The organism is bacterium (assembly GCA_016703265.1).
Taxonomy (GTDB): Bacteria; Krumholzibacteriota; Krumholzibacteriia; order LZORAL124-64-63; family LZORAL124-64-63; genus CAINDZ01.
Genome location: JADJCK010000001.1, coordinates 806,199 through 852,585, shown reverse-complemented (window position 1 = coordinate 852,585; position 46,387 = coordinate 806,199). Strand labels below are relative to the sequence as shown.

Below are 46,387 nucleotides of genomic sequence, written 5' to 3'. Positions count from 1 at the left end.
CAGCACTGCTGCCGCGACTCCCATTCCAGGGCCAGCATCGAGGTGAGGTCGAGCACGGTAGAGACTGCTGCACCGCGAGCTTGGTCAGGCAGGCAGGCTGGGGATTCCGGCAGCCCCTCTGAGTGAGGGCGAAAACCTCCTGTTCCCACTGGTCGTCCGGGAGCAGGCGGTCGATCAGTCCCATCTGCAGCGCCTCGGGCGCTGCGACCGTGCGGCTCGACCACAGGAACTCGAGGGCGCGGCCCGGCCCGAGCAGGCGCGGGAGGGTCAGGTTCAGGCCCCACCCGGCTACGAGTCCACCCGACATGTCGGGCGCCGTGAACGTGGCCGACTCGCTCGCGACACGGATGTCCGCGGCCAGGAACAGGCCCAGGCCTGTATCGTGATCTGCCGCGCGTTGCCGCCAGCACCGGCTTGGGGTACCCGGAGGTCAGCGTGACGATGCGGCGGGCGATCTCGTCTTCGGCGGCCAGCAACTCGAACCCGCGGCCGCGGCCACGCGAGCCGGCCAGGCCTTCGAGATCGCGGTGCAGGTCGAATGCGTGATCGCCATCGGTCAGCAGGATCACGCGCGCCGCGCGGTCCTCCTGCAGGCGAAGCATCAGGTCGACGAACTCGTCGCACATCGCGCCCAGGTCCGGCGCGCCGGGTCCGATCAGGCGGACGGTCGCGCAGCCGTCGGCGACCCCACAATGTGTAAATTGTCGTACTGCATCGTCTACCCTGGACGTTGGCGGTTCGGACCATCACGCCTGGGCCCGCCCGGCAACCGCCGGTGGACACCGGGGTGACTTGTCGCGTGCCGGTCGATGGTCGTGGCCGGGCCCCGGAGAGGTGGGCGCAGATGCGGATTTTCGTGACGGGTGCAACCGGAATGGTGGGCAGCAGGGTCGTTGCCCTGCTCGCGGCGCGCGGTGACCAGGTCACCTGCCTGACGCGCAATGCGGTGACGGCAGCCGCGCGCCTTCCGGCCGGCGTCGAGATCCGCGAAGGCGATCCGGCCGTGGGCGGCGACTGGCAGGAGGCGGTGGGCGCCGCCGATGCCGTCATCAACCTGGCCGGCGAGTCGGTCGGCAACGGACTGTGGACACGCGGCAAGCTGCGGCGCATCCGGCGGTCGCGACTGGCCGGCACACGCAACCTCGTGGCGGCTATCTCGGCGGCCGATCATCCGGTGACGCTGGTGAGTGCATCGGCGGCCGGCTTCTACGGTGACCAGGGTGATCGCGCCCTCGGCGAAAGCGCACCGCCCGGCGACGGCTTCCTGGCGCGACTGGCCGTGGAATGGGAGAACGCCGCCCGCGAGGCCGGCAATGAACGCGTGCGCGTGGTGCTGCTGCGCATCGGCGCGGTCCTGGACTCCGCCGGCGGCATGTTGCCGCGACTGGTCTCGCCTGTGCGTGCCGGGTTCGGCGGGCGCCTCGGCAGCGGCCGGCAGTACGTGCCCTGGATCCACGGCGCCGACCTCGCCCGCGCCGTCCTCTTCGTGCTGGACCAGCCCGCTATCGAGGGCCCGGTCAACGCCGTGGCTCCCGATCCCCGACCCGGTCCCAGTTCATCGCGCCCTGTCCCGCGTGCTGGGCAAAACCGGCCCGACTGCCGGTGCCTGGCGTTCGCGTTGCGTCTACTGCTAGGGCGCAAGGCGGAGATCGTCCTGGCCAGCCAGCGCGCCGTGCCCAATGCGTTGCGGGCGGCGGGCTTCCGCTTCGAATACGGGGAACTGGATGCAGCCCTGGCCGACCTGGTCCGCTCCTGAGGCTGCGGCCGCTGTCCTTCATGGCTGAAATTGGCGCGATGACGCCCGGCGCCTATATTCGATGGCCGGCGCAAATGCAGGTATGGCCATGGCGGCCATTCGTTGTGCGCTGGCACCGGATCCGAGGCACCAGGCCTGGAGGGGCGTGACATGACTCCGAAGACGTTCTCCGAGGTGCGGCGCGACGCCGAATCCCGCGGCATCGAGTTCATCGATCTGAAGATGCTCGATCTGGCGGGCCGTCTGCACCACCTGTCGTTCCCGCTTTCGCGCTTCACGGAGGATGTCTGCAGCGAAGGGATCGGCTTCGACGGATCCAGCTACGGCTTCCTGAAGGTTGAAGCCAGCGACATGGTGATGATCCCCGACCTGGACACGGCTTGCCTCGACCCGTTCCGCAAGCGGCCGACGCGACGATGTTCGCGCAGGCGCACCTGGCCGACGACGCGCGTACGCCGTTCAACCAGGACAGCCGGCACCTCTCGGCGCGAAGAGCCGAGAAGGCGCTGCGCGACTCCGCATCGCCGACCTCTCGCAGTGGGGGCCGGAGTACGAGTTCCACATCTTCGCCGATGCGAACCATGCGTCCGGGCGCCAATGACACGGGCGTCCGCCTGCACAGGGCGAGGTGCTCCAGTCTCAGAACGCATACCATGCCTGCAATCCGCATGACCGCTACGACGATTTCCGCGACGAGGTCTGCGCGTGCATGGCCGACTTCGGCATTCCCGTGCGCTACCACCACCACGAAGTGGGGGCGCAGGGCCAGCAGGAGATCGAAGGCTGGTTCGCAGACCTGGCGACGACCGGCGACCACGCCGTGCTGTCGAAGTACATCCTGTTCAACCAGGCCGAACGCCACGGGCTGAAGGTCACGTTCATGCTGCCGCTGCTCGACAATGCCGGCAGCGGCTGGCACCTCCACCAGTTCCTGACGAAGAACGGCCGCAACATCTTCGACGACCCCAGTGGCTTCGCCAGCCTCCGAAGCAGGCGCTGAGTTACGTGGGCGGCATCCTGACCCATCTCCGCCGCACTGTGCGCGTTGGCCAATCCGAGCACCAACAGCTACAAGCGCCTGGTGCCCGGGTTCGAGGCGCTGACCGTGCGCACGATGGGCAAGAGCAATCGCGGCGCGGCCATCCGCATCCTGAGCTATGTGCGTGATGCCAGCCTTCGCCGCGTCGAAAGTACCGGCCCCCGACCTGACCGCCAATCCTGCCTCTGCTGCGCGGCGATCCTCATGGCCGGGCTGGACGGCATCGAGAAGGGCATCGACCCGGTGGCGCTCGGCTTCGCGCCGGAGGCCGTGCCCGTCAACGAGCGCAAGCCCATCGATTACCTGCCCCGTTCGCTGGCCGACGCCCTCGACGCGCTCGAGCACGACCACGAGTTCCTGCTGCGGGGCGGTGTCTTCGACGAGAAGCTGATCGAGCGCTGGCTGGCCATCAAGCGGGACGAGATCGCGGACATGAACCGGCGTCCGCATCCCTACGAGTACACCATGTACTTCGATTTCTAGCCTTGGGGAGGGGGCGCCCGCCGCCGGTTGACCCGGATCGGCGCGCGGCTTACACTGTCCCGTCCGATGGGCGGCCCTGCCGGGCCAACCCTCTGTCTCTATTGTTCTTCGGTCGGTTGGCGGCCGGATGAACCGAAATCAACACCAGTTACAGCGGGGGCCCGCCTTGAAAGCCAGGGATATTCGCGCGCGTTTTCTCTCTTTTTTCGCCGAACGCGGCCATGTGGTTGTCGCTTCATCTTCGCTGGTTCCCCACGATGACCCGACCCTGAAGTTCACCAACGCCGGGATGAACCAGTTCAAGGGCGTCTTCCTGGGCCTCGAAAAGCGCGATTATGTCCGGGCTGCCTCGTGCCAAAAGTGTATGCGGGTCTCAGGCAAACATAACGACCTTGAGGAAGTAGGCAAGGACGCGCGCCACCACACCTTCTTCGAAATGCTCGGCAACTGGTCGTTCGGCGACTACTACAAGCGCGAGTCCATCGTCTGGGGCTGGGAGTTCCTGACCGGTGTCATGGGCCTGGACAAGTCGCGGCTCTGGGTTTCGGTATACAAGGACGACGACGAGAGCTTCGCCATCTGGCGCGACGAGGTCGGCCTGCCGCCCGAGCGCATCATCCGCTTGGGTGACCTGAGCCTTGGCGACGAGGAGAACTTCTGGTCGATGGCCGATACCGGTCCCTGCGGGCCCTGCACCGAGATCCACTACGACCAGGGCGAGCAGGCGAAGTGCGACCATCCCAAGGGCTGCTTCGTCGGGGTCTGCAGCTGCGACCGCTGGCTCGAGCTGTGGAACCACGTCTTCATGGAGTTCGACCGCCAGCAGGACGGCACCCTGAACCCGCTGCCCATGAAGAGCGTCGACACGGGCCTGGGCTTCGAGCGCCTGGTGGCCGTGCTGCAGGGCAAGCAGAGCAACTACGAAACCGACATCTTCACGCCGATGATCCGCCGCATGGAGGAGATCTCGGGGAAAAAGGCCGAAGGCGAAGCCCGCATCTCGATGCAGGTCATGGCCGACCACGCCCGGGCCTGCGCCTTCACCGTGGCCGACGGCGCCATCCCCAGCAACCAGGATCGCGGCTACGTGGTGCGACGGATCCTGCGCCGTGCGGCGCGGCATGGGCACCTGCTCGGAGTGGAGGAGCCGTTCCTCTGGCGGATCGCCGAGGTCGTCATCGACGAGATGGGCGATGCCTACCCCGAGCTGCGTGAGCGTCGTGCGCGCATCCTCGACGTGATCCGCAAGGAGGAGGAGCGCTTCATCCGCACGCTGCACGCGGGCCTGCAGGTCTATGGCGACATCCGCGACGGCATGCGCGCCGGCGGTCGCGACCGGCTGACCGGCGACGAGGCGTTCAAGCTGCACGACACTTTTGGTTTTCCGGTCGACCTGACGGCGATCGTCGCGGCCGAGGACGGCTTCACGGTCGACCACGCCGGATTCGAGACGTGCATGGAACAGCAGCGGGCCAAGAGCGGCACCGAGGCCGTCTACCGCGAGGGGCTTGGCGCCTGGCGTCCCCTCGAGGGACGCGGACTGGACGGGTTCCGCAGCCGCTTCACCGGCTACGACGCGGTCGCCGGCGAAGGGCGCGCGATGGCGGTGCGGCCGGCCGGTCGTGACCCGGAAGGCAACGACGTGGCCCATGTCGTGCTGGACCAGACGCCGTTCTACGCGGAATCGGGCGGACAGGTCGGCGACACCGGCACCCTGGAACTGTTGCCGATGGGCACGCGCCTCGAGGTCATCGGTACGGTGCCTTCGGAGGAGGGTCCCGCCCTGGTCGTGCGCTGCGGCGCCGAGGAACTGGCGGACGCCCTGGCGGCCGCCACTGCGGTGCGCCAGCACGTGGACAGCGCCGCACGCCTGGCCACCATGCGGCACCACACGGCTACGCACCTGCTGCACGCGGCCCTGCGCCGCGTGCTGGGCGAACATGTGGAACAGGCCGGCAGCGTCGTCGACCCGCACCGCCTGCGGTTCGACTTCCGGCACGACCAGGCCCTGAAGCCCGAGGAACTGGCGAAGGTCGAGAGGATCGTGCAGGAGCGCGTGCTCGACAACCGGCCGGTCATCCGCCACCAGGACATGGCCATCGACGATGCCAGGAAGCGCGGTGCCATGGCGCTCTTCGGCGAGAAGTACGGCGACCGGGTGCGGGTCATCGAGATCCACGATGGTGCCCAGCCCGTGCCGGGCGCGGCCGCCGGATGCGGGCTCGCTGTTCTCGCTCGAACTGTGCGGCGGCACCCACTGCCTGGCCACGGGCGACATCGGCCCCTTCCGCATCACGAGCGAAGGCAGCGTCTCGGCCGGCGTCCGGCGCATCGAGGCCGTGGCCGGCGATGTCGCGCAGGAGGTGATCCGGCGCGAACATGACGAACTGCGGCGTCTCGGCGGCCTGCTGCGGGCCGACGGCGGCGACTACGCGGCCCAGGTTGCGGCCCTGCTCAATGAACAGAAGCTGCTGCGTCGGGAATTGTCGGGATTGAAGCAGGATTCGGCGCGCGCCGGCCTGAGGAAGCCCTGGCTTCGCCCGTGCCCGTGGCCGGCCTGCGCATGGTCTGCGCGATGGTCGCCGTCGCCGACAAGGATGCCTTCCTCAAGCTGGCCGACCACGCGCGCGATCGGCTCGGCAGCGGGGGCGTCGTGGTGCTGGGAGCCGACCTCGAGGGCAAGCCCACCGTGCTGGTGACCGTCACGCCGGAACTCGCCGAGGCCGGGCGCCTGCACGCGGGCAACATCGTCAAGGCGTTGGCCGCCTCTGTCGGCGGCAAGGGCGGCGGCCGGCCCAACCTGGCGCAGGCGGGACTGCCCGACGCATCCGCACTGGAGCGCGTGCTGGGCGGCGCGGCGCACGCGGTGGCCGCGCACCTGGACGCGTAGAGCGACACCAGGAGCGAAGCCAGGGCGATACGAAGCGGGACAAGGCGGCGCCTTGACTCTGGCGAACGCGCGGGCCGCGCCCTATCGTCAGCCCATGCGCCCGTTCGAACTGCCAGCCTACCTGACCCTCCTCGGCTTCAGCCGGTGGTGCCGCCTGCTGCCTGCCGGCGCGCGAGCGCCTCTCGCGGGCGGGCTGGCGCGGCTGGCCGGCGATGTCCTGCGCCTTCGGCGCGGCACCGTCGACCGCCAGCTGGCTGCCTGTTATCCGGACCTTCCGCAACCGGATCGCGCGCGGCTGGCCCGCGATGCCTACCGGCACCTCGCCCTGACCCTGGTCGAGGTGGCATCGACGCCGCCGCTGTCGCAGGTCAGGGTCGATCCCGGCTGGCAGGCCGTGGATGCGGCGCTGGCCGGCGGGCGGGGTGCGATCGTGGCCTCGGCCCACCTCGGGAACTTCGAACTGGGTGGGCGCGCACTGGCCGCGCGTTACCGGCTGCTCGATGTCGTCAAGCCGTTGCGCAACCGCCGCGTCGACCGCTGGCTGCAGGCCGGGCGTCGCCGCCACGGTATTGCCACCGTGCCCGTCGACGGCGCGGCGCCTGCGGTGCTGGCGCACCTGCGCGCGGGGGGCCTGGTCTCGCTGGTTCTCGACCAGGATGCGGGCGCCGGCGGCGTGCGCATTCCCTTCCTGGGACGCGAGGCCGCCGCCTGGCCCGGCGCTGCCCGCTTCGCTGCAGACCGGCTGTCCGGTCATCCCGATGGGCATCGTCCGGCAGCCCGACGGCAGCCATGTGCTCCATGTGGGGCCGGTGCTGCATCCGGAAGGACGTACGGCGGACGAGGCGGGCATCCGGGCCTACACGGCGGCCATTTCAGCGGCTGTCGAGGAGTTCATCCGACGGGCGCCCGCGCAGTGGTTCTGGGTGCACCGGCGCTGGAAGGAAGCCGACCGGCAGGCACCGATCGCGTGAATGGCGGCAGAGCCCGGCGTGGCGGGTATCAGCCTTCCGCCGACATCGAAGCCAGGCCCTGGTCGACGGCCGCCGCCAGATGGAAGCGGAACTCGGCGCCTTCGCCGGGACGGCTCGTGACCTGCAACTCGTCGCCGTGCGCCGCCACGACCTTGGCCGCGATGGCCAGGCCCAGCCCGGAACTGTACTGCAGATGGGCCGGGGCACCGCCCTTCCGCGTCCGGCTGGCGTCACCCGTGTAGAAGCGCTCGAAGATGTGGGGGATGTCGGCTTCGGCGATGCCGCGGCCGGTGTCGGCCACCGACAGGAGCACGCGGGCGCCGGCATCGACGCGCGCGAGCGTGAGGGTCACCCGGCCCGCGGGCCGGTTGAACTTGATGCCGTTCTCGAGCAGGTTCTGCAGCACCAGCGCCACCTGCAGCGGGTCGGCGTGGACCAGCGGCAGGCGCGGTTCCGCGCGCATCTCGATCGTGATTCCAGTAGGCAGCGCCAGATGCTCGCAACGTCGCATCACCGAGTCGGCCAGTTCCACGATCGAGAAATCCTCGGGCTGGATCGCCGCCTGCCCGGCGTCGAGCCGCGACAGCACGAGCATGCGCTCGACCAGGCGGTCGAGGTGTTCCAGGTTGCCGCTGATCGTGTCGAGGGCGCGGGCGCGCTGGGCGGCGTCCAGCTGGTCGAAGCGGAGGTTCAGCGACTCGACGTGCCCGCGCAGGCTGGCCATCGGCGTGCGCAGGTCATGACTGACGTTTGCGATGAGCTGTCGCTGGAACTGCTCCTTCTGTCGCAGTGAATCCAGCATGGACTCGATGTGGCGCGCCATGTGGTTGAAGTGGCGGCCGAGGTCGTCGATCTCGTCCGAACCGCCCTCGCCGACCCGCCGGCGCAGGTCGCCGCCGGTGAATGCTTCCATGGCCACCGACAGGCGACTGATGCGGCGGCTGGTCCAGCCCATCAGCAGCAGCGCGCCGACCGCCGCCAGCACGAGCATGCCGGCCAGCACCTTCACCAGTCGCTGCTGTGTCACGAGCAGGTTGCTGTGCGCTTCCAGTTCGCCGGCGTCGATCTCGAGCGGTCGGTAGCTGGCAACCAGGTAGCCGCGCGGCGACCCGGGCTCGCCGATCACGTTGACGTCGAAAATACGGTTCTCGAACGCGTCCACGTTCGACTTGTCCGGGTACCGCGAGAAATCCCAATCCGAGGTCGCCATCTGCGAGAGCAACGACACCTCGACGGCAGGCACCGCCGCCATCAGGCTGTCGCCGGGCGTGCCGGCCAGGGACGTACCCCGGGGGCCGAAGACCATCAGTTCGACGCCGAAGCGGGTCACCTTTTCGCCGTAGTTGGCGATGGCGCTCCCCGCGGCAGCCGAGCCGGGATCGACGGAGGCCAGCGTGGCGGCCAGCGCGTCCAGTTCACTGTCCGCGCGCGTCTCGAACCACTTCTTCTCGGCGTCATCCGCGTAGGGCGAGAAGACCGTGGCCTGGATCCACAGGAAATAGCCGCCCAGGCAGAGGCCGAGGAACGCAAGGAAGATCGCCGACAGCCTGAACAGCAGCGTCTTCGCGAAGCGCGGCGTGCGCCTGGGGCGCTGATTGGCCGTCCCGGTCAATTGAACTCCTCGGTGAACCGGTAGCCCACGCCCCAGACCGTGAGGATGAGCTGCGGCCGGTTCGGGTCCTGCTCGATCTTGTTGCGGAGCCGGTTCACGTGCGAATTGACGGTGTGCTCGAAGACCTCGGCGTCCTGGTCCCAGATCAGGTCGAGCAGCTGGCGGCGGCTGAACGTGCGCCCGGGCCGGCTGGCCAGCGTGTAGAGCAGGTCGTATTCCTTCACCGTCAGCTGCACCTGGTCGCCGCCGACCTGTACTTTGCGCTTGCCGTGGTCGATCTTCAGGGGACCCAGGTCGAGGATGCGGTCGCCGGAAGCGATGCGCGCCAGCTCCTCGGCGCGCTCGATGCGACGGTGCACGACCTTGATGCGTGCCACCAGTTCACGGATGCTGAACGGCTTGGTCAGGTAGTCGTCACAGCCCAGTTCCAGGCCCAGGACCTTGTCGGTTTCCTCGCCGCGGGCCGTCAGCATGACGACGGGTGTGCGCGTGTCGGTGGTGCGGATCTCGCGCAGGACATCGATCCCGCTCGTGCTCGGCAGCATCCAGTCCAGGAGTACCATGCCGTACTGCCCGGACTGGAAGGCGCGCAGCCCGGCCTCGCCGTCGGCGGCGGCGTCGACCTGGTACCCTTCGGCGGTCAGGTGCAGGGAGAGCAGGTCGATCAGTTCGCCGTCGTCCTCGATCACGAGGATGCGGCGGGCGACTCCGGCGGTCACGGCCATGATCACGGCCTTCCGTTGCGTGGGATCCCGGCGGGCGCGGGGCCGCCCGGCGGCGGCTCCCCATGGCCCGATTTCATAACGTTAATTATCACATGGCCCTAGGCGCCGTTCAAGAGGGTAACCCCGTTTCGTGATCTTTTCCCGGCGGGAACGTCCTGGATGTCGCGAAAGCGTCACGGCTCGTGCCGGTCGACGTGACCGAAACGACACAAAGCGGGTCGCGAAACACGGCTGGTCCAGACGCCGTACGACCAGCCGCCGGTTGCCAAGTCCGCGCCGGGCCGCGATAATGCCGCGGTTGCGTCCCACACGGCGCCAGTCGTGATCCTTCCCCGTGGAGGCTCCATGTCCGCTCCCGCATTCGCGCTGCCGCCGGTCGGCGCGCCGCTGTTGTCCCTGCGCAATGTCTGCAAGTCGTACGGCGACAAGCGCGCCGTCAACAACGTCAGCCTCGAGGTCCCGCGCGGCAGCATCTACGGCTTCCTCGGGCCCAACGGCTCGGGCAAGACGACGACCATCCGCAGCATCATGAACATCATCCTGCCGGATTCCGGCGAGATCACGCTGGCCGGGCGCCCGCTCGAGCTGTCCATGCGCGATCGCATCGGCTACCTGCCTGAGGAGCGCGGGCTCTACCGCAAGATGAAATGCCAGGACCAGCTGGTGTTCCTGGCGCGCCTGAAGGGCGTCCCGCGCGCCGCCGCCAGGACGCGTGCCCGCCAGTGGCTCGACCGCATGGAACTGGGTGCCTATGCCGACCGCAAGATCGACAACCTGAGCAAGGGCATGCAGCAGAAGATCCAGTTCGCGGCCACGTTCATCGGCGAACCCGACCTGGTGATCCTCGACGAGGTCTTCAGCGGGCTCGACCCTTTGAACATCGAGCTCTTGCGCGACATGATCGTCGAGCAGAAGCAGCGCGGGACCACGATCCTCTTCTCGACCCACATGCTGGCCGAGGCGGAGCGCATCTGCGACGCCATCTGCCTGATCGAGGGCGGCGAGGTGATCCTCGACGGCTCGCTGCCGAGAGTGCGCGCCGACTTCCCGCTGCGCTCGGTGCGCGTAGCCTGGGACGGCGAGCTGGAGCCCCCGCACGACCTGCCCGGCGTCCTGCACCGGGAATTCCACGAGGGCAGCTGGCGACTGATCCTGAAGGAAGGCGCCGAGCCGCAGGCCCTGCTGCCGCGACTGCAGGCGGTCGGCGCCCTGACGCTCTTCTCGGCCAACCGGCCGACCCTCAACGAGATCTTCATGGCCGCCGTGCTTCGCCGCCGGCAGGGGGTGCAGGCATGAGCAAGGTATTGACAGTCATTTCGCGGGAATACCTGGAACGAGTGCGCTCCAAGAGCTTCGTCATTGGGACGGTGCTCGGCCCTGCGCTGATGTCGATGTTCATCGTGCTGCCGGCCCTGATGGCGGACAAGGGCGGCGACGACCGGCGCACCATCGCGATCGTCGACCAGAGCGGCGTCGTGCGCGGGCCGTTGTCCGATGCGCTGGTGGAGGACGGCCGCAAGAGCCTGACCCTGGAGCCGGTCGCCGTCGGGGCCGGCGGCCTCGAGGCCGCAATTACCGAGATGAAGACGATGATCGTGGACGACACGGTGCACAGCGGCGTGGTCGTACCCGCCGACTTCGTCGAGACGGGCAAGGTCAGCTTCTACAACAAGTCGGTCAGTTCGCTGGTCGTGCGCGACGAGATGCTCAAGCCCGCGCTCAATCGCGTCCTTCGGGAGCAGCGCTTCTCGCGCTCGCAGGTGCCCGACTCCCTGTTCAACTACCTGTCGGCGCGCACGGACTGGAACAGCATTGCCGTGACAGCCGAAGGAGGCGAGGAGACCCAGGACGAGTCCGTCTCGTTCATCATGGCGTTCGCGCTGATCATGATCATCTACATCATGGTGATCATGTACGGCAACCATACGCTGACCGCCGTGATCGAGGAGAAGAGCAGCCGCATGGTCGAAGTGCTGCTGGCCAGCGTCTCGCCGGGCGAGATGATGCTCGGCAAGGTGCTGGGCATCGGCGCGGCAGGCTTGACACAGTTCGGCATCTGGGCGGCCGGTTTCTTCTTCCTGTCCCAGCGCGGCGTGTCCATGGGCGAGATCACGCTCGACGTCGGGTTCCTGACGCCGGTCATCCTCGGCTCGTTCGTGATGTTCTTCCTGCTCGGGTTCTTCCTCTACGCGACGATCTACGCCGGCGTCGGCGCCATGTGCAACACCATCCAGGACAGCCAGCAGTTCCACATGCCGCTGACCATGTGCATGGTCATCCCGATGATGATGCTGACCATGGTGTTGCGGTCGCCCAATTCGACGATCTCGACAGTGCTGAGCCTGGTGCCGCTGTTCTCGCCCGTGCTGATGTTCATGCGCGTGTGCGTGGAGACGCCGCCCTTCTGGCAGATCGGCCTGTCGTGGCTGCTGATGGGCATTTCGATCTGGCTCTCGGCGCGCCTGGCCGGCAAGCTGTTCCGGGTCGGCATCCTCATGTACGGGCAGGCGCCCACCTGGGCCACGATCGCCCGGGCGTTGCGTTCCTGACCGGACGAGGCGGATACCGCAGACAGAAGAACCCCGGGGCCGTTGCAGCCCCGGGGTTCCGCGTTTACGGGGATCTTCTGCGCGACTCAGGGCACCAGGGCGAAGCGGAAGGTGTCGCCGAGCTGCAGGCGCTCGACCACGTCCATACCCTCGACCACGTCGCCGAACAGTGTGTACCGGCCGTTCAGGTGCGGCTGCTCGGACAGCATCACGAAGAACTGGCTGCTGCCCGTGTCGCGGCCGTCGTCGGCAATGCCCACGGCGCCCCGCTTGAACGGGCGCCGGTTGGCCTCGCTGCGGATGAGGAAGCCCGGCCCGCCCCAGCCCGTGCCGTCGGGGTCGCCGCCCTGCGCCACGAAGTCGGGCACCACGCGGTGGAAGGTCTGCCCGTCGAACCAGCCGCGACCGGCCAGCGAGACGAAGAGTGCGCAGGTGTTGGGCGCATCCTCGGGATGCAGGCGGATGCGGAACGAACCGCGCGGAGTGTCGCAACGCAGGTCCGGCGCCTTGAACGGCAACGTCAGCGCAGGCTGCGCCGGGTCGCGGGTCACCGCCGGCAAGGTGGCGCGCAGGCTGCCTTCGGTGGGCACCAGTCGCTCGGGAAGCAGCCCGGTGGTGCGCGCCGTGGCGCGCGCTTCCAGGCGCAGCCGCACGTCGGGTTCGTTGAACGCGGCCAGCAGCAGTTGCACGGCGCGCTCCTGCAGCGCCGGCGTCGGCGTCCAGCGCGGGGCAGGAGGCGGCGCCTGCGTGGCCGCGACCGGCGGCAACGGAGCCGGTGCGGCCGGCAGCGGCCGGCACCGCGGTCGCCGGGGCAGCGGCGGCCGGTGCCGGCGCGAACAGCCGGCTCATGCCGGTCAGCACGCCGCGCCGCACATCCACGGCGCCGGGCCCTTTCGCCGTGGCCCAGGCGCGCAACAGCGCGGCCGCCGCGGCGTCGCCCGGGAAGCTGCCGGCCAGGTCGGCGGCCGTGGCGGCGACCACGAACGAGGTGTCGGCCGTTGCCGCGGCGAGAATGGCCGCCACGCGCCCGGCGTCGAAGCCGGCGGGCAGCGTGTGCGGCCGCTCCAGGGCCACGTGGGCCAATCCTTCCAGCGCGGCAGCCCGCACCAGGGGATGCGCGGCGAAGGGACCGCCGGAGCGCGCCGTCAGCAGCGGCACGGGATCGGCATGCGTGCCGGCCACGGCCTTGAGCTGCGCAGCGATGACCGGCGCGCTCGTCTCGGCGGCCAGGGTGCTTGCGAGCTGGTCGGAAACCGCCGGGCCGCGGAGCGAGGCCCAGGCCGTCACGGCGGCCGCGCGCACGCCGACGCGCGTGTCGGTCAGGCGCTCGGCGCTTGCGCGCACCAGGCGCAGGCGCCAGACGGGCAGCAGGCTCTCGATGGTGGCCGCTTCGGCCGGCAGGGGAGCGGAGGCGACCAGTGCCTCCATCGCCGCCAACGCTGTTTCCGCCACGCCTGGCGCATTGGCGTTGGCGGCCGCAATGAGGATGTCGGCCACCTGGGCCAGCGCCTGGTGGTCGGGCTCGCTGCCGCGCGCGGCGATAGGGGCGCCCAGGGCGCCGAGCGCGCGACAGCCCGCGATGATCGCGCGATCGCGATCCTTGCCGCGGAAGCGGCTGTGCGAGTCGAAGCCGCCCATGGCCGCCGCGAGCGCCGCCACCCCATGCTGCTTGCCCAGCGCCCGGTAGGCGTGCACGCGTTCCTGCACGAGCGGCGCGCGGGCGAACGGGGCCAGCGTCGTCGTGAGCGTCGAATCGGGTGCGAGCTCGGCGCAGCGCAGGACGCGCCAGCGCACGTCCGATTCCGAACGCGCCAGCCCTGCGGCAATGGCCACGCGCAGCGAGTCGGGGTGCACACGCTGGGCCTGCTGCCGCAAGCTGTCCCAGGCCAGAGCCGCCTCGCGGGGCGCAGCCAGGCGTGTGCCGGCCAGGAGTGCAGCGCCGTCGTTCGGTACGTGGGCCAGGGCCGCCAGTGCCGCCGAACGCAATGCCGGCCGGGTGTCGGCCGCGGCGCGGCCGAGTGCGGGCAGGGCGCGCGGGTCGCCCAGCAGGCCCAGGCTCCAGGCGGCCTCGGCGCGGATGGCCTGGCTCGGGTCCTTGAGCAGGTTCTCCAGGGCGGGGACCACGTCATCGCGGCCGATCAGGCCGGCGGCGCGGGCGGCGGCCAGGCGGACGAAGGCATCGCGGCTGGTCAGCGCCTGGTCCAGGGAATCGGCGGGGGCCAGGCGGCGGTCCTGCCATCGCGCGATGTCCTGCAGGCGCCGGGCGCGGGCCGGGTCATCGCCCCGGCAACCGGCGCCCGTCGTCAGGGCCGCCAGCGCCACGGCCAGGGCTACGGCGGCCAGCAGCGGGCGGATCGGCGTACGGCTCCACGACATGGGTTCATCCTCGGGGTTGGGTGGCTTCCAGGGGCCGTCAGCATAGCACCGGGCCGGCACAGGGTCGACGGCCGGATTGGCCCGCCCGGCGTTGCCGGGGCCCTCGGGCGGAACCCGCGGGCCGGGTGCGGTTTTGACCGCCGTTGGCCCCGGTGTTAGACTGCCGGGAGCCGGCGTCCAGTCGGCGTTCCCCGCCAACCGAAGGTGAATGATGCGCATCGCCGTGCTCGGCGCCACCGGCCTTGTGGGCCGGACCATGCTGAAGCTGCTGGAATCGTTCGCCTGGGTCGACGCCCCGCCGCTCGCGCTGGCCTCGCCGCGCAGCGCCGGCCAGCGCGTGCCCTGGCGTGGCGGGGAACTGACCTGCCGCGCCGTCGACGCGGCTTGTTTCGCGGGCGTGGACCTGGCCCTGTTCAGCGCCGGCGGCGGCCCGAGTCGCGAGTGGGCGCCCGTGGCGGTGGCGGCCGGCGCCGTCGTCATCGACAATTCGTCGGCCTGGCGGCAGGACCCGGACATCGCCCTCGTGGTGCCCGAGATCAACGGCCGGCTGGTGGACGGCATGCGCGCCGGCATCATCGCCAATCCCAACTGCTCGACGATCCAGGTGGCGCAGGCCGTGGCCCCGCTCGAACGCGCGTGGGGCCTGGACGAAGTCCACGTCACCACGTTCCAGGCCGTTTCCGGCGCGGGACAGAAGGCGGTTGCCGAACTGGCGCGCCAGTCCGCAGGGGAGCCGCCCGCGGGCAACATCTTTCCGCGGCCCATCGCCGGCAACGTGATCCCCGCGATCGGCGCCGCCCTCGACGACGGTTCCTACGAGGAAGAGGCGAAGGTGCTGCGCGAGCTGCGCAAGATCCTCGGGCGCGACGAAAGCCTGAAGGTGACCTGCACCGCCGTGCGCGTGCCGGTGGTCAACGGCCACTCGGCGGCCGTGCGCGTCGTCTGCGCCAGTCCCGTCACGCCGGTGCAGGCCTGTGCCGCCATGGCGGCCTGGCCCGGCCTCGAGGTGGTGGCCGATCCGTGCGACTACGCCACGCCGCGCGAGATCGACGGCCGCAACATCGTCCATGTGGGCCGCCTGCGGCAGGACCCGGGCGACCCGCAGGCCCTGCTCTGCTGGGTCGTGGCCGACAACGTCCTGAAGGGCGCCGCCTGGAACGCCGTGCAGATCGCTGCGCGCGTGGCCGGGAAGGACATCGCGTGATCCCGTCCGCGGCATACGGCCCGGCGCCGGCGCGTCCGACCTGCCTCGGTCGGCTGCACCCCGCGATCCGGTTCGGCGTCGTGGTCCTGTTGATCATCGTGGCGATGGCGGCGCCCTGGCCGGTCGTTGCGGTCCTGGCTTGCCTGGCTGCCGCGGCGCTCCGCGCCACCGGCATGGGCGCCCGCACCCAGTTGAGCCAGCTGCGGCCCTGGTTGCCCATGGCCCTCCTGGCGCTGGTGGTGCACACGTTGACGACGACGACAGGCGCGCCGCTCGGACACCCCTCCTGGGCCGGCGTGGCCGCGGGCGCGCGGGCCCTGCTGCGCCTGGCCGGATCCATGGCCCTGCTCGCGGTCTACCTGCGGTCGGGTTCGCTCGACGACCTGGTGGCCGGTCTGGGCTGGTGGCTGCGTCCGTTCGGAAAGCTGGGCCTGCCCGTGGAAGACCTCGGTCTGGCCGTGGCCGTGGCCTGCGGCACCGTGCCGCAGGTCGTCGGCGAGGGACGTCGCCTGCAGGCCGTCGCCGAACTGCGGGGACACAGTGCCGTCGGCCGCGATGGCGTCCGGCGCGCGCAACGTCAGCTGCCCTGGCACCGTTGGCTCGACCGGACCCGCCTGGTCGTGCCGCTGCTCGAGTCGCTCGGCCGAAGGGCCGAGACCATTGAACTGGCGTTGCGCGGACGCCGGCCGTCCCTGTCGACCGCAGGCGGGCCGCGTCCCGGCGAGTGGGCCGTGTTCGGCACCGGTGTCGTCGCCACGGTCGGGCTGCTGCTGCTGCGGAAAGGACACTGACGTGGCGCAGGATTTCTGGCAGGAGTGCCAGGACGCCGTGGTGCGGCGGGACGCCGACCGCGAGGACTTCCGGCTGCGCGTGGACCTGGCCTACGTGGGCCGCGACTTCCAGGGCTGGCAGATCCAGGCGGAGGCGCGCACGGTCCAGGGCGAACTGCGCAACCTGGTCAGCCGCGTGCTCGATCGCCCGGTGATGCCGGTCGGCGCCGGTCGCACCGACACCGGCGTGCACGCGCGCGGGCAGGTGGCGCACATCGCACTGCGCTCTGAAGCCGAATGCGACCGCCTCATCCGCGCGTTGCCGGGCATGGTGCCGGGCGACATCGCGATCACGGGCATCCGCCGCGTTTCGCCCGCGTTCAACGCGCGCGTCTCGGCCACGTCGCGGCGCTACAGCTACCACCTGCTGCTGGGGCGTGACATATTCCAGCCGTTCTGCTGGCAGCTCGGCCGCGGGCTGGATCGCGACGCGGTGGACCTGGCCGCGTCGCAGTTCCTGGGCGTGCACGACTTCACCAGCTTCTGCAAGGCCAGTTCGCTCAAGGACGACGGCAACACTTGCGATGTCTCGCTCTGCGCCTTCGCCTGGCAGGGCGAGATGGCCGTCTTCCATGTGCGCGCCAACCGCTTCCTGCACCACATGGTCCGCAACCTGGTGGGCCTGCTGGTCGAGATCGGCTACGGCCGCTACGACCCGCGCGACGTCCCGCGCATCCTCGGCGCGCGCAGCCGTTCGGCTGCCGGCGGCATGGCGCCGCCGCAGGGCCTGTTTCTCGAAGAAGTCACGTACCCCGAACAGCTGATGGATCCCGACTGGGCTCCGCTGTCCCCCTCAGGAGGAGATGACGCATGAAGTTCTTCATCGATTCGGCCGACCTCGAGGCGATCCGCGAGATCAAGTCCATGGGCATGTGCGACGGCGTGACGACCAACCCGAGCCTGATGGCCAAGGCGGGACGCACCGACACCGACGCCCTGCTGAAGGAGATCTGCCGACTGGTGCAGGGCCCGGTCAGCGGCGAGGTCATTGCCGTCGACGCCGAGGGCATGGTCAGCGAGGGGCGCCGCCTGGCGAAGATCGACGACCACCTCGTCGTCAAGGTGCCGACCACCTACGAAGGGCTGAAGGCCACCGCGGCGCTGGCCGCCGAAGGTATCAGGGTCAACTGCACGCTGGTGTTCTCGGCCAGCCAGGCCCTGCTCGTGGCCAAGGCGGGCGCCGCCTACGTCTCGCCATTCGTCGGTCGGCTCGACGATGTCAGCGAGGACGGCATGCAGCTGATCCAGGACCTGGTCGACATCTACAACAACTACGACTACGAGACGGAGATCATCGTCGCCTCGGTGCGCCACCCGCTGCACGTGGTGGAGTCGGCGCGGATGGGAGCGCACATCGCCACGATCCCGCCCGAGGTCGTGCGCAAGCTGGTGGCGCACCCGCTCACGGACAAGGGCCTGGAGGCCTTCCTGTCCGACTGGCGCAAGCTGCAGGGCGGTAAATGAGATGGGCGGCGGTTCGCGCTGGTGGCCGGTCGTAACCGGCCTGCTGCTGGGCATCGTGGTCGGCGTCGCGCTGCTGGGCCTGCGCTTCGGCGCGCCGTGGAGCTGGCAGCAGCCTCACGAGGGTGACTCCACGCAAACGCGACCCGATACGGTCGTCGTGGTCGAACCTGCGCCCGCGGACGAGTCCGATGACGACCCGGGTATCGATCGCAGCAACGCCATCGTCAGGGCCACGCGCGAGGTGGCGCCTGCCGTCGTGAGCATCAACGTCGTCCAGCGCCAGGCAGTGCGCAATCCGACCATGGAGTACTGGGAGCGGATGGGCATGCTCCCGCACGGCCAGTACTACCGGAAGGTGCAGAACCTAGGCTCGGGCGTGATCGTCAATGCGGACGGCACCATCATCACGAACTACCACGTGGTCGACGGCGCCATCCAGATCATCGTCAACCTGTCCGATGGCCGGCAATTTCGCGCGTCGCTGCTCGACGCGGTGCCTCTCTACGACCTGGCCGTGCTGCGCATCGAGGCCGACAACCTGCCGGTGGCAAGGCTGGCCCGCGGCAACGACCTGCAGATCGGCGAGTGGGTGATCGCGATCGGTTCGCCGTTCGGCTACCTGCTGGCCGACACGCAACCGACCGTCACCGTGGGCGTGGTCAGTGCCCTGAATCGCGACATCAAGATCTCCGACCGCGAGCGGTTCTACCTGGACATGATCCAGACCGACGCCGCCATCAACCCCGGCAACAGCGGCGGTCCGCTCGTCGACACGCGTGGCCAGGTGGTCGGCATCAATACCTTCATCTTCTCCGGCTCGGGCGGCAGCGTGGGCATCGGCTTCGCCGTGCCGGCCTCGCGCGTGTCCACGGTGGTCGACGATGTGCGCAAGTTCGGCCACTATCGCGAAGCCAACGTGGGGATCACCGTCGAGCAGTTGTCGCCGATCATCATGGAGCAGGCCGGGACAACCGACGCCGCCGGCGCCTACGTCCATGGCGTGGTGCCCGGTTCGCCCGCCTGGAAGGCCGGCCTGCGGCCGAACGATATCCTGCGTGAGCTGGGCGGCTTGCGCCTGCGGACGCGGGATACGATCTATCGGCTGATCTACAACTCGAAGGTCGGCGATCACCTCAGTTTCAAGGCCGAGCGGAACGGTCGTCTCTTCACGGGCGAGATCGTGCTCGAAGAGACGCTCTGACCGCTCGCGGCCACGGGAGCGCGGCGTGGAAGGAAGCAGCAGACACCAGGAGCCCGCGCGTTGGCGCCGGGTCCTGGTCACCGGCGGTGCCGGATTCACGGGCATCAACCTGATCCGCTACCTGCTGGACCGGGGAGTGGTCGTGCGCTCGCTCGACCTGGCCCCGTTCACCTATGCCGATTGCCGTGACCGTATCGAGGTGATCGACGGCGACATCCGTGACGAGGTTGCGGTCGCCCGTGCCATGCAGGACGTGGACCTGGTCATCCACTGTGCGATGGCGCTGCCGCTCTACGCCGAGAAGGACATCCTGACGACCGGCATCGACGGCACACGGCGCCTGCTGGAAGCCGCCGAGCGGGCGAAGGTCGGGCGCTTCGTGCACATCTCGTCCACCGCCGTCTACGGCATTCCCGATCATCATCCGCTGCTCGAGACCGACCGGCTCGACGGCGTGGGGCCCTACGGCGTGGCCAAGGTCGAGGCCGAGGGCGTCTGCGCCGAGTTCCGGGCGCGCGGCATGGTCGTGCCCGTCATCCGCCCCAAGAGCTTCATCGGGCCCGAGCGCCTGGGCGTGTTCGCGCTGCTCTACGACTGGGCCCAGGACGGTCGCGGCTTCCCGATGATCGGCAACGGCAACAACCGCTACCAGCTCCTGGATATCGCCGACCTGTGCCAGGCCATCTGGCTTTGCAGCACGCTCGAGGAGAAGATCGTCAACGACGTCTTCAATATCGGCGCCGGCGAGTTCACGACCATGAAGCAGGACTGGCAGGCCGTACTCGATCACGCCGGCCACGGCAAGAAGGTCGTGGGAATGCCGGCGGCGCCGCTCATCTGGACGTTGCGCATCCTCGAGAAGATGGGCATCTCGCCGCTCTACAAGTGGGTGTACGAGACGGCCAGCAAGGATTCGTTCGTGTCGATCGACAAGGCGCGGCGCGTGCTGGGCTATGCGCCGCAGTTCTCGAACCAGCAGGCTCTGGTGCGCAATTTCGAGTGGTACATGGCGCACGTGAACGAGTTCCAGGGCGCTTCCGGCGTCTCGCACCGGGTACCGTGGAAACAGGGTATCCTCGGTGTCGCCAAGCGTTTCTTCTGACGGGGAGGTCGGCGTGATCGCGGTCACCGGTGCGGCCGGTTTCATCGGCAGCAATCTGGTCTGGCGCCTCAACCGCGACGGTCGTGACGACGTCATCGCGGTGGACTTGGACCCCAACGGCGACGTCACGCCGAACCTGGCGCCGCTGCGCTTTGCCCGCTACCTGACCAAGGAGCGGTTCCGCGACTGGCTGGCCGAGCCGGCCAACGCGCGCTCGCTCGAAGTCGTCTACCACCTCGGCGCCTGCAGCAGCACGACCGAGATGCGCTGGGACTACCTGGCCGAGAACAATCTCGGGTACACGCGCGACCTCTGCAGGCTCTGTCTCGACGCCGGTGTGCGCTTCGTCTGCGCCAGCAGCGCCGCCACCTACGGCGACGGCAGCCGCGGCTATGACGACGACCACGCCGGATTGCGCGCGCTCGAGCCCCTCAACCTCTACGGCCGCTCCAAGCACGAGTTCGACCTCTGGGCACTGGACCAGGGCCTCCTCGACCGCATCGTGTGCCTGAAGTACTTCAACGTCTACGGCCCGAACGAGTGGCACAAGGGCGACATGCGCTCGATGGTCTGCAAGGGATTCGAGCAGGTGCGCGACGCGGGTCGCGTGCGCCTGTTCGCTTCGGACCGGCCGGAGTTCCCCGACGGCGGCCAGCAGCGCGACTTCATCTACGTGGACGATGCCGTGGCGATGACCCTCTGGTGCGGCACGCACAAGGCGGCCAACGGCGTCTTCAACGTCGGCACGGGCGAAGCCGCGACCTGGAACCGGCTCATCAGCGCGATCTTCGCCGCGATGGGGCTCGAGCCGGTGATCGACTACGTGCCGATGCCTCCCGAACTGCAGGGACGCTACCAGTACCACACCGAGGCGCGCATGGCGAAGCTGCGTGCCGCCGGCTGCGACGTGCCGTTGACTCCGCTCGAGGACGCGGTCCGCGCCTACGTGCGCGGGCATCTCGTCGACCACCGCTACCGGGGCGCCTGATGCAGGCGCGCCTGCTGCCGCCCGCGCCGGCCTCGCTGGCGCAGGGGCCTGGCCCTGCCGGCGGCGCTCGACATCGTGCAGCCGCTGCGCCCGCGCCATCGCGCCCAGTTGCCGTCGCAGGTCGCGCAGTTGAGCGAATGGCTGACCACCGCGCGGGAAGACCTGCCCCGCGACTACCTGAGCCGGCCGGCGCTGCTCACGGCCTACCTGCACTATTTCCTGCCCTGGAACCTGTACCGGCAGGGGCGTCTCCTGGCCGGGCTCGACCTGCAGCTGGCTCCCGGCGCGCGCATCGTCGACGTGGGCGCCGGCCCGTTGACCTTCGCGCTGGCGCTGTGGCTGACGCGCCCGGACCTGCGAGCGGTGCCGCTGCGCTACCTGGCGATCGACCGTGCAGCGGCCGCGTTGCAGGCCGGTCGTCGGCTCTGGGACCAGGTCGCGGGTCCCGGCGGCTGGGCCGTGGAGACGGTGGCCCAACCGGCCGGCGCGCGGGCGTTGCCGGAAGCCGACCTGCTGGTGCTGGCCAACGTGATCAACGAGGTGCACCGGCCGGGCGGCGGCGAAGGTGATGCGGAGGATGACCCGGCCACGCACCTGCTCGAGCAGTGGGCGACCGCGCTGGCTCCGGGCGGTCGTGTGCTCCTGATCGAGCCCGGCACGCGCCCGGCGGCGCGCCAGCTCGTGGCGCTGCGCGCCCGCGCCGTCGAGCAGGGCTGGCGCGTGCTGGCGCCGTGCACGCACGCCGAGCGGTGCCCGCAGCCGGGCATCGGTCGCCTGCCCTGGTGCCACTTCGCGTTCGCCGCCACCGACGCCCCGCCCTGGCTCGACGACCTGAGCCGTCGCGCGCGGCTTGCCAAGGAGCGGGCGAGCCTGTCCTTCCTCTTGCTGGCGCCGCCGTCTGCCGGAGCCGAGCCGGCTGCCGGCCGGGAAGTGGACAAGCATCCCGGCGAGGTCGAGGTGAGAGTGGTCTCGGGGACGTTCGCGCTGGGGGATGAAAGCCGTGGCCGCTACGGCTGCGCTGCCCCGGGTCTGGTCCTGCTGGTGGACCACCCCGGCGCCGGTGCGGGACCGGCGCCCGGGGAACTGCTGCATGTCGCATGGCCGGAACGCGCCGAGAAGGATGCGAAATCCGGCGCGACCATCGTGCGGCAGCGCGAGGTCAGCTCCGGTAGAGCGCGTCCAGCGCGTCGAACAAGGCGTCCTTGATCACGTCGAGCTTCTCGACGAGGGCTTCGGCTTCCGCAGTGCGCCCCTGGTTGTGCAGCTCCACGATCTGGCGGCCGACCGCATGGATCTGCTCGTGATGGCTGCCGACGACCTTGAAGGACTCCGTCGCGGCGTGCGCCTGCCCTTCGGCGCTGAAGTACCAATGGCCGAACTTGCAGGTCTTGTGCGAGTTGACATTGGCGAGATCCATCTTCTCGACACCCTTGACCAGCTTCATGAGGCTGTCGCGCCAGGCGTTGTGCCCGTGCTTGATCGCCGCGATGTCGAATTTCGGGGTTGCGTGCGGTACTGCTGCAGCAGCGCATTGAGGCGCTGCCGGCGACGCGTGACAGCTCATGAGCCTGCAGTCGCGTCTGGGCGGCACCGCCGACGTCCGTGCGGCGCTCGCGTGGACCCGGCCACGCTGGCCGCGATCTCCGCCAGGCCCTCGGTGGCCGTATTCACGTTCCCGGCAACAGCGCCCGAATCGCTGGCGACCCGGGCGATGCCGGAACTGATCTCGCGCGAGGCGGCCAGCTGTTGTACGACCGCGGCGGCGATCGCGTGCGAGATCTCGTCGACCTGGCCGATGGTGCGGCCGATGACCGCCGTCGCATCCAGGGCCCGGGTCGTGTTCTCGCGCATCTCGCGGATCTGCGCGGCGATCTGCTCGGTGGCCGTCGCGGTCTGCCGCGAGAGTTCCTTGACCTCGGAAGCGACCACGGCGAATCCCCGACCGGCATCGCCGGCGCGGGCGGCCTCGATGGTGGCGTTGAGGGCGAGGAGGTTGGCACGGCTGGCGATGTTCTGGATCACGTCGAGGATCCTGCCGATGTCCTCGGCCAGTGCGCCGAGGTCGGCCATGACCGTGGTGGATTCGCTGACCGTGTTCGTTGCCTGACCCGACACCTCGGATGCCCGTACGCAGTTCCGGTAAGCGACCTCGCTGAACGAGGCGTTCAGTTCCTCGAGCGCGGGCGGCGACCGAGTCGACCGAACCCGACACGCTGCGCGTCGCCGAGACCTGCTCCATGTTCGCGGTCAGGTCACGCGTGGCGCGGGCAACCGAGTTCGACTGTTCGTCCGAGTGGCGGGCGGCATCAACCATCTCGCGCGAAGCGGCATCGAGGGCGCTCGCGGTGAAAGACAGCGTCGAGCTCGTGTTCTTGAAGTCGGTGAACGCCGTCTGCAGGCGACCCGCGAGTCCCTTCAGGGCGGTACCCAGCTTGCTCGAGCCGATCTCGGTGGTGCTCGCAGCCAGGAGGTCGCCGGCGGCAGTGGCTTCGATGATGGCGATTCCTGCACGGACTGCGCACCGGCGGTGCGCCGGCTGAGGACGAGCCCCAGGACGCCGGTGGCCACGACCAGTACAGCCGCGATCCAGGATGCGGCGCCGGGAATCACGGCCGGAAGGGCTGTTCCGATCAGGATTTCGACGGCGAACAGGGCTGTGACCGGCTGGGGCAGCGGCATGCGCATGTCAGGATCTCCCGGCTGGGGCTCGAAAGCTTCAGTACCTGTGTGCTTTCGGGCCGGCCGGCACCGACCTTGAGTGAAAATGAGACGACGACATCATGACGCACAGATGGCTGTCAGAAGGGGCTCAGCCGCGGTTCCGGGCCACACCGACCACGCCCGCCACCACCAGCACCGCGCCCACCAGCGTCCAGCGCGTCACCGGTTCTCGTCGATCAGGGAGCCAGCCCGGGAAGACGGCGATCACCGGATTGACGTAGGCGTAGGTCATGACCACGCGGTAGGGCAGGCGACCGAGGGTGATGACGTAGCTGGTGAAGGCGAACACCGAACCCACCACCACGAGGTAGGCCCAGGCCGCCCAGGCCGTACCGTCGGGTGCCGACCGATGCCAGCCCGGGCCGATCTCGCCGCGTCCGAGGGCCATTGCCGCCAGTCCCACGCCGCCCAGCAGCTGTTGCCAGCCGGAGACCGTGCGCACCGACATGTCGGTCCGGCGGCGCTGGAACCAGATCGAGCCCATCGCCCAGAACAGCGGTGCGAGCAGCAGGCCGACCACCGAGGCGATGTCGCCGGCACTGCCCGTGCGCAGCACCGGCCACGAAAGCACGCCCACGCCCGCGAAGCCCAGCAGGATGGAACCCACAAGCAGCGGGGCCGGAGCCTTGCGGTCGAGCACAAGCGTGATCGACTCGCCCCACAGCGGCATCGCCGCCACCAGCAGCGCCGCCAGCCCGGAGGAAGCGCGCATCTCGGCCCAGGTCACCAGCCCGTTGCCGCCCACCCACAGCAGCAGGCCGCTGCCGCCCAGAAGGATCCACTCGCGGCCGCGCGGCAGCACGCGTTCGCGCCTGAGGCGCGCCCAGCCCAGCAGCACCGCGGCAGCCGCGAACACGCGCAGGCCGGCCATCGTGAACGGGGGAAAGCCGCCCTCGCCCGACACCGCCAGCCTGATGCCCAGGTAGGTGCTGCCCCAGGCCAGGTAGACCACCAGCAGGTGGGCCAGTCCGCCGCGGTCAAGCGGGCGATGATCCGACATGGACGCTCCCTGCCGGCTGGTCGCCGCCGGCTGCGTGTTGGGCGTGGGCCAGGCGCTCGGCGTGCGCCACCTCGCGCCGGGCCAGGAAGACCGCCGCCAGGGCGGCCGCCCAGGTGATGCCGAAGATGCCCCACCAGATGCCGTCCAGCCCCACGTTCCACACGCGCGTGGCCAGGCCGAACACCAGTACGGGCGCCACGATCTGGCGTCCCAGGCCGAGCCACAGCGCCAGCGCCGGCCGTTTCAGTCCCTGCAGCGCCGAGGTGTTGATGAACAGGATGACGTAGGCGAACTCCAGGAACGCGGCGATACGCAGGTAATGCGCACCGACCGCGATCACCGCCTGGTCGTCGGTGAACACGTCCATCAGCGGGCCGGCCGCGAGGAAGAGCACCACGCCGCCACCGATGGTGAGCACCGCGCCGGCGCCGAGCGCCGTGCGTACCGCCTGCCGCACGCGGTCGAACCGCCGGGCGCCGCCGTTCTGCGCCGCCAGCGCCAGCGTCGCCACGTTCAGGCCGATGGCCGGCAGCAGCAGGATCTGCTCGATGCGCGTGGCAACGCCGTACGCTGCCACGGCTTCACGCGAGAACGAGCCCAGGAGCCAGGTGATGACGAAGACGCCGAGCGCCATCGTCATCATGCTGCCACCGGCCGGCAGGCCCTGCCGCGCGATGGCGGCCATGACGGCGCCCTCGGGTCGCCAGCGCGCACCGCTGCTGCGATGCAGCAGGCCCGAGCGCCAGGCCCGTCGCGCCATGAGCACCACGCTGAACGACTGCGCGATGACGGTCGCCAGCGCCAGCCCGGCGATGCCGAGCGGCGGCACGCCGAGGCCGCCGAACATGAGCCAGGGATCGAGGAAGACGTTCAGCACGCTGGCCAGGATCAGGGCGTCGCGGAACGTGCGCGTGTCACCCTGGGCGTTCAGCACGGCGTTCAGCATGTGCACGCCGAAGATGAGCACGCCGCCGGGCAGGATCACCCGCATGTACTGCAGGCAGATGTCGAGATAGGCGCCTTCGGCGCCGAGGGCGCGGAAGAGCGGCGGCGCCGCCGCGTATCCGAGCGCCGAGACCACCAGGCCCAGGCCGACGGACAGCGCCACGCCCTGTGCCGCGATAAGCGAGGCGCGACGCCGGTCACCGCCGCCCAGCGCATGTCCGATCAGCGCCGTGGTGCCGGTGGCGAAGCCGCCGCCCACGGCCACGAGCATGAAGAACACCGGGAACGACAGCGACAGCGCCGCGAGCGCCTCGGTGGACAGGCGGCCGGCGAAGTAGGTGTCCACGACGTTGAACATCGTGTTGAAGAAGAAGCCGATGGCCGCCGGTACGGCCAGCCGGCGCACGAGCGCCGGGATGGGTGCGGTGGTCAGGTCATTGGCGGGAGGCGAGGGACGGGCGCTGGCGGACAAAGGCGGCTCCTGGCGTTGGCGGTCGATGATCGCGCCAATGTAGGCGCGAAGCGCCCCCGGCGACAGCCCCACCCCAACCTCGCCCGCAGCGGGCGCGCCTCCGTCTTGACCAGCGCCGCGTCCCGGGTATAGTTCGGGGGCCCATCCACCGGGGCCGAGCCCATCGGGAGTTGGGCCCCGCGCCTTCCCGCAGCCAAGGCAGGATTCCATGATCGACCGCTACGCCAGCCCCGAGATGACCCGCATCTGGTCGGACGAGAACCGCTTCCGCCTCTGGCTCGAGGTCGAGACCACCGTCTGCGAAGTGCGCGCCGAACTGGGGGAGATCCCCGCCGCCGCCGCCCGCGCCATCCGCGAACGCGGCGGCTTCGACACGGCGCGGGTGCTGGAGATCGAGGCCACCGTGCAGCACGACGTGATCGCCTTCCTGACCAGCGTGGCCGAGCACGTGGGCGAGGAGTCGCGCTGGGTGCACCAGGGCATGACCAGCAGCGACCTCCTGGACACCGCCTTCGCGCTGCAGGTGCGCGAGGCCGGCACCGTCCTGCGCGCCGCGCTGGTGGCGCTGCTCGACGTCGTCGAGACCAGGGCCGTCGAACATCGTGACACGGTGATGATGGGGCGCTCGCACGGCATCCACGCCGAGCCCACCACCTTCGGCCTGAAGCTGATGGTGTACTGGGCGGCGCTCGAACGCGGGCTGCGGCGACTTGACGCGGCGCAGGCCGATATCGCGCACGGCCAGCTGTCGGGCGCCGTCGGCACCCTGGCGCACCTGGACCCGCGCGTGGAGTCCCTCACCATGGAGCGCCTGCGGCTGGGCGTGGACCCGGCCTCGACGCAGGTCATCCAGCGCGACCGGCACGCCGCCTGGCTCGGGGCGCTGGCCCTGCTGGGAGGGACCATCGAGCAGATGGCCGTCGAGATCCGCAACCTGCAGCGCACCGACGTGCACGAGGTGGAGGAGCCGTTCGGCCGCGGCCAGAAGGGCAGCTCCGCCATGCCGCACAAGAAGAACCCCATCGTCAGCGAGAAGCTGACCGGGATGGCGCGCCTGCTGCGCGCATACGCGCACACCGGCCTGGAGAACATCGCGCTGTGGCACGAACGCGACATCAGCCACAGCAGCGTCGAGCGCATCATCTTTCCCGATGCCTGCCACGTGCTGCACCACATGCTGGCGAAGATGAAGTGGCTCATTGCCGGCCTGGTGGTCTACCCGGACCAGATGCAGGCGAACATGGACAAGGTGCGCGGCATGTATTTCTCGCAGCCGGTCCTGCTGGCGCTGACCGAGGCGGGTGTCAGCCGCGAGGAAGCCTACGCCCGGGTCCAGGCCTGCGCGCTGCGTGTCTGGGACGGCAACCACACCCTGCGGGAACTGGTCGCAGCCGAGCCGGGCATTGCCGGAGTGCTGGCCCCGGAGGTCCTGGAGGCCTGTTTCGACGTCAACCGGCAGCTGCGGAATATTCCCCACATCTTCGGCAGGACATTGTCCCGCAAGGACTGGTGATTTCGGGAACTCGCGCTGCGAGCCCGTGTTCAAAATAGAGTCGCCGTCCTGATTTCAATTTCAATAACTGGTGACAGGGCGGCGAGTTAATTCAGTTGACGGGCTGGCAAGGGGGGCGTAGTTTTCCCCCTAACAGGTGACCTGGCCGATGCGATTCCAGGCACCGCAACTCTCCTTCAGGAGGCTCAACGATGCGGAAGTTCTTCCTGGTCGGCCTCGTTGCTGCCATGGCTGTGGCTGTTGCGGCGATGGCCGCCGAGATGCCCGGAAAGATCACGATCAAGGACTGCGCCGACACCAAGACGCCGGTGACCTTTGATCACGCGGCTCACGTGAAGGCCGCCAAGGACTGCGTGACCTGCCATCACACGCAGAAGGACCTGACGGCCGCCAGCGCGGCCACGGTCACCGTCGCGAAGTGCGGCTCCTGCCACATCAAGCCCGAAAAGGCCGAGACCCCGGCCTGCTCCGGCAAGAAGATGACGGACAATCCGTACCACATCGGCTGCGTGGCCTGCCACAAGGAAGCCAAGAAGGCCGATGCGGCGACGAAGGCCCCGACGGCCTGCACCGGCTGCCACCCGAAGGCCGGCGCGTAGCCCGCTGGCGGATGGCCGGCTGACGACACGGAGCCCCTCCCGCGCGGGAGGGGCTCCTGCTTTTCCGGGGCCCCGGCGGACAGCCGGAATCGGCTCTTTGCCGGCCGGCGGGCGGGTGCTAAATTGGGGCCGACCTTCCGGTCTGCGGCACGGCCGCCCTCCCGATTCTTCACGCTTCACGACGGAGCAGCATGGCAGCGCACGACGAGAGCTTTTCGCCGGTTCCGGTCGACCGCCTGGACGACGCCGCCCTCCGCGAATACCTCCGCGGCCACGGGCTGACCCTCAAGACCGACGAAGCCCGCCGCGTGGCCTCGCTGCTGGGGCGCGAACCCTCCCTGACCGAACTGACCCTCTTCGACACCATGTGGAGCGAGCACTGCTCGTACAAGAGCAGCCGGCCCCACCTGAAGAAGCACCTGCCGACCGACGGGCCGAACGTCGTCGTGGGGCCGGTCGAGGACGCGGGCATCATCGACTTCGGTGAACACGACGGGCGGCGCTGGGGCATCATCTTCGCCCACGAGTCGCACAACCACCCCAGCCAGGTCATGCCGGTCGAGGGTGCGGCCACCGGCATCGGCGGCATCGTGCGCGACGTGTACTGCATGGGCGGCGAGGTCATCGCCACGCTGGATCCGCTGCGCTTCGGGTGGCCGATCGACGCACCGGGTGAAACCGGCGCGGCGCATCGCATCGACATCGCCCGCGGCGTCGTGACCGGCATCTGGGAATACGGCAATGCCCTGGGCGTGCCGAATCTCGGCGGCGACATCTATTTCCACGAGTCGTACAACGAGAACTGCCTGGTCAACGTGGTGGCGGTCGGCCTGGTGGACCAGGCGCACATCACGCACAGCCGCGTGCCGAAGCAGGCCGCAGAGGAACCGTACGACCTGATCCTCGTCGGCAAGCCCACCGACTGGTCGGGCATGGGCGGCGCCGCCTTCGCCTCGGCCGACCTGGACGCCGCCGCCGCGCACGAGAACAAGGGCAGCGTGCAGACGCCCGACCCGTTCCTCAAGCGCATCCTGACGGTGGCCAACCGCGCGGCGCTGCAACTGGCCCGCGACGAGGGCGTCGAGATCGGCTTCAAGGACCTCGGCGCCGGCGGCGTGGCCTGCGTGACGAGCGAACTGGTCGATGCCGGCGGCTTCGGTTGCGACGTCGACCTGGCGCTCGTGCACCAGGTGACGGGGCTGCCGGCCCGCGTCTGCGCCTGCAGCGAGACGCAGGAACGTTACGGGCTGGCCGTGCCGGCGCGGCTGACGGCCGCCGTGCTGAAGATCTACAACGAGGACTTCGCGCTGCCGACGCTGTACGAGGGCGCCTGTGCCCGGCGCATCGGCGCCGTGACGCAGGAGCGGCGCTACGTGCTCAGGCTGGGCGACCGCATCGTCTGCGACGCGCCGGTCGAGACGATCACGGAGGGCATCCGCTATGACCGCGTCGCCGAGGCGCCGGTGCGCCGCGAGGTGCCCCTCGACGAACGGCTGACCGAGGCGCCGGTCGCGGCCATCGCCGACGAGTGGCTGGCGCTGATGGCCCACCCGAACCTGGCCAGTCGCGAATATGTGTACCGCCACTACGACGCCGAAGTGCAGGCCAACACCATCATCCGTCCGGGCGAGGCTGACGCCGGAGTCGTCGCGCCGCTGGCGGGCTGCCGCCGCGGCGTCGCGCTCAGCGCCGACGGCAACCCGCTGCTGGGCCTGGCCGATCCCTGGAGCGGCGGCGCCGCCGCCGTGCTCGAGGCCTGCCGCAACGTGGCCTGCGTGGGCGGCGAGCCGGCGGCCATCACCGATTGCCTCAACTTCGGCAATCCCGAGAATCCACATGCGTTCTGGCAGTTCAGCGAGGCGGTGCGCGGCGTGGGCGATGCCTGCCGCGGCATCGGGCTCTACGCGCGCGAGGGCACGCCGCTGCCGGTCGTGTCCGGCAACGTGAGCCTGTACAACCAGAGCTCGAGCGGACGGGCGATCGCGCCGTCGCCGATCGTCGCCTGCGTCGGACTGGTTGCCGACCACGCCCACAGCCGCAGCCAGCGATTCAAGGCTCCCGGCGACATCGTGCTGCTGGTGGGTCGCCGGCGCCCGGAACTGGCAGGCAGCGTCTACCTCGACCTCGGCTTCGCGGCCGGCCGGCCCGCCGTGCCGCCGCTCGATTTCGCCGAGGCGCGTCGCGGGATCCGCGCCGTCTGCGACCTGGTCGCGGCGGGACTGGTGACGGCCGCGCATGACATCGGCGACGGCGGTCTGGCCGCCTGCGTTGCCGAGATGGCGATTGGCCTGGAGGGTGCCGGCCTGCTGGGCGCCGAACTCGCCCTGCCGGTCCACGAGGGACTGACGGCGCGTGAGTACCTGTTCGGCGAGGCGGGCGGGTTCGTGCTGACGGTGGCGCCCGGAAGCCTGGCCGAGGCGGAGTCGAAGCTGGCTGCCGCGGGCGCGGAGTGGTGGCAACTCGGTACGGTAACCGCCGACCCGCGCCTTTGCGTCCGCGAAGCGGACGGCGCCCTGCTCGCCGAGATCGGCGTCCGTCGCCTGGCGCGCGTCTGGCAGGAGGCGTTGCCGGCGTTGTTCGGCGGCAGTGCCGCGGTGACCGCAGTGCCGGCTCCCGCGGCGCCGGATGCCATCGGCGAAGGTGCCACGCCGCCGCTGATCAACCTCGCCCGCCGGCCGCGCGTGGCCGTGGTGCAGTTGCCTGGCGTCAACTGCGAGGACGAATCGGCGCGCCTGCTGGTCGAGGCCGGGGCCGACGCCGAGGTGTTCCGCTGGACGCGGCCCGCTGCGGAGCTGGCTGCCTTCGACGGTTTCCTGGTGCCGGGCGGCTTCTCCTACCAGGACCGCGTGCGTGCTGGCGCCGTGGCAGCGAAGGACCCGCTGCTCGACGTGCTGCTCGAGGAGAGCGGCCACGGCAAGCCGGTGCTCGGGATCTGCAACGGTTGCCAGGTGCTGGTCGAGGCAGGCCTGGTGCCCGGCCTGCAGCCGGGCCGCATCGAGGTGGCGCTGGCGGCGAACCGGAACCCGGGCCGACACGGCTACCTGGCGCGCTGGGTGGCGCTGGAAGCCCTGCCGCTGGCGCGAACGCCGTTCGTCGAGGGCCTGACCGGGACGCTGCCGCTGCCCATGGCGCACGCCGAGGGCCGCTTCACGCACGAGGACCCGGAGTTCTTCCGCAGGCTGGCGGCCTCGGGCCACGTTGCCCTTCGTTACGCCGCCTTGGGCGGGCGCGTCGACGGCAACCCGAACGGCTCGCTGCTCGACGCGGCGGCGCTGACCAATGCGCGCGGCAACGTGCTGGCGCTGATGCCGCACCCCGAGCGGGCGGCAAAGCTTCGCATGGTGCCCGAAGACCTGCCGCACGCCTGGGGCCGTCGCCGCCTCGCCGCCGCCGGCGACGCCCGTGCCCTGGAAGGCGCCGGGCCCGGGGCGTTCCTGTTGCAGAGGCTCGTAGAGTTGTGCTGACAGGGCCGGGTGAAGAACGAGGACATCAACATCGCATCGCAGGGGGGCACATGCCGGCCGAACTCGCGCAGACACTGTTGACCAGCCACAAGGGCGTGGACCTGCATGCGGCAACGGCGCGCCGCGTGATGTGTGACCGCCTTGCCGGCGGTGACCGGCTGGCCGACCTGCGCCGTTGCGAGTTCCATGTGTTCGGAGGTGGCGTGTCCGTTGGGGCCGCCGGCGTGCCGACCCTGGCGATGCTGCTCGGCACCGGGCGCTACTACAATCCGAACAAGCATCGTTTCGGGCACTTCGAACTGGAATCGGATTTCGCCTGGAACGAGGGCGCCGGGGGGCCGCTGCCCGCCGGATGGCCGGGCCGGGCCGTCGGCGTCAGCGGTGCCGCAGCGGCAGGCTTGTTCGATGACCTGCTGGGCGGGCCGGCGCCGACCGGGTACACGGCGTACGACGTTGCGGCCTGGGCGCGCGGCCAGACGGCAGATCAGACCGGCGGCGTCGTGAGCGGCACGCTGTGGCGGCTCGTCATCCGCGGCGAGGGCGATACCGCACGAACCGTGGGCGACACGCTGGCCGTGGCGCGCAGCGGACACGAGGGACTGCTCGTCAATCCGCACATGGAATGCTGGCTGGTCGCCTGCGCGGCCGCCAGCGGCTGCTGATGGACGGTCGGCGACACGTACGAATTCACGGTCGAGGGGCCGCAGGCCGGGAGGCGCGATGAACACGGGCAGGCATTGGCGCGAGGAATGCGGCGTGGTCGGCATTGCTGCCGTCGACGGCGCAGCCGAGCTGGCTTCGCTGGCGTTGCACGCGCTGCAGCACCGTGGCCAGGAGAGCGCCGGCATCACCGTGGCCGACGGACACCGCCTGTTGACGCACAAGCGCATGGGGCTCGTGGCCGACGTCTTCGACGAAACGACGACCCGCACGCTGACCGGCGCCTGGGCCATCGGTCACGTGCGCTACAGCACCTCGGGCAGCAGCCACCTGCTGAATGCCCAGCCGTTCCAGGCCGCGACCCACCGCGGGACGGTGAGCCTGGCGCACAACGGGAACCTGGTCAATGCGCACGAATTGCGCCGGGAGATGGAACTGCAGGGCTCGATCTTCTCGACCACCAGCGACACCGAAGTGATCCTGCACCTGCTGGCCCGGCACCCTTCTGAACACGTCGAGGACGCACTGCTCGACGTGCTGCCGCGCGTCAAGGGTGCCTACAGCATGGTCGTGCTGACGCGGGACCGCCTGATCGCCGTGCGCGACCCGCACGGGTTCCGGCCGCTGTGCCTGGGCCGCTACCGTGACAGCTACGTCGTGGCCAGCGAAAGCTGCGCCTTCGACATGATCGGCGCGCGCTACCTGCGTGACATCGAGCCCGGCGAGATGGTGGTGCTCGGCGACGGCGAACTGAGCAGCCGCAAGCTGTCCGTCACGGCGCCGGAACGTCGCTGTATCTTCGAACTCGTCTATTTCTCGCGGCCGGACAGCATCGTCTTCGGCCGCCATGTCGAATCGGCGCGCCGACGCAGCGGCGAGATCCTTGGTCGCGAGGCGCCTGCTGTGGCCGATCTCGTCTGCGCCGTGCCCGACAGCAGCAACACCGCGGCGCTCGGATACTCGCGGGCCACCGGCATTCCCTACGAGATGGCGCTGATCCGCAACCACTACGTCGGCCGCACGTTCATCTCGCCGGCGCAGAAGGTCCGCGACATGTCGGTGCGCATCAAGTTCAACCCCGTGGCCGAGGTCGTCGCCGGCAAGCGCGTGGTGATGATCGACGACTCGATCGTGCGCGGCACGACGATGCGAAAGCTGGTCAAGCTCATGCGCGGTGCCGGCGCGGCCGAGGTGCACCTGCGCATCGCCTCGCCGCCGGTGACCAATCCCTGCTATTACGGCATCGATACGCCGGTGCGCAACGAACTGATCGCAGCCAGCCACTCGGTCGAGGAGACCAGGGTGTACCTGCGCGTGGACTCGCTGGCCTACCTGTCGCTTGAAGGCCTGCGCGAAGCGGCCGGTGACAAGGGCAACCACTGCGACGCGTGTTTCTCCGGCAACTACCCGGTCTCGTTCGGCGAAGAGCCCGGGCGCGACCTCCTGGAGCGCGCGGCCGGCGTGCGTATACCCGTCAAACCGATGCCGCCGACGGATGGAGACTGACCTGGAGGACCAGCAGCCGCAGCACCCTGATCGCGCGCCGGCGCCGGGTTCACCCTGGCGACCGGCGCCCGCGTTCGATGACCCGGCCGTGCTTTCCGACGCGCTGCGCCGGCGCGTGCTGCCAGGAGTGGCCGCGCCCGGTCGCTACATCGGCGGGGAACTGGGGGCCGACCGCGACGGCTTCAGCGCCGATCGCGCCAGCGTGCTGCTGGCCTTTCCCGATGTCTACGAAGTGGGGATGTCGCACCAGGGCCTGCGCATCCTCTACACGCTGCTCATGGACCGCACCGGCGCGTTCTGCGACCTGGCCTTCGCGCCCTGGCCCGACATGGAGCAGGCCATGCGTGCCATCGGCCTGCCGCTGTACGGGCTGGAGTCGCGCCGGCCGGCGGGCCGCTTCGACCTCGTCGGTTTCTCGCTCGGCTACGAGCTGACCTACACGAACATGCTGACGATGATCGACCTGTCGGGCGCGCCGCTGCGAGCGGCCGATCGCGGCCCGGACGATCCCATCTTCATGGCCGGCGGCTCCTGCGTGCTGAATCCCGCCGTAGTCGGACCGTTCCTCGACCTGCTCGTGCTCGGCGACGGCGAGGACGTGGTGCTGGAGATGGCCGCGGAACTGCAGGCCTCCCGTGCCGCAGGCGAGGGTCGGGACGGCAGGCTCGCGCGCCTCCGGGCCCTGCCCGGTGTGTGGTGGCCCGGCGCGGCGCAGCCGGTGCGCTCGCGCGTGGTCAGGGACCTGAACGACTACCCGCCGCCGCGGCAGATCGTGCCCGTGATCGAGCCGGTGCACGACCGGTTGGCGCTGGAAGTGATGCGGGGCTGCGTGCGCGGCTGCCGCTTCTGCCAGGCCGGCATGATCACGCGACCGGTGCGCGAGCGCGACGCCGATCTCCTTGTCGCGGCGGCGCGGGAGGGCCTGGCGGCCTCCGGGCATGCCGAGGTATCTCTGCTCAGCCTGTCGACCGGCGACTACACCGGCCTCGGCGAGGCCGTGGCCGGCATCCAGGACGCGCTGGCGGCAGACCACACCAACCTCGTGCTGCCCAGCCTGCGCGTCGACTCGGTTGACGAGGGGCTGTACGACCGCATCAGCAACGAACGGCCGTCGAGCTTCACCTTCGCGCCCGAGGCCGGCAGCGCGCGCTTGCGTGACGTCGTGAACAAGAACATCACCGACGAGGAGATCGTCACGGCGACGGCCCAGGCGCTGCGCGCCGGCGTGAAGAACGTGAAGCTGTACTTCATGATCGGCCTGCCCACCGAGACCGACGAGGATCTCGTGGACCTGGCCGAACTGGTCGGGCGCGTGGTGCGGCAGGCTCCGCGCGGCGGCGCGCAGGTGCATGTGTCGCTGTCGCCGTTCTCGCCCAAGGCGCACACCACCTTCCAGTGGGCCGGCCAGATCTCGCGCGCGGAGATCGACCGGCGAAACCACCTGGTGGCCGGGCTGCTGCGGCGCCACAAGCTGAAGCTGAGCCTCCGCGACCCGGAGATCTCGTTCCTGGAGGCGATGCTGGGCCTGGGTGACGGCCGCCTGGCCGACGTCCTTGAGCGGGCCTGGCGCGCGGGGGCGCGGTTCGAGGGCTGGACCGAGTACATGCGCATCGGCACCTGGGAGCGGGCCCTGGCCGAGTGCGGCGTCGAGGCGGCGGACATCCTGTCGCCCCGCGACCCGGCTACCCCGCTGCCCTGGGACGGGGTCGACGTCGGCATCGACAAGGAGTTCCTGCGCCGGGATTGGCGCCGGGCAGTCCAGGCCCGGACCCTGCCCGACTGCCGCCTGGAGGGGCCCTGCTACGACTGCACGTCCTGTGACGGGGACATCCAGCACATCTTCGCCAAGCTGGAGGCCCTGCAGGGCGCCCCGGCCCGCCGCGGGCCGGCCATCCCCTCGCACGGCCGGGGCACCACCCGGCTGGCCGACGATCCGATCCCGCGGCAGACGCCGCCGCCGGCCCCCGGCGCGACCGGAAGCCCGGAGCCGGCCCCGGATTTCGACCCGCGGAACGGCGACCCGGCCCGGCCGGGGCAGGAGGATGGCCGCTGGGTGAACTGGCGGCAGCAGGCGGCGGCCAAGTGCTGGTACCGGGTGGAATACACCAAGGGGGACGACCTGGTCTTCCTGGGCCACCTGGACTTCCAGCGGCAACTGCATCTGGCCCTGCGAAGGTCGCGCTTGCCTGTCGCCCACAGCAAGGGCTATCATCCGCACCCGATGCTCAAGTTCGGCCCCCCGTTGGCGGTTGGGGTCGGCGGTGAGCGCGAGTGCCTCGACATTGCCTTCGATCACCAGGTGCCCGGCTGGACCGAGCGGCTGGGACGCGAGTTGCCGCCGGGCCTCAGCCTGGGCCGCGCCGTGACGATCGGGGCTCAGGCGCCGCCGTCCATCGACCAGGCGGTTTCGAGGTTCGACTACCGGGTGCGGTTGCCCGGCACCCCCGAGGGCGGTCCAACGGCCGAAGTGGCCGCCGCCGCCGTGGACGCGTTCCTGGCCAGTCCGAGCCGGCTGGTCGTGCGCAAGCGTCCCAAGGGTGACATTCAGATCGACGCCCGTGCCCTGGTGCCCGAAGGTGGCCTGGGATTGGCGCGGGTTGACGGGCAGGGCCCGGGACCGGAGCTGCGTATCAGCCTGCTGCGCAGCGAGTCCGGCGCCGGCTTGCCCGTGCACGAATTCCTGGCCTGCCTGTTCGGCCAGGCGCTGCCCGAGCCCGGGCTTTGCGTCGTGACCCGGACAGGGTACTCGGGCCTTCACCGTGACGGGCGATGGTTGTCGCCCCTCGAGGAAGTAGGTGAGACCGGCCTTCGGTTCTGGTTGGGGCGTCACTTCTATTCCTGATCGCCCTGCCCGCCGCTGGCAGGTTCTATGCGAAAAGAAATCATCATCAACTCGTCCCCCCACGAGATCCGTATCGCCATGCTCGAAGACGGCGAACTCGTGGAGCTCCTGGTCGAGGGAGCGGACGCCAAGCGCATTGTCGGCAACGTCTACAAGGGCAAGGTCACCTCGGTCAAGCCCGGCCTGCAGGCCGCTTTCGTCGATATCGGGCTCGAGCGCGCGGGATTCCTGCACGCCTCGGACCTCGAGCATGACGACAGCGACGAGGAGGCGCCGGCGCCCGCGCCGGCTCCCGGAGGCCGCGGCGGTCCGCCGGGTCGCCGTCGACAGCGCCACGTGCCGGACATCGGCAACGTCCTGAAGGTCGGCGACCAGATCCTCGTGCAGGTCACCAAGGAACCCATCAGCACCAAGGGACCCCGCCTGACGGCCGACATCAGCCTGCCGGGCCGCTACCTGGTGATGATGCCCAAGGGGCGCCACATCGGCGTCTCGCGGAAGATCGAGGACCGCCGCGAACGGGTGCGGCTCAAGCAGCTCCTGCAGTCCCACCGCCCGGCCGAGGGCGCCTTCATCATCCGCACCGCGGCGACCGCCGTCACCGAAGAGGGCATCAAGCAGGACGTCGACTACCTCAGCAGCCTGTTCGACAAGCTCTACCGCTCCGGACAGGAAGTGCAGGCGCCGGCCCTGGTCCACGAGGACGTGGGCATGGTCGTGGCCCTGATCCGCGACATCTTCAAGGAAGACACCGCCCGCCTGGTGATCGACGACCACGACGACTTCGTGCGCCTGGTCAACTACGTCAAGATGTTCGCGCCCGAGCTGCGCGGCCGCATCGAGGAATACAAGGGCGACCTGCCCATTTTCGACCAGTTCGAGATCGAAGCCGAGATCAAGAACACGCTCGACAAGCGCGTCTGGATGAAGAAGGGCGGCTACCTGATCATCGAGCAGACCGAAGCGCTGGTGTCGATCGACGTCAACACCGGTCGCTTCGTCGGCAAGCGCAACCAGGAAGACACCATCCTGCAGACGAACATGCTGGCCGCGCGCGAGGTGGCGCGCCAGCTGCGGCTGCGCGATGTCGGCGGCATCATCGTCATCGACTTCATCGACATGGAGAGCGAGAGCAACAAGAAGCGCGTCTTCAACGAGCTCCGCCTGCACCTGCACCGCGACCGCGCGCGCCACAAGGTGTTCCAGGTCAGCGGCCTGGGCCTGGTCGAGATGAGCCGGCAGCGCGTGCGGCCATCGCTGCTCTCGCAGCTGTCGGACGACTGCCCGTACTGCACGGGCACCGGCAAGGTCCTCTCGATGGAGACGATGAGCAACCGCATCGAGCGGCTCATCCAGCGCATCGCCGTGGTCACGCACGAGTCGCGCCTGCAGATCCAGGCCAACCCGGTGCTGGCGCTCTACCTGCTCGAGGAACGTCCCGAGCAGTTCCGCGAGCTGTCGCGCGCATTCGACCTCGAGCTCAACGTCCTGGACGATGCCACGCTGCACGTGGAGGAGTTCCGCATCGTCAGCCTGACGTCGGGCAAGGACCTGATCGCGGAATTCGAGAAGAAGGCGCGGGGCGGGCGCTAGCCTGCCGCTGACATGCTCACGCGGGTGGGCGCGGGTCGAGGCGCGAGACCAACTGCAACCGGGCGCGGTCACCGTACTGGCGGGACAGCGCCCGGTTCGTCGTTGCTGCCGGCCCGCCGCGCAGCGCCGCCAGCCGGCGCAGCAGGCTCTTCAGCCCATACTCGCAGAACTGGGCCAGGCGCGTCTCGAACTCCCTCGCCGCCCCGTGGTGCTTGCGCACGAACAGCCGGTAGCTGAGCTGGAACTGCCGCAGGCTGAAGTCGCTGACCGTCGCCGCGGCGCGTCCCTCCAGGTGCACGACCTCGCTGTCGGCGCAGTACCACACCGCCAGCCCGGCCGCCCGCGCCCGGAGGCACCAGTCGGTCTCCTCGAAGTAGAGGAAGAACCGCTCGTCCAGCGGGCCCACTGCGTCCAGGGCCGCGCGGGGCATCAGCAGGCAGGCGCCGGCCACGTAGTCCACTTCGCGCGACGGTTCGCTGCGGGCAGGCACGTGCACCACGCGTTCGCCCCAGAAGGGGCCGCGCAGCCGGCGCGCCGGGTCGACAAAACCGAGCCAGTGGTGGCGAGGCGCCGGAAACCAGCCCCAGGTGATCGTCGGCGTGCCTTCGGCGTCGGTCAGGAGGGGACCCACGGCGCCGAGGCGCTCTTGGTCGCGCGCGAAGCCGACCAGCCTGGCCAGCGCGCCGGGCGGGCAGACCGTGTCCGGGTTCAGCAGCAGCACGAACGCGCCGCGGCACCGCGGCAGGGCCAGGTTATTGCCGCCGGCAAAGCCGCGGTTGGCGCCGGCCTCGAGCAGGGTGACGCCGGGAAAGGCGGTCCTGACCAGGTCCGCCGAGCCGTCGCGCGAGGCGTTGTCGACCACCAGCACCTCGTGCGTCAGCCCTTCGCAGGCGGCGGGCAGCGAGTCCAGGCAGTCGCGCAGCAGGGGCGCCGTGTTCCAGTTGACGATGACGATACTGAGGTCAGTTGCGGCGTCGGCGCCAGACGCACTGGATGCACCGGATGCACCCGGCACGTCGGCCGTTTCCGGGCGGGGGAGATGGGGGTCGTGCGTCACCGCGGCCGCTCGCCCCGGGCGAGCAGGAAGGTGCCGGGCGAATTCGCCGGCATCGCGGCCTCGGCACGGCGCAGTTCCGCCGCCAGGCGCGGCGCGCGCAGGCGCCCGAAATTGAAGCCTTCGCGAATGCCCTCGGTGAACAGCCCGGGCGCCATCTCACTGCGGAACAGCGGCTTGAACTCCAGGTTCACGAAGCCCGTGCGCTCGAGCAGTTCGCGCAGCGTGTCCTCGCGGAAGTAGCGCACCACATGGTGCTGCCTGCGGTGGCTCTCCACCAGCGCCGGGTCGTCGATGGTCTGCAACGTGTCCACCGAGAAGACGATGCGCGCGCCGGGCTTCATGATGCGCAGGCACTCGCGCAGCACTTCCTCGTGGTTCGGAATATGCTCCAGCACGCAGACGCTGAGCACAACGTCGAACGTGTCCGGCGCGAAGCCGATCGCCTCGAGCGGCTGCGCGAAGAACTCGAGGTTCGCGCGCCGCCCGTAGGCACGGGCATGGGCGCGGGCGATCCCGATGAACCGCTCGTTGACGTCGATGCCGCAAGTGCGCGCGAATCGGCGCCCGAGCAGCATCGTTTGCAGCCCGTCACCACAGCCGATGTCCAGCGCCGTGCCGCTTCCCGCCGGCGGCAGCCAGTCCAGCATGGCCTCGTACTCGAGGATCTTGAAAGGGCTGTAGGTGAAGTTGATGTGCGGGTAGACCCCGAACGGCATCAGGGCCCTGAGCAGGTGGTGCTTCACTGGCTTCCTCCGGCCGTCAACGGCGCCCGGCCCGGCGCAGGATCTCCTGCTCCTGGGGGGTAAGGCTATCCAGCCCCTCGCGCGAGATCTTGTCGAGGATGGCGTCCACCTGCGAACGGTCCGCGGCCGGCGGCGGGCTGCCCGCTGGTCTTCCGCTCGAGGGCGGGGCCTGTGACGTGCGCGTCTCGGGGCGGACCACGCGAAGCTTGCGCTTGCCGAACAAGCGTCGTCCCGGCAGGCGCAGGCCCATGCCGGCGCGCAGGGAGGGGATGGTCAGGCGCAGGAAGATGAAGCCGGCGCCCATGCCGCCGAGGTGCGCCCAGTGCGCTACGCCGCTGCCGTTGTCGGCAATGGTGCTCAGCAGTTCGATCAGGCCGAACAGCACCACGGCGTATTTGGCCTTCATCGGCAGGATCAGGCCGATCAGGATCACGGCCTCGGGAAACATCATGCCGTAGGCCAGCAGGATGCCGTAGAGCGCGCCCGAGGCGCCGATCATCGGCGTGAAGGCTTCCATGCCGAACACGTTGAACAGGCCGTACGTCACGGCGCCACCCAGGCCGCAGATCAGGTAGTAGAGCAGGAACGGACCGCGGCCCCAGCCTGCCTCGATCTGCGCGCCGAACATCCACAGGCCGATCATGTTGAACAGGATGTGGCCGAAGCCCCCGTGCAGGAACATGTAGGTGACGAAGCGCCAGATCTCGAGCCCGAAGATGGCCCGCCCCGGGATGAACCCGAACGCCTCGGTGATCGGACCTACCTGCCGGCCCACATAGTCGCGCATGAACGTCTGCACGATGAAGACGGCCACGTTCGCGATCAGCAGGGCCTTGACGCCCGGGGTCATGCCCATGCCCCCGAAGGGGCCGGCATTCATGGTCCGGTACGAGCGCATGTCGAGTGTTTCCTTCCCGGCGTTTCGCGCGGCCGGCGCCATCCCGTCCGCGCGCGTAAGATACACCACGGGGGGCGGTTCGGCACCGCAATTCACGCCCCGGCGGCGACCCATGGGAATCGGCAGGCCGGCGCGGATCTGTAGCCCGGGTGGTTCCGGCGCAAAACGAAGGGGGGAGCCATTGCTCCCCCCTTTCCCGGAAACGGACGCATCCGGTCGCGCCGGGGCTCCTACCTGAAGATCGCGTCCATGGCCTCGGCCGCGGCGGGATCCAGGCCCAGTGGCCCGGTCGCCTTGCCCGACTGGCCGTAGGTCGGGTCCCAGGGCAGAGCTGCGGGATCGACATAGTCCAGGTCGGTGCCGTCGATCTCGTTGATCTTGTCGATGAACGCATTGGCCAGGATCCCGTAGCCGTGGCTGTTGGGATGGATGCCGTCCAGCGAGAAGATCGTCGTCGCCGCAGCCTGGGCCACGGTCATGCCGGCGCCACGCAGGAACAGGAAGTGCGTGCGCTGGTTGGCCGTCGTGCCGGTGGCCAGCAGGGCGTTGGCGTCGACCAGTCCGACGTTGGCCGTGCCGGACGCATTGACGCTGGCGGCGATCGCCGCAATAGTCGCGTTGAACACGCCGGTTGCCGTCGCCACCGACGTATACTCGCCGGCGTCGAGCGTGTACTCGTCCGGGATGGGCGTCGCCGGGTTGTTGGCGGCGATCCAGGACAGGGCCGGGAAGCGCACGTAGAGAACGCCGGTTTCCTCGAACCCGCCCGGCCAGACCTGACCGATCTGCGAGGTGACGTAGGCGTCGAAATTGGCCTTCGGCACGAAGTACGGGGTGCTGGTCACGCTCGGGATGTTGGCGACGATGATCGTCGGCTTCAGCCCGTTGTTGCGCTGCGCCAGGCCGCCGGCGAGCATCGCCAGCAGCGCCGTGTAGTCGGCGGTGAACGCCTGGTGACCCAGCGAACCGTTGTCGCCGAAACCCGGAGCCGGTTCGCCGCTCGTGGCCGGCCCCAGCACGTCGTTGTTGCCCAGCCAGAGCGTGGTGAGGGCGCCGCCCTTGGCCACGGCCTGGTAGAACTGCGACGCGGACTGGAACGTGACGGGCACGAGTCCGCCCGGGCCGGGGTAGCCCGCCGCCACGGGGTCGTTGCCGAACAGCGACGCCCGGTTGATGAAATCGAAGAACGGGTTGGCCCCGCTGGCGCTCGACGCCGAAGAGTAGGCGTTCATGCCGTCATGCAGCACCGCGCCGGGCACGCCCAGGTTGTGGTACTGCGTCGGCTGCGTGGCGGCCAGCAGCAGTTCCGACTGCACGTCCGCCGCGGGCGTCGAGCCGAGCACCGCGATGCTCGTGCCGTTGAAGAAGAGCACGCCGGTCACGTTGGCGCCGCTCAGCCCGCCGATGCCCGGCGAGGCGATCCACGGCTGCGTGAACTGCGTGCTGCTGAGGCCCAGCGCGTTCGCGACCAGCCGCGGGTAGCTGTACATCTGCCCCGACTGGATCAGCCCGCCGTCCATGAAGCCGGCCGTCAGGCTGTTGCCCACCGACACGTAGCGCGCGCCCGCGTCCTCGGTCGTGGGGTCGTTGACCAGGTTCGTGGGATCATCGGGCGCTTCCAGCGAACAGCCGCCGAGCGCCACCAGTGCACCCACCAGCAGGAGGGTGGGCAGCGTCTTCGTGATGTGTCTGAAGTTCTTCATTGCCTGCACCTCCTAGAAGTTGTAGCGGAGGCCGACCCCGAACAGGTTGGCCAGTGATTTGTAGGAACCGAACGGGTAGTCGGTGGTGTGGCGGAGCGGTTCGCCGTTCTCGATGTTCGTGCGCTCGACGCCCACGACCACCATGTAGCTGGCGTTGAGGTCCCAGTTGCCGTGCAGGTAGCGCACGCCGAACGAGGAGTCGTTACGGTCGCTGTCCGGCAGCAGCGGGCTGACCGAGATCAGCGGCTGCGGCGTCTTGTCGTGCACGTCACCGGCCATCAGGCTCACGCTGTCGCTCGCCCAGTACTCGCCGCCGAAACGGACCTGCCAGGAATCCTCGTAGCCGAAGTAGATGGACTGGTCGAGGGCGTCGGTGTTGAAGTCGAGCGCCAGCTTCTCGAAGGCGCTCCAGCCGAAGCGCACGTAGTTGCCTTCCAGCCGCAGCCGTTCGCTGGCCTGGTAGGCCACGCCGAGCGACATGATCGAAGGCAGGTTCAGCTCGGAGGAGACCAGCTGTTCGCTGCCGCCCAGCCCGCTGAGAAGCGCGGCAGCCCAGGTCTCGCCGGGATCCTGCACGTTGGTCAGCGTGGCGGTGCGATCCTCGAATTCCATCGTCTTCTCGAAGTGGTACATCGCGCCGAACGACCACTGGGAGGTGGGCCGGTACATCAGGCCCAGCGACGGCGTCAGGTTCATCTTGCTGCGCCCCTCGATCTCGGTCTCGAGGGCGTTCGTGCCGAACTGCGGCTCCGGCGTGTACTTCTTCAGGCTCAGGTGCTGCGAGGCCACGTCCACGCCGATCGCCAGCGCCAGCCCGTCGGCGGCCATGTAGCTGATCGCCGGCGTCACGTAGATGGTCTCGATGGCCACGTCGTGGCTGATGCGGCGGCCGACCCAGTTGGCGCCGTCCTTCCACTCCACGCCCAGGCCGAACGGCGCGTAGACACCGATGCCATACGCCACCTTGCCGCCGGGATTGGCGGTGTAGTAGGCGCCCGGCACCAGGTACACGCGGTCGGCGGCTTCGCCCGTCGACAGGGCGTCGCCCTGGGAGAGGTGCCCGGAGAACTTGAACTGCGGGGCCACACCCACGAAGTTCAGGTCCATGCTGCGGCCGTTCTGGAAGGACAGGCCGGCGGCGTTGTAGAAGAGTGCCGAGCCGTCGTCGGCAGTCGCCGTGAAGGCGCAGCCGAGCGCCGTGGCCCGCGAACCGGCTTCGTAGATGCTGAAGCCGGACGCGTGGGCAAGACCGGCGGCCAGCAGCAGTGCCAGGGGCAGCAACTGCGCGGCGGTCGCCCGCGTCAGGATCCTCTTGCGCATGACGTCTCCTCGTGCAGGGAACGGGGGGTCGACCCGAAGGGGCCCCGCGAATCCGGAGCGAATTCCGGAGAAAATGGGGCCGAATTGACGCGCGGGCCGTATTGACGTGACTGCGTCGGACCCTACCATAGTGGTCTGGTTACGGCAAAGCGGTTTTCAGGCTGCGCCCACCTGGTGCCGTCGCGGGTACTGCGAGATCGGGAGGACCATGATCGTCGATGACGTCGCGTCCCTGCTGGCTGTCGGTGGCCGGTGCAAGGCCGGTCCGTTCGCCGGCCGGCCACCGGCTCCGGGCACGTTTGCCGCGCAGCTGTGGACGGCGTGCGCGACGGGCGTACCCGGCTTGCGCGTGCCGATCGGTGATGCCGGCGACCTGGGTTCCCTGTGCGATCGGACGGACGCGCGCTGGCACGAGGTGCTTGTGAGTGCGGCCGGGCGCAACTCGCCGTACGAGGCCTTGCGCGAGGTCACGGCGACCGGCTGCGGGCTTCCGGGCCCGGTGGCCTGCCTGACACTCGGTGGCGCCGCCCTGCGCGGCCAGCACGGGCGCCGGTGGCACGCCGTGCCCGGCAACCTGCACCTGAGCGTGGCCGTGCCCTGCGACCTGGATGCGGCCACGTGCGGCCCCTCGCTGCCCATGCTGGCAGCGGTCGCCGCCTGCGAGGCCGTCGAGAGGCTGCTCGGGCACGCCGCTGCGGCCTCGCGGGGCCTGGCCGTGAAATGGGTCAACGACATCGTCATCGACGACGGCAAGGCGGGTGGCGTGCTCACCGCCCTGCGCACGCGCGGTCCGCGCATCACGGAGTACTTCGCCGGTCTGGCCCTGAACCTCGCGGCAGCGCCGGTGCTGCCGCCCGACCCGTTCGCACTGCCGGCGACGGCCCTGGCGGTGTCCGGGCCGGCGCCGGCCCTGGGGCCGGCGGCCGCGGCCGTGATGGAGCGCCTGCTCGACCACCTCGAGCAGGTGGCCGACCGCGGTGCGGAAGCCCTGGTCGAGGCCTACCGGGCCCGCTCGCTGGTCCTCGGCCGCGAGGTGGCCGTCTGGGACGCCGGCATTCGGGAACGCCTGGCGGCCGGCGAGGGCACCGGGTGCCTGCCGCCACCCGCCCGGCGGGGCCGGGTCGTCTCGATCGGAGCCGACCTGGCGCTGGTGCTGGAGGGACAGGACGAGCCGGTGCGTGACGGTTGCCTGCGCCTGGACGCGCCGCACCGGCCCGACCCGGAACCGGCCTGAACCCGTTGCCGAAGCTGCACCTCGGCGGTAAAGCCAGCCCTCATCCTGCCGATCCCTAGGCCGGGACAGCTTCGCCCGGTCGTCCACTCCGGATCCGGCCGCGCGCGCAGCGTTCCTCCAGGCCAGGAGAGACGGGATGCTCGGCGCCGACCCCAGCCATGACATAAGGACAGCGCGGCTGCTGGCGAGTCGCGCCACTCCGGGCAATTTCGCCTATGTCGCCTGCACGTTGCTGGTGGGCGCACTGATCGCGATCTGGCGCGAGAACGCCGCCTTGTGGGGCGCACTGCTGGTGCTGCAGGGTGCGCTCGGTTTCCATCGCCGGTCGCTGTGCCGCCACTTCGAGTCGCGGTATCCGCGCGACCCCGTGCAGTGGTCCCGCGACTTCCGCCTGACGAGCCTCGGCCTGGCCATGACCTGGGGCCTGCTGGCAGTCTTCTGCATGCAGAGATACGGCGTGGGCTCGGAGCTCGTCCTGGTGCTGCTGGTGACGACCGGCCTGGGCGGCGGGGTCATCAGCGCCCTGAGCGCCGACCTCCCGTTGGTCGTGCCTGTCCTCGTCACCATCCTCGGGCTGCCTGCTCTGGCGTCACTCGCGCTGCCGCCGCCGCAGGACCTGCAGTTGTCGGTGATGTTCGTCATCTACCTGGCGTACGGCCTGTCGCAGGCGCGCATCCAGAATCGCCAGTTCCGCAGCGAGCTGGCCGCCGCCGACCTGCTCGAGTCGCGTTCGCGCGAACTGGCCGTGGCCAAGCACCAGGCCGAGGCCGCCAGCGAAGCCAAGAGCCTCTTCCTGGCCAACATGAGCCACGAGATCCGCACGCCCATCAACGGGCTGCTGGGCATGACCGAGCTGGCGCTGGGGACCGGGATGACGCCGGAGCAGCGCGAGTACCTCGAACTGGCCCGCCACTCGGGACGCAACCT

Annotated in this window: 38 protein-coding genes and 2 pseudogenes (1 of these 40 running past the window's edge); 25 read left to right on the top strand and 15 right to left on the bottom strand. The window is 69.9% G+C overall.

The genetic code is table 11. From position 1 onward, the window contains the following. A partial coding sequence (locus IPG61_03835) for an enoyl-CoA hydratase/isomerase family protein (protein MBK6733208.1) occupies positions 1–373 on the bottom strand: 373 nt, incomplete at its 3' end. Positions 374–874: 501 nt separating this feature from the next. Between IPG61_03835 and IPG61_03830 the strand changes: the two genes are divergently transcribed. From IPG61_03830 to IPG61_03805, 6 genes and pseudogenes are all read left to right on the top strand, one after another. Continuing rightward, positions 875–1,756 carry a TIGR01777 family protein gene (locus IPG61_03830; GenBank protein ID MBK6733207.1) on the top strand — a complete coding sequence of 294 codons (882 nt, stop codon included), beginning with the start codon at positions 875–877 and terminating at the stop codon, positions 1,754–1,756. Between the two features lie 150 nt (positions 1,757–1,906). Then, positions 1,907–2,428: a glutamine synthetase gene (locus IPG61_03825; GenBank protein ID MBK6733206.1), complete on the top strand. Its 522-nt coding sequence runs from the start codon at positions 1,907–1,909 to the stop codon at positions 2,426–2,428. Then, positions 2,385–2,756 (top strand): hypothetical protein, encoded by a 372-nt coding sequence (locus IPG61_03820; GenBank protein MBK6733205.1) that lies wholly within the window; start codon positions 2,385–2,387, stop codon positions 2,754–2,756. The genes IPG61_03825 and IPG61_03820 overlap by 44 nt, the downstream gene beginning before the upstream one ends. Before the next feature lie 45 nt (positions 2,757–2,801). Continuing rightward, positions 2,802–3,278, top strand: coding sequence for a hypothetical protein (locus IPG61_03815; protein MBK6733204.1), 477 nt, complete (start codon positions 2,802–2,804; stop codon positions 3,276–3,278). 166 nt (positions 3,279–3,444) lie between these two features. Next, a pseudogene (gene alaS / locus IPG61_03810) lies at positions 3,445–6,168 on the top strand (alanine--tRNA ligase). Positions 6,169–6,824: 656 nt separating this feature from the next. Beyond that, on the top strand, positions 6,825–7,139 hold the full coding sequence (locus tag IPG61_03805) for a lysophospholipid acyltransferase family protein (protein MBK6733203.1): 315 nt from the start codon (positions 6,825–6,827) through the stop codon (positions 7,137–7,139). A 28-nt stretch (positions 7,140–7,167) separates the two neighbouring features. On the opposite strand, the gene IPG61_03800 is transcribed toward IPG61_03805, so the two are convergent. Beyond that, complete coding sequence (locus tag IPG61_03800) at positions 7,168–8,751, bottom strand: HAMP domain-containing histidine kinase (protein MBK6733202.1); 1,584 nt, start codon at positions 8,749–8,751, stop codon at positions 7,168–7,170. After that, positions 8,748–9,476 carry a response regulator transcription factor gene (locus tag IPG61_03795; protein ID MBK6733201.1) on the bottom strand — a complete coding sequence of 243 codons (729 nt, stop codon included), beginning with the start codon at positions 9,474–9,476 and terminating at the stop codon, positions 8,748–8,750. Before IPG61_03795 ends, IPG61_03800 begins: the two co-directional genes overlap by 4 nt. Before the next feature lie 345 nt (positions 9,477–9,821). Here IPG61_03795 and IPG61_03790 point away from each other — a divergent pair, with 345 nt between their 5' ends. Together IPG61_03790 and IPG61_03785 are read left to right on the top strand one after the other, a co-directional pair. Next, on the top strand, positions 9,822–10,772 hold the full coding sequence (locus tag IPG61_03790) for an ATP-binding cassette domain-containing protein (protein MBK6733200.1): 951 nt from the start codon (positions 9,822–9,824) through the stop codon (positions 10,770–10,772). Then, positions 10,769–12,025, top strand: coding sequence for an ABC transporter permease (locus IPG61_03785; protein MBK6733199.1), 1,257 nt, complete (start codon positions 10,769–10,771; stop codon positions 12,023–12,025). The genes IPG61_03790 and IPG61_03785 overlap by 4 nt, the downstream gene beginning before the upstream one ends. Before the next feature lie 86 nt (positions 12,026–12,111). Here the strand turns inward: IPG61_03785 and IPG61_03780 are convergent, their stop codons facing one another. Then, positions 12,112–12,840 (bottom strand): peptidylprolyl isomerase, encoded by a 729-nt coding sequence (locus IPG61_03780; GenBank protein ID MBK6733198.1) that lies wholly within the window; start codon positions 12,838–12,840, stop codon positions 12,112–12,114. Between the two features lie 1,141 nt (positions 12,841–13,981). After that, positions 13,982–14,659: pseudogene (locus tag IPG61_03775) on the bottom strand (HEAT repeat domain-containing protein). Here IPG61_03775 and IPG61_03770 point away from each other — a divergent pair. The 8 genes from IPG61_03770 to IPG61_03735 all read left to right on the top strand — a co-directional run bounded on the left by IPG61_03770 (position 14,613) and on the right by IPG61_03735 (position 22,396). After that, positions 14,613–15,605 carry an aspartate-semialdehyde dehydrogenase gene (locus IPG61_03770; protein ID MBK6733197.1) on the top strand — a complete coding sequence of 331 codons (993 nt, stop codon included), beginning with the start codon at positions 14,613–14,615 and terminating at the stop codon, positions 15,603–15,605. The pseudogene IPG61_03775 and the gene IPG61_03770 overlap by 47 nt on opposite strands. Next, positions 15,602–16,396, top strand: a complete 795-nt coding sequence (locus tag IPG61_03765) for a hypothetical protein (protein ID MBK6733196.1) — start codon at positions 15,602–15,604, stop codon at positions 16,394–16,396. Before IPG61_03770 ends, IPG61_03765 begins: the two co-directional genes overlap by 4 nt. A gap of 1 nt (position 16,397) precedes the next feature. Next, positions 16,398–17,249, top strand: a complete 852-nt coding sequence (truA, locus tag IPG61_03760; GenBank protein ID MBK6733195.1) for a tRNA pseudouridine(38-40) synthase TruA — start codon at positions 16,398–16,400, stop codon at positions 17,247–17,249. Beyond that, complete coding sequence (gene fsa / locus IPG61_03755; protein ID MBK6733194.1) at positions 17,246–17,899, top strand: fructose-6-phosphate aldolase; 654 nt, start codon at positions 17,246–17,248, stop codon at positions 17,897–17,899. The genes truA and fsa overlap by 4 nt, the downstream gene beginning before the upstream one ends. Before the next feature lies 1 nt (position 17,900). Continuing rightward, complete coding sequence (locus IPG61_03750) at positions 17,901–19,100, top strand: trypsin-like peptidase domain-containing protein (GenBank protein ID MBK6733193.1); 1,200 nt, start codon at positions 17,901–17,903, stop codon at positions 19,098–19,100. A 73-nt stretch (positions 19,101–19,173) separates the two neighbouring features. Continuing rightward, the gene (locus IPG61_03745) at positions 19,174–20,202 is read left to right on the top strand and encodes an NAD-dependent epimerase/dehydratase family protein (GenBank protein ID MBK6733192.1); all 1,029 of its coding nucleotides are present in this window, start codon (positions 19,174–19,176) and stop codon (positions 20,200–20,202) included. Positions 20,203–20,215: 13 nt separating this feature from the next. Beyond that, positions 20,216–21,190, top strand: a complete 975-nt coding sequence (gene rfaD, locus IPG61_03740) for an ADP-glyceromanno-heptose 6-epimerase (protein MBK6733191.1) — start codon at positions 20,216–20,218, stop codon at positions 21,188–21,190. Between the two features lie 75 nt (positions 21,191–21,265). Beyond that, positions 21,266–22,396, top strand: a complete 1,131-nt coding sequence (locus IPG61_03735) for a ribosomal methyltransferase (protein ID MBK6733190.1) — start codon at positions 21,266–21,268, stop codon at positions 22,394–22,396. On the opposite strand, the gene IPG61_03730 is transcribed toward IPG61_03735, so the two are convergent. The 5 genes from IPG61_03730 to IPG61_03710 form a co-directional block, all read right to left on the bottom strand. Continuing rightward, complete coding sequence (locus IPG61_03730; protein ID MBK6733189.1) at positions 22,350–22,754, bottom strand: CZB domain-containing protein; 405 nt, start codon at positions 22,752–22,754, stop codon at positions 22,350–22,352. The genes IPG61_03735 and IPG61_03730 overlap by 47 nt on opposite strands. Continuing rightward, positions 22,751–23,305 (bottom strand): chemotaxis protein, encoded by a 555-nt coding sequence (locus IPG61_03725; GenBank protein ID MBK6733188.1) that lies wholly within the window; start codon positions 23,303–23,305, stop codon positions 22,751–22,753. The genes IPG61_03730 and IPG61_03725 overlap by 4 nt, the downstream gene beginning before the upstream one ends. Before the next feature lie 300 nt (positions 23,306–23,605). Then, positions 23,606–23,875, bottom strand: coding sequence for a hypothetical protein (locus IPG61_03720; GenBank protein ID MBK6733187.1), 270 nt, complete (start codon positions 23,873–23,875; stop codon positions 23,606–23,608). A 124-nt stretch (positions 23,876–23,999) separates the two neighbouring features. Next, positions 24,000–24,911, bottom strand: a complete 912-nt coding sequence (locus IPG61_03715) for an EamA family transporter (GenBank protein MBK6733186.1) — start codon at positions 24,909–24,911, stop codon at positions 24,000–24,002. Continuing rightward, on the bottom strand, positions 24,889–26,538 hold the full coding sequence (locus tag IPG61_03710; protein MBK6733185.1) for an MATE family efflux transporter: 1,650 nt from the start codon (positions 26,536–26,538) through the stop codon (positions 24,889–24,891). The genes IPG61_03715 and IPG61_03710 overlap by 23 nt, the downstream gene beginning before the upstream one ends. Between IPG61_03710 and IPG61_03705 the strand changes: the two genes are divergently transcribed. From IPG61_03705 to IPG61_03675, 7 genes are all read left to right on the top strand, one after another. Next, positions 26,537–27,841 carry an adenylosuccinate lyase gene (locus IPG61_03705; GenBank protein ID MBK6733184.1) on the top strand — a complete coding sequence of 435 codons (1,305 nt, stop codon included), beginning with the start codon at positions 26,537–26,539 and terminating at the stop codon, positions 27,839–27,841. The two genes, IPG61_03710 and IPG61_03705, sit on opposite strands and share 2 nt — an antisense overlap. 191 nt (positions 27,842–28,032) lie before the next feature. Continuing rightward, positions 28,033–28,440 carry a cytochrome c3 family protein gene (locus IPG61_03700; GenBank protein ID MBK6733183.1) on the top strand — a complete coding sequence of 136 codons (408 nt, stop codon included), beginning with the start codon at positions 28,033–28,035 and terminating at the stop codon, positions 28,438–28,440. Positions 28,441–28,631: 191 nt separating this feature from the next. Further along, a complete protein-coding gene (purL, locus tag IPG61_03695) occupies positions 28,632–31,904 on the top strand; it encodes a phosphoribosylformylglycinamidine synthase subunit PurL (protein ID MBK6733182.1) in 3,273 nt (1,090 codons plus the stop codon). 50 nt (positions 31,905–31,954) lie between these two features. After that, positions 31,955–32,566, top strand: coding sequence for a hypothetical protein (locus tag IPG61_03690; protein MBK6733181.1), 612 nt, complete (start codon positions 31,955–31,957; stop codon positions 32,564–32,566). 58 nt (positions 32,567–32,624) lie between these two features. Further along, the gene (gene purF, locus IPG61_03685; GenBank protein MBK6733180.1) at positions 32,625–34,070 is read left to right on the top strand and encodes an amidophosphoribosyltransferase; all 1,446 of its coding nucleotides are present in this window, start codon (positions 32,625–32,627) and stop codon (positions 34,068–34,070) included. After that, on the top strand, positions 34,060–36,912 hold the full coding sequence (locus IPG61_03680) for a TIGR03960 family B12-binding radical SAM protein (GenBank protein ID MBK6733179.1): 2,853 nt from the start codon (positions 34,060–34,062) through the stop codon (positions 36,910–36,912). The genes purF and IPG61_03680 overlap by 11 nt, the downstream gene beginning before the upstream one ends. A gap of 27 nt (positions 36,913–36,939) precedes the next feature. After that, a complete protein-coding gene (locus IPG61_03675) occupies positions 36,940–38,505 on the top strand; it encodes an Rne/Rng family ribonuclease (GenBank protein ID MBK6733178.1) in 1,566 nt (521 codons plus the stop codon). A 16-nt stretch (positions 38,506–38,521) separates the two neighbouring features. Here IPG61_03675 and IPG61_03670 read toward each other — a convergent pair whose 3' ends face one another. From IPG61_03670 to IPG61_03650, 5 genes are all read right to left on the bottom strand, one after another. Next, positions 38,522–39,520 (bottom strand): glycosyltransferase family 2 protein, encoded by a 999-nt coding sequence (locus IPG61_03670; GenBank protein ID MBK6733177.1) that lies wholly within the window; start codon positions 39,518–39,520, stop codon positions 38,522–38,524. Positions 39,521–39,558: 38 nt separating this feature from the next. Continuing rightward, on the bottom strand, positions 39,559–40,305 hold the full coding sequence (locus IPG61_03665; GenBank protein MBK6733176.1) for a class I SAM-dependent methyltransferase: 747 nt from the start codon (positions 40,303–40,305) through the stop codon (positions 39,559–39,561). Between the two features lie 16 nt (positions 40,306–40,321). Next, positions 40,322–41,203 carry a rhomboid family intramembrane serine protease gene (locus IPG61_03660; protein MBK6733175.1) on the bottom strand — a complete coding sequence of 294 codons (882 nt, stop codon included), beginning with the start codon at positions 41,201–41,203 and terminating at the stop codon, positions 40,322–40,324. Between the two features lie 230 nt (positions 41,204–41,433). Continuing rightward, positions 41,434–42,906, bottom strand: a complete 1,473-nt coding sequence (locus IPG61_03655) for a hypothetical protein (GenBank protein ID MBK6733174.1) — start codon at positions 42,904–42,906, stop codon at positions 41,434–41,436. A 12-nt stretch (positions 42,907–42,918) separates the two neighbouring features. Continuing rightward, entirely contained in the window at positions 42,919–44,226 is a 1,308-nt protein-coding gene (locus IPG61_03650; protein ID MBK6733173.1) for an outer membrane protein transport protein, read from the bottom strand. Between the two features lie 208 nt (positions 44,227–44,434). On the opposite strand from IPG61_03650, the gene IPG61_03645 reads away from it, so the two are divergent. Both IPG61_03645 and IPG61_03640 read left to right on the top strand, forming a co-directional pair. Next, a complete protein-coding gene (locus tag IPG61_03645) occupies positions 44,435–45,460 on the top strand; it encodes a hypothetical protein (GenBank protein ID MBK6733172.1) in 1,026 nt (341 codons plus the stop codon). Between the two features lie 136 nt (positions 45,461–45,596). Beyond that, positions 45,597–46,387: the start of a response regulator gene (locus IPG61_03640; GenBank protein MBK6733171.1), read on the top strand. The gene runs 982 nt beyond the window's last position; 791 of the gene's 1,773 nt are visible here — the first part of the coding sequence; the start codon lies at positions 45,597–45,599; its stop codon lies beyond the right edge, outside the window.

Bases quoted from the DNA above. Each gene is read 5' to 3' on its own strand.
- IPG61_03825 (MBK6733206.1), top strand. From the start codon at position 1,907: ATGACTCCGAAGACGTTCTCCGAGGTGCGGCGCGACGCCGAATCCCGC.
- IPG61_03795 (MBK6733201.1), bottom strand. From the start codon at position 9,476: ATGGCCGTGACCGCCGGAGTCGCCCGCCGCATCCTCGTGATCGAGGAC.
- IPG61_03650 (MBK6733173.1), bottom strand. From the start codon at position 44,226: ATGCGCAAGAGGATCCTGACGCGGGCGACCGCCGCGCAGTTGCTGCCC.
- IPG61_03690 (MBK6733181.1), top strand. From the start codon at position 31,955: ATGCCGGCCGAACTCGCGCAGACACTGTTGACCAGCCACAAGGGCGTG.
- purL (MBK6733182.1), top strand. From the start codon at position 28,632: ATGGCAGCGCACGACGAGAGCTTTTCGCCGGTTCCGGTCGACCGCCTG.
- IPG61_03785 (MBK6733199.1), top strand. From the start codon at position 10,769: ATGAGCAAGGTATTGACAGTCATTTCGCGGGAATACCTGGAACGAGTG.
- IPG61_03830 (MBK6733207.1), top strand. From the start codon at position 875: ATGGTGGGCAGCAGGGTCGTTGCCCTGCTCGCGGCGCGCGGTGACCAG.
- fsa (MBK6733194.1), top strand. From the start codon at position 17,246: ATGAAGTTCTTCATCGATTCGGCCGACCTCGAGGCGATCCGCGAGATC.
- IPG61_03770 (MBK6733197.1), top strand. From the start codon at position 14,613: ATGCGCATCGCCGTGCTCGGCGCCACCGGCCTTGTGGGCCGGACCATG.
- IPG61_03750 (MBK6733193.1), top strand. From the start codon at position 17,901: ATGGGCGGCGGTTCGCGCTGGTGGCCGGTCGTAACCGGCCTGCTGCTG.
- IPG61_03645 (MBK6733172.1), top strand. From the start codon at position 44,435: ATGATCGTCGATGACGTCGCGTCCCTGCTGGCTGTCGGTGGCCGGTGC.
- IPG61_03805 (MBK6733203.1), top strand. From the start codon at position 6,825: ATGCGGGCGCCGGCGGCGTGCGCATTCCCTTCCTGGGACGCGAGGCCG.
- IPG61_03730 (MBK6733189.1), bottom strand. From the start codon at position 22,754: ATGAGCTGTCACGCGTCGCCGGCAGCGCCTCAATGCGCTGCTGCAGCA.
- IPG61_03660 (MBK6733175.1), bottom strand. From the start codon at position 41,203: ATGCGCTCGTACCGGACCATGAATGCCGGCCCCTTCGGGGGCATGGGC.
- IPG61_03705 (MBK6733184.1), top strand. From the start codon at position 26,537: ATGATCGACCGCTACGCCAGCCCCGAGATGACCCGCATCTGGTCGGAC.
- IPG61_03715 (MBK6733186.1), bottom strand. From the start codon at position 24,911: ATGTCGGATCATCGCCCGCTTGACCGCGGCGGACTGGCCCACCTGCTG.
- IPG61_03700 (MBK6733183.1), top strand. From the start codon at position 28,033: ATGCGGAAGTTCTTCCTGGTCGGCCTCGTTGCTGCCATGGCTGTGGCT.
- IPG61_03655 (MBK6733174.1), bottom strand. From the start codon at position 42,906: ATGAAGAACTTCAGACACATCACGAAGACGCTGCCCACCCTCCTGCTG.
- IPG61_03675 (MBK6733178.1), top strand. From the start codon at position 36,940: ATGCGAAAAGAAATCATCATCAACTCGTCCCCCCACGAGATCCGTATC.
- IPG61_03790 (MBK6733200.1), top strand. From the start codon at position 9,822: ATGTCCGCTCCCGCATTCGCGCTGCCGCCGGTCGGCGCGCCGCTGTTG.
- IPG61_03710 (MBK6733185.1), bottom strand. From the start codon at position 26,538: ATGGAATCCTGCCTTGGCTGCGGGAAGGCGCGGGGCCCAACTCCCGAT.
- IPG61_03720 (MBK6733187.1), bottom strand. From the start codon at position 23,875: ATGCGCATGCCGCTGCCCCAGCCGGTCACAGCCCTGTTCGCCGTCGAA.
- purF (MBK6733180.1), top strand. From the start codon at position 32,625: ATGAACACGGGCAGGCATTGGCGCGAGGAATGCGGCGTGGTCGGCATT.
- IPG61_03680 (MBK6733179.1), top strand. From the start codon at position 34,060: ATGGAGACTGACCTGGAGGACCAGCAGCCGCAGCACCCTGATCGCGCG.